The 57,671-nt window shown below is 37.3% G+C and carries 49 protein-coding genes (1 of these 49 running past the window's edge); 15 read left to right on the top strand and 34 right to left on the bottom strand.

The window, feature by feature from the left end:
- Positions 1-110 carry the 5' portion of a bifunctional glutamate N-acetyltransferase/amino-acid acetyltransferase ArgJ gene (gene argJ / locus ACFIMI_RS04430; RefSeq protein ID WP_375613298.1) on the bottom strand. The gene continues 1,123 nt to the left of window position 1, outside the view, so the window shows 110 of its 1,233 coding nt (coding positions 1-110); the start codon lies at positions 108-110; its stop codon lies beyond the left edge, outside the window.
- Positions 111-239: 129 nt separating this feature from the next.
- Positions 240-1,193, bottom strand: coding sequence for a peptidylprolyl isomerase (locus ACFIMI_RS04425; RefSeq protein ID WP_375611828.1), 954 nt, complete (start codon positions 1,191-1,193; stop codon positions 240-242).
- Positions 1,194-1,628: 435 nt separating this feature from the next.
- Between ACFIMI_RS04425 and secA the strand changes: the two genes are divergently transcribed.
- The 4 genes from secA (at position 1,629) to prmC (ending at position 6,938) form a co-directional block, all read left to right on the top strand.
- Positions 1,629-4,346, top strand: a complete 2,718-nt coding sequence (gene secA, locus ACFIMI_RS04420) for a preprotein translocase subunit SecA (RefSeq protein WP_375692276.1) — start codon at positions 1,629-1,631, stop codon at positions 4,344-4,346.
- Complete coding sequence (locus tag ACFIMI_RS04415; RefSeq protein WP_375611830.1) at positions 4,285-4,776, top strand: Fur family transcriptional regulator; 492 nt, start codon at positions 4,285-4,287, stop codon at positions 4,774-4,776. The genes secA and ACFIMI_RS04415 overlap by 62 nt, the downstream gene beginning before the upstream one ends.
- A gap of 222 nt (positions 4,777-4,998) precedes the next feature.
- Positions 4,999-6,075, top strand: a complete 1,077-nt coding sequence (prfA, locus tag ACFIMI_RS04410; RefSeq protein ID WP_375613296.1) for a peptide chain release factor 1 — start codon at positions 4,999-5,001, stop codon at positions 6,073-6,075.
- On the top strand, positions 6,072-6,938 hold the full coding sequence (prmC, locus tag ACFIMI_RS04405; protein WP_375613295.1) for a peptide chain release factor N(5)-glutamine methyltransferase: 867 nt from the start codon (positions 6,072-6,074) through the stop codon (positions 6,936-6,938). The genes prfA and prmC overlap by 4 nt, the downstream gene beginning before the upstream one ends.
- Here the strand turns inward: prmC and nrdF are convergent.
- Genes nrdF through nrdH form a run of 4 tightly spaced genes read right to left on the bottom strand, consistent with a single transcriptional unit; the run spans position 6,935 to position 10,675 of the window.
- Complete coding sequence (gene nrdF / locus ACFIMI_RS04400; RefSeq protein WP_375611833.1) at positions 6,935-7,909, bottom strand: class 1b ribonucleoside-diphosphate reductase subunit beta; 975 nt, start codon at positions 7,907-7,909, stop codon at positions 6,935-6,937. The genes prmC and nrdF overlap by 4 nt on opposite strands.
- Before the next feature lie 11 nt (positions 7,910-7,920).
- Complete coding sequence (gene nrdE, locus ACFIMI_RS04395; RefSeq protein WP_375611834.1) at positions 7,921-10,071, bottom strand: class 1b ribonucleoside-diphosphate reductase subunit alpha; 2,151 nt, start codon at positions 10,069-10,071, stop codon at positions 7,921-7,923.
- Positions 10,053-10,451: a class Ib ribonucleoside-diphosphate reductase assembly flavoprotein NrdI gene (nrdI, locus tag ACFIMI_RS04390; protein ID WP_375613294.1), complete on the bottom strand. Its 399-nt coding sequence runs from the start codon at positions 10,449-10,451 to the stop codon at positions 10,053-10,055. The genes nrdE and nrdI overlap by 19 nt, the downstream gene beginning before the upstream one ends.
- Entirely contained in the window at positions 10,451-10,675 is a 225-nt protein-coding gene (gene nrdH / locus ACFIMI_RS04385; RefSeq protein ID WP_005774163.1) for a glutaredoxin-like protein NrdH, read from the bottom strand. Before nrdH ends, nrdI begins: the two co-directional genes overlap by 1 nt.
- Positions 10,676-11,355: 680 nt before the next feature.
- Here nrdH and ACFIMI_RS04380 point away from each other — a divergent pair.
- The 4 genes from ACFIMI_RS04380 to ACFIMI_RS04365 all read left to right on the top strand — a co-directional run bounded on the left by ACFIMI_RS04380 (position 11,356) and on the right by ACFIMI_RS04365 (position 14,460).
- Positions 11,356-12,108 carry an ABC transporter ATP-binding protein gene (locus ACFIMI_RS04380; RefSeq protein ID WP_375671917.1) on the top strand — a complete coding sequence of 251 codons (753 nt, stop codon included), beginning with the start codon at positions 11,356-11,358 and terminating at the stop codon, positions 12,106-12,108.
- Positions 12,109-12,111: 3 nt separating this feature from the next.
- Positions 12,112-12,981, top strand: coding sequence for a metal ABC transporter permease (locus ACFIMI_RS04375; RefSeq protein ID WP_375613292.1), 870 nt, complete (start codon positions 12,112-12,114; stop codon positions 12,979-12,981).
- A gap of 10 nt (positions 12,982-12,991) precedes the next feature.
- A complete protein-coding gene (locus tag ACFIMI_RS04370) occupies positions 12,992-13,909 on the top strand; it encodes a metal ABC transporter solute-binding protein, Zn/Mn family (RefSeq protein WP_375613291.1) in 918 nt (305 codons plus the stop codon).
- A gap of 371 nt (positions 13,910-14,280) precedes the next feature.
- The gene (locus ACFIMI_RS04365) at positions 14,281-14,460 is read left to right on the top strand and encodes a DUF4102 domain-containing protein (RefSeq protein ID WP_375632276.1); all 180 of its coding nucleotides are present in this window, start codon (positions 14,281-14,283) and stop codon (positions 14,458-14,460) included.
- Positions 14,461-15,769: 1,309 nt separating this feature from the next.
- On the opposite strand, the gene ACFIMI_RS04360 is transcribed toward ACFIMI_RS04365, so the two are convergent.
- The 7 genes from ACFIMI_RS04360 to ACFIMI_RS04330 form a co-directional block, all read right to left on the bottom strand.
- Positions 15,770-16,816, bottom strand: coding sequence for a sn-glycerol-3-phosphate import ATP-binding protein UgpC (locus tag ACFIMI_RS04360; protein WP_375613290.1), 1,047 nt, complete (start codon positions 16,814-16,816; stop codon positions 15,770-15,772).
- A 2-nt stretch (positions 16,817-16,818) separates the two neighbouring features.
- On the bottom strand, positions 16,819-17,670 hold the full coding sequence (gene ugpE, locus ACFIMI_RS04355; protein ID WP_375613289.1) for a sn-glycerol-3-phosphate ABC transporter permease UgpE: 852 nt from the start codon (positions 17,668-17,670) through the stop codon (positions 16,819-16,821).
- A gap of 10 nt (positions 17,671-17,680) precedes the next feature.
- Positions 17,681-18,565 (bottom strand): sn-glycerol-3-phosphate ABC transporter permease UgpA, encoded by an 885-nt coding sequence (gene ugpA / locus ACFIMI_RS04350; RefSeq protein WP_375627662.1) that lies wholly within the window; start codon positions 18,563-18,565, stop codon positions 17,681-17,683.
- A gap of 95 nt (positions 18,566-18,660) precedes the next feature.
- Positions 18,661-19,995, bottom strand: coding sequence for a sn-glycerol-3-phosphate ABC transporter substrate-binding protein UgpB (ugpB, locus tag ACFIMI_RS04345; RefSeq protein ID WP_375618067.1), 1,335 nt, complete (start codon positions 19,993-19,995; stop codon positions 18,661-18,663).
- 950 nt (positions 19,996-20,945) lie between these two features.
- Positions 20,946-21,668: a glycerophosphodiester phosphodiesterase gene (locus ACFIMI_RS04340; RefSeq protein ID WP_375611843.1), complete on the bottom strand. Its 723-nt coding sequence runs from the start codon at positions 21,666-21,668 to the stop codon at positions 20,946-20,948.
- Positions 21,669-21,837: 169 nt separating this feature from the next.
- Positions 21,838-23,394, bottom strand: coding sequence for a glutamine-hydrolyzing GMP synthase (gene guaA, locus ACFIMI_RS04335; protein WP_375611844.1), 1,557 nt, complete (start codon positions 23,392-23,394; stop codon positions 21,838-21,840).
- Between the two features lie 132 nt (positions 23,395-23,526).
- Positions 23,527-24,813 carry an RsmB/NOP family class I SAM-dependent RNA methyltransferase gene (locus ACFIMI_RS04330; RefSeq protein WP_375627664.1) on the bottom strand — a complete coding sequence of 429 codons (1,287 nt, stop codon included), beginning with the start codon at positions 24,811-24,813 and terminating at the stop codon, positions 23,527-23,529.
- A 466-nt stretch (positions 24,814-25,279) separates the two neighbouring features.
- On the opposite strand from ACFIMI_RS04330, the gene ACFIMI_RS04325 reads away from it, so the two are divergent.
- Positions 25,280-25,426, top strand: coding sequence for a hypothetical protein (locus ACFIMI_RS04325; RefSeq protein ID WP_273722522.1), 147 nt, complete (start codon positions 25,280-25,282; stop codon positions 25,424-25,426).
- Positions 25,427-25,604: 178 nt separating this feature from the next.
- Here the strand turns inward: ACFIMI_RS04325 and guaB are convergent, their stop codons facing one another.
- The 3 genes from guaB to ACFIMI_RS04310 all read right to left on the bottom strand — a co-directional run bounded on the left by guaB (position 25,605) and on the right by ACFIMI_RS04310 (position 30,614).
- Entirely contained in the window at positions 25,605-27,104 is a 1,500-nt protein-coding gene (guaB, locus tag ACFIMI_RS04320; RefSeq protein ID WP_375613284.1) for an IMP dehydrogenase, read from the bottom strand.
- Between the two features lie 150 nt (positions 27,105-27,254).
- A complete protein-coding gene (locus ACFIMI_RS04315) occupies positions 27,255-28,826 on the bottom strand; it encodes a phospholipase D family protein (protein ID WP_375613283.1) in 1,572 nt (523 codons plus the stop codon).
- Between the two features lie 402 nt (positions 28,827-29,228).
- The gene (locus ACFIMI_RS04310; protein WP_375611848.1) at positions 29,229-30,614 is read right to left on the bottom strand and encodes a sigma-54-dependent transcriptional regulator; all 1,386 of its coding nucleotides are present in this window, start codon (positions 30,612-30,614) and stop codon (positions 29,229-29,231) included.
- A gap of 253 nt (positions 30,615-30,867) precedes the next feature.
- Here ACFIMI_RS04310 and ACFIMI_RS04305 point away from each other — a divergent pair, with 253 nt between their 5' ends.
- Positions 30,868-31,227: a hypothetical protein gene (locus tag ACFIMI_RS04305; protein WP_375611849.1), complete on the top strand. Its 360-nt coding sequence runs from the start codon at positions 30,868-30,870 to the stop codon at positions 31,225-31,227.
- Positions 31,228-31,504: 277 nt separating this feature from the next.
- On the opposite strand, the gene ACFIMI_RS04300 is transcribed toward ACFIMI_RS04305, so the two are convergent.
- Both ACFIMI_RS04300 and ACFIMI_RS04295 read right to left on the bottom strand, forming a co-directional pair.
- Positions 31,505-32,497: an SIS domain-containing protein gene (locus ACFIMI_RS04300; RefSeq protein ID WP_375613282.1), complete on the bottom strand. Its 993-nt coding sequence runs from the start codon at positions 32,495-32,497 to the stop codon at positions 31,505-31,507.
- A gap of 39 nt (positions 32,498-32,536) precedes the next feature.
- Positions 32,537-33,427 carry a UTP--glucose-1-phosphate uridylyltransferase gene (locus ACFIMI_RS04295; protein WP_375638353.1) on the bottom strand — a complete coding sequence of 297 codons (891 nt, stop codon included), beginning with the start codon at positions 33,425-33,427 and terminating at the stop codon, positions 32,537-32,539.
- Between the two features lie 265 nt (positions 33,428-33,692).
- Between ACFIMI_RS04295 and ACFIMI_RS04290 the strand changes: the two genes are divergently transcribed.
- Entirely contained in the window at positions 33,693-34,949 is a 1,257-nt protein-coding gene (locus tag ACFIMI_RS04290; RefSeq protein WP_375668324.1) for a lytic murein transglycosylase, read from the top strand.
- 14 nt (positions 34,950-34,963) lie between these two features.
- Entirely contained in the window at positions 34,964-36,040 is a 1,077-nt protein-coding gene (locus tag ACFIMI_RS04285; RefSeq protein WP_375668325.1) for an SGNH family hydrolase, read from the top strand.
- Positions 36,041-36,202: 162 nt separating this feature from the next.
- Here ACFIMI_RS04285 and ACFIMI_RS04280 read toward each other — a convergent pair whose 3' ends face one another.
- On the bottom strand, positions 36,203-38,227 hold the full coding sequence (locus ACFIMI_RS04280; RefSeq protein WP_375632269.1) for a M3 family metallopeptidase: 2,025 nt from the start codon (positions 38,225-38,227) through the stop codon (positions 36,203-36,205).
- 548 nt (positions 38,228-38,775) lie between these two features.
- Between ACFIMI_RS04280 and mgtE the strand changes: the two genes are divergently transcribed.
- The 3 genes from mgtE to ppa all read left to right on the top strand — a co-directional run bounded on the left by mgtE (position 38,776) and on the right by ppa (position 43,838).
- Positions 38,776-40,152: a magnesium transporter gene (mgtE, locus tag ACFIMI_RS04275; RefSeq protein ID WP_375606748.1), complete on the top strand. Its 1,377-nt coding sequence runs from the start codon at positions 38,776-38,778 to the stop codon at positions 40,150-40,152.
- A gap of 1,260 nt (positions 40,153-41,412) precedes the next feature.
- Entirely contained in the window at positions 41,413-43,239 is a 1,827-nt protein-coding gene (gene typA, locus ACFIMI_RS04270) for a translational GTPase TypA (protein WP_375613277.1), read from the top strand.
- A gap of 68 nt (positions 43,240-43,307) precedes the next feature.
- The gene (gene ppa, locus ACFIMI_RS04265) at positions 43,308-43,838 is read left to right on the top strand and encodes an inorganic diphosphatase (protein WP_375613276.1); all 531 of its coding nucleotides are present in this window, start codon (positions 43,308-43,310) and stop codon (positions 43,836-43,838) included.
- Positions 43,839-43,889: 51 nt separating this feature from the next.
- Here the strand turns inward: ppa and ACFIMI_RS04260 are convergent, their stop codons facing one another.
- The 15 genes from ACFIMI_RS04260 to ACFIMI_RS04190 form a co-directional block, all read right to left on the bottom strand.
- Positions 43,890-44,204 carry a DUF167 domain-containing protein gene (locus ACFIMI_RS04260; protein ID WP_375692275.1) on the bottom strand — a complete coding sequence of 105 codons (315 nt, stop codon included), beginning with the start codon at positions 44,202-44,204 and terminating at the stop codon, positions 43,890-43,892.
- A gap of 22 nt (positions 44,205-44,226) precedes the next feature.
- On the bottom strand, positions 44,227-44,520 hold the full coding sequence (locus tag ACFIMI_RS04255; RefSeq protein ID WP_375692274.1) for a YggT family protein: 294 nt from the start codon (positions 44,518-44,520) through the stop codon (positions 44,227-44,229).
- Positions 44,521-44,846: 326 nt separating this feature from the next.
- On the bottom strand, positions 44,847-45,407 hold the full coding sequence (locus ACFIMI_RS04250; RefSeq protein ID WP_273790632.1) for an invasion associated locus B family protein: 561 nt from the start codon (positions 45,405-45,407) through the stop codon (positions 44,847-44,849).
- A gap of 99 nt (positions 45,408-45,506) precedes the next feature.
- Entirely contained in the window at positions 45,507-46,034 is a 528-nt protein-coding gene (locus ACFIMI_RS04245; protein ID WP_375611860.1) for an RNA pyrophosphohydrolase, read from the bottom strand.
- Between the two features lie 39 nt (positions 46,035-46,073).
- Positions 46,074-47,384, bottom strand: coding sequence for a S41 family peptidase (locus ACFIMI_RS04240; RefSeq protein WP_273790634.1), 1,311 nt, complete (start codon positions 47,382-47,384; stop codon positions 46,074-46,076).
- The gene (locus tag ACFIMI_RS04235; protein WP_375611872.1) at positions 47,374-48,618 is read right to left on the bottom strand and encodes a murein hydrolase activator EnvC family protein; all 1,245 of its coding nucleotides are present in this window, start codon (positions 48,616-48,618) and stop codon (positions 47,374-47,376) included. The genes ACFIMI_RS04240 and ACFIMI_RS04235 overlap by 11 nt, the downstream gene beginning before the upstream one ends.
- A gap of 133 nt (positions 48,619-48,751) precedes the next feature.
- Positions 48,752-49,234: a 23S rRNA (pseudouridine(1915)-N(3))-methyltransferase RlmH gene (gene rlmH, locus ACFIMI_RS04230; RefSeq protein ID WP_375611861.1), complete on the bottom strand. Its 483-nt coding sequence runs from the start codon at positions 49,232-49,234 to the stop codon at positions 48,752-48,754.
- A 1-nt stretch (position 49,235) separates the two neighbouring features.
- Positions 49,236-49,622, bottom strand: coding sequence for a ribosome silencing factor (gene rsfS / locus ACFIMI_RS04225; protein ID WP_375610572.1), 387 nt, complete (start codon positions 49,620-49,622; stop codon positions 49,236-49,238).
- A 111-nt stretch (positions 49,623-49,733) separates the two neighbouring features.
- Positions 49,734-50,327: a nicotinate-nucleotide adenylyltransferase gene (locus tag ACFIMI_RS04220; protein WP_375692273.1), complete on the bottom strand. Its 594-nt coding sequence runs from the start codon at positions 50,325-50,327 to the stop codon at positions 49,734-49,736.
- A gap of 29 nt (positions 50,328-50,356) precedes the next feature.
- Positions 50,357-51,613 carry a glutamate-5-semialdehyde dehydrogenase gene (locus ACFIMI_RS04215; protein ID WP_375611863.1) on the bottom strand — a complete coding sequence of 419 codons (1,257 nt, stop codon included), beginning with the start codon at positions 51,611-51,613 and terminating at the stop codon, positions 50,357-50,359.
- A gap of 45 nt (positions 51,614-51,658) precedes the next feature.
- Positions 51,659-52,798, bottom strand: a complete 1,140-nt coding sequence (gene proB, locus ACFIMI_RS04210) for a glutamate 5-kinase (RefSeq protein WP_375631102.1) — start codon at positions 52,796-52,798, stop codon at positions 51,659-51,661.
- A 1-nt stretch (position 52,799) separates the two neighbouring features.
- On the bottom strand, positions 52,800-53,825 hold the full coding sequence (gene obgE, locus ACFIMI_RS04205; RefSeq protein ID WP_375627676.1) for a GTPase ObgE: 1,026 nt from the start codon (positions 53,823-53,825) through the stop codon (positions 52,800-52,802).
- Positions 53,826-53,998: 173 nt separating this feature from the next.
- The gene (locus ACFIMI_RS04200) at positions 53,999-54,727 is read right to left on the bottom strand and encodes an RlmE family RNA methyltransferase (RefSeq protein ID WP_375611866.1); all 729 of its coding nucleotides are present in this window, start codon (positions 54,725-54,727) and stop codon (positions 53,999-54,001) included.
- Between the two features lie 29 nt (positions 54,728-54,756).
- Entirely contained in the window at positions 54,757-56,067 is a 1,311-nt protein-coding gene (locus ACFIMI_RS04195; RefSeq protein WP_375681320.1) for a Ppx/GppA phosphatase family protein, read from the bottom strand.
- 904 nt (positions 56,068-56,971) lie between these two features.
- The gene (locus ACFIMI_RS04190; protein WP_375611868.1) at positions 56,972-57,577 is read right to left on the bottom strand and encodes an invasion associated locus B family protein; all 606 of its coding nucleotides are present in this window, start codon (positions 57,575-57,577) and stop codon (positions 56,972-56,974) included.
- Positions 57,578-57,671: the final 94 nt, after the last annotated feature.

The following is a 57,671-nucleotide window of genomic DNA, read 5'->3' as shown; positions in this document are numbered from 1 at the left end:
GTACGATCTTTATATTTAATCCCAGCTTCAGCTGTTGCTATCCGTACACCAGATAATGGAGAAAGCTCTTGGATCTTTTGAGGCGACAAAGGAGAGATTTTCAAAACCACAATATGCTTTCTATAAAAAAATGAAATGATTGCAGATCAATAACCTCTCATAGAAAACTGCTAGGCTTTTTGAACAAAACTAACCTAGCAAATTATCTATTAAAGAGGCTATCTACTTATTTTTACTAGCTATTCCGTATCTTCTTCATCAGATGTCTCATCGGGAAGTAGCGTCCCATTTTGATGAAGCGATTCCATGATTTTTGTAACATTAGGATCAGGGTATTTCACATCTATCTTGCTACGCAAATCAACAATCAGTTCTTGATAGCGCTTTTTTATCAGCTGTGTCCGCAACATCTCTTTAACATCATCAAATGCAGGCGGTTGTTTTACACGACGATCTTCTAATTTAATAATATGCCAACCAAAAGGACTTTCAACGGGTTGTTTTGTGTATTCGCCAACTTTCAAACCAAATGCGGCATCTTCAAAAGGCTTGACCATTTGACCATGGCTAAAATAACCAAGATCACCCCCAACGGCAGCAGAACCATCTGTTGAACTTTTCTTTGCAATCTCTTCAAAATTTTCGCCTTTATTTAAATGCTTAATGATAGCTTCTGCTTCTTTTCTCGTTTTGACCAAAATATGACGCGCTTTAACCTCATCCTCTTTAGGTAAAGCAGCAACTTCTTGCTTATAAAGAGCTTCCAAATCAGTATCCGATATTTTATCAACAATCGCCTGTTTAAAATAAAGCTGTTGAAGAACATTGTCACGCATGACTGCCATACGTTTATCGTAAGCTTCTGTCTTATCAAGACCTTTGCTTCTTGCTGCTTTTGCGAGGGCCTGCATATCTAAATAAGCTTTTAGAACCATCATACGGCGTTGTTCATCAGGAAAACGTGCTAAATTAGGATTTATTTCAAGCGCTAAATCATCCAATTGGCCTGCTGTAATATTTTTCCCATCAATAACCGCCATAACATGAGAAGGAGAAACGGCTTTTTCAGAAGCTTTCTCTAAAGTCTTTAAATCACTCGACGATGAATTCAAACCTTCTTGAGCACTCACCCCTAAACTTGTACTTGCCAATAAAGTTGATGCTAAAAAAAGCGTGATAAAGTTAAATTTCATAAATATACTCCTTAAAAATGAAGGCAGGTTCAAGATTCCAATTTTCTTTACCATAACACTTTAATCTTTAAACATAGAGAAATAAATTAGTAATTTTATTTAAAAAAAGTATAAAATTATCCTTTTATCTCAGTTTCTCCAATCCTATCTAATGCAGATGAAAAACATGATAATAGAGAAAAATGACATATTGTATCTTAAATTACTTTGTATTGTATCAGTTAAATAGCATACTTAAAGTTGACATAAAGCGCTTAGCCTCTTATCTCTACTTTACAATTAGAGTGAAAAATTGCACACCAGCAAGTATAATGGTACCATCTGCATTTCATGATGTCACTAATGATATCAGATAATTTGAAGAAAATGTAGAGTATGGGGAGAGCGTATGAATTACCCAACAAGAGTGACAACAATTAAAAGAAAGGGCCAGAGATGGTCAGTTTAGGTGTTTTTGCCCGTAAGTTTTTTGGTTCAGCTCATGAGCGACATCTCAAAGCACTCCGCCAAAAAGTTGCACAAATTAATGCTTTGGAAGAACAATTCGTAAAATTAAGTGATGAGCAGCTTTGCCAAAAAACAGATGCCTTTCGTAAACGTCTTAGTGAAGGTGAGAGTGTTGATTTGCTCTTACCAGAAGCTTTCGCGACTGTTCGTGAAGCCGCAAAACGTGTTTATGACATGCGTCCTTTTGACGTGCAACTTATTGGTGGAATGGTCCTTCACGACTGCGGCATAGCTGAAATGCGTACTGGTGAAGGTAAAACATTAATGGCAACTCTACCAATTTATCTCAATGCATTGGAAGGTAAAGGCGTTCATGTTGTGACAGTAAACGATTATCTCGCCAGTCGTGATGCTGAAACAATGGGGAAAATTTTTAGTTTTCTAGGGCTTACAACAGGCGTGATTCTTCATGATCTTGATAGTGATGCCCGCCGAGAGGCCTATGCATGCGACATCACCTATGCCACAAATAATGAACTAGGTTTTGATTATTTGCGTGATAATATGGCCTTCGATCATAGTCAAATGGTCCAACGTGGACATCATTACGCAATTGTTGATGAAGTTGATTCGATTCTTATTGATGAAGCCCGTACCCCCCTTATTATTTCTGGTCCTCTAGAAGATCGTACTGACTTCTATAACCTTATTGATACATTTATTCCTGCCTTAACTCCAGAAGACTATGAAATAGACGAAAAACAAAAAACAACGACCTTTACCGAAGTTGGTACTGAAAAAATTGAAAAAATGCTCGAACAAGCTGGGCATCTTAAAGGTGAGAGTCTTTATGACATAGAAAATGTCGCTATCGTTCATCATGTCAATAATGCTCTAAAAGCTCATAAACTGTTTGCTCGCGATAAAGATTATATTGTTCGCAATGATGAAATCGTTATTATTGACGAATTTACAGGGCGAATGATGCCTGGGCGGCGTTATTCTGAAGGACTTCATCAAGCGTTAGAAGCTAAAGAGCATGTTGCTATTCAACCAGAAAACCAGACACTTGCTTCCATCACTTTCCAAAATTACTTCCGTATGTATAGAAAATTATCTGGCATGACTGGAACTGCAACAACAGAAGCCGAAGAATTCAGAAATATTTATGGTCTTGACGTTGTCGAAGTCCCTACAAATTTGCCAATACAACGTATTGATGAAGATGATGAGATTTATCGAACAGCAGAAGAGAAATATCGGGCAATTGTGCGTGATATCCGTCAAGCTCATGAAAAAGAACAGCCTATTCTTGTTGGAACAACCTCTATTGAAAAGTCAGAACAATTGGCAGAGCGTTTGCGAAAAGAAGGCATTACCGATTTTAGAGTCTTAAATGCTCGCTATCACGAACAAGAAGCATATATCATTGCGCAAGCAGGAGTTCCTAGAGCTCTCACCATTGCAACCAACATGGCAGGACGCGGTACGGATATACAGCTTGGTGGTAATGTTGAAATGCGCATCCGACAAGAGTTACAGGATATCCCAGAAGGTCCAGAGCGGACAGCTAAAATTGAAGAAATAAAAAAAGATGTTCAGAAGCTTAAAGAAAAAGCTTTAGCGGCTGGAGGGCTTTACGTTATCGCTACTGAACGTCATGAAAGCCGTCGTATTGATAACCAACTTCGTGGACGTTCTGGTCGCCAAGGCGATCCTGGTCGCTCAAAATTCTTTCTCTCTCTTCAAGATGATCTTATGCGTATCTTTGGCTCTAACCGTATGGATGGTATGCTGCAAAAACTTGGATTGAAAGAAAATGAAGCTATTATCCATCCATGGATTAATAAAGCCCTTGAAAAAGCACAAAAAAAGGTTGAAGCACGAAACTTTGAAATTCGTAAAAATCTGCTAAAATATGATGATGTCATGAATGATCAACGCAAGGTTATTTTTGAACAGCGTATGGAGGTCATGAACGCAGATGATTTATCAGAAATGATCCTTGAAATGCGCAATGAAGTCGTAGAGGATCTCGTAGAGGCTTATATTCCTTCAGGGACATATTCTGAAAAATGGGATGCAAAAACTCTTGAAGAAGAGCTTCAACAACTCTTTAATCTTGAGCTTCCAGTGGAAGAATGGGCAAAAGAAGATGGAATTGCCGAGGAGCAAATTCTAGAGCGTGTATCAGATGCTGTTACAAAACTTGAAAATGAGCGTACTGAACGATATTCTCCAGAAGTTATGGCTTATTTTCACAAAGCAGTATTGCTCGAAACTATTGACACGTTATGGCGTGAACATCTGGTGAGTTTAGACCATTTGCGTTCTGTTGTTGGTTTTCGTGGTTATGCGCAGCGGGATCCGCTCAATGAATATAAGACAGAATCATTTGAACTCTTTCAAAGTATGTTGAAAAATTTGCGCCGAATTGTCACTTCTAAGCTTATGCGCTTTGAAATCATTCAACACCCCACAGAACCGGCCATGCCTGAGCAAACTGATGCTGCTTCTTCTGTCTTTAATGATCAAAGTCAAGAAAATGCTCCCACCTTATGGGCACGATCACAAGAAAATAGATTTGTTAATCCACAAGATCGTGACCCTAACGATATAACCACATGGGGAAAAGTTGGACGTAATGAGCGTTGTCCTTGCGGTTCAGAGAAAAAATACAAACACTGTCATGGAGCCTTTGTTTGAAAAGCAAACTATGCAAATGAATAAAAAGCGAAATTATGAGCAAGAATTGCGCACAGCTGGTTTAAGAGTAACACGTCAACGACGAGTTATTCTTGATATTTTGACTGATACAAATGATCATCCTAATGCATTTGAAATTTTTCAGCGTGCAAACAAAATAGATTCGAATATTTCACTCTCAACTGTTTATCGAACCATGAAAATATTAGAAGGAAATGGAACAATTCATCGCCATAGCTTTAGTGGTGGTCCATCTCGTTTTGAGCAAGCAGATGGGCAACATCATGATCATCTCATTGATATAGAAACAGGACAAGTTATCGAGTTTCATTCTGATGTTATTGAAAAGCTGCAAGAGGAAATTGCAAAATCCCTTGGCTATGATATTATTCATCACCGCCTTGAACTTTACGGAAAAAAAAACTCTTAAAAAAGTAATCATATATCATTAGATAAAATACCTCAGGCAAATCAAATTTTATAAAAATTTACCTTTAAAATATAATAGTTTTCATTGGCAAAAAAAAAGAATTGCTTTATTACCCCTCTTTGTATGATGCTATACGGTAATTCATTGCCAATATTATAACAAACAATCATTGCAACAAAATATTATAAAAATTGTATTATGAAAAATTAGGCCAATATTATCATGGTTTCCTTGCCACAAGATCGTATGAGACAGCTTGAAAAGCGCTTTGAAATAATTGAAAGCCAAATGACGACGAATCCAAATGCTGAAACATATGTCAAATTAGCTTCTGAATATGCAGAACTACAACCCGTTATTACCTCTATACGCGCATTAAATGCTCTTTACGAAGAGATTACAGAATTAGAAACGATTATCAACGATAAACAAACAGATATAGAGATGCGTAATCTTGCCCAGGAAGAGCTACCATCGTTATATAAAAAAGTAGAGCAATTTGAAAAAGAACTCCAGATTCTGCTTTTGCCTAAAGATGTTGCTGATGAAAAAAACGCTATTGTTGAAATTCGAGCAGGAACGGGTGGCTCAGAAGCAGCACTTTTTTCCGGTGATCTTTTCCGCATGTATGAACGTTATGCCCATGCTCACAATTGGAAAGTAGAAGTTATTTCACTTAGTGAGGGGGAAGTTGGCGGATATAAAGAGATTATTGCTACCATTTCAGGAAAAGGTGTCTTTTCTAAATTGAAATATGAATCAGGGGTTCATCGTGTGCAACGTATCCCAGAAACAGAGACAGGTGGGCGTATCCATACATCTGCTGCTACCGTTGCTGTGCTTCCAGAAGCTGAAGATATTGATATTGATATTCGTCCTGAAGATATTCGTATCGACACAATGCGTGCATCTGGAGCAGGAGGACAGCATGTTAATACAACGGATTCAGCTGTTCGTATCACGCATATTCCAACAGGAATTATGGTCGTACAAGCAGAAAAATCACAACATCAAAACCGAGCACGAGCCCTTCAAATTTTACGGGCACGCTTATTCGATATCGAACGACAAAAAGCGGAAAGTGAACGTTCAGCTTCTCGTAAAAGCCAAGTTGGTTCTGGTGATCGCTCAGAACGTATTCGTACCTATAATTTTCCACAAGGACGTGTCACGGATCACCGTATTAATCTAACCTTGTATAAGCTTGATCGCATTCTAGAGGGAGATCTTGATGAGCTTATTCATGCACTCATCTCAGATCACCAAACAGCACTCCTGATGGAAATGGACAATAATTGAACAAATATTCTTTCAAAAATGTCATCCAACAAACTCAAGAAAAATTGCGCATGAAAGGAATTTCTGAAGCCAATCTCGATGCGAAAATACTCATTGAATGGATAACAGGAATAAATGCTGCTGAAAGAGTTTCTAAACCAGATATGCATCTATCTTCTGAGCATATTATACAAATAGAACAGGCTTTACAACGGCGTATTGCAGGCGAACCCGTTTACCGTATTATAGGAGCACGAGAATTTTATGGTATATCTTTTACATTATCTCAAGAGACGTTAGAACCACGCCCTGATACAGAAACGCTGATAGATCTTGTTCTCCCTTTTCTCCAAAAACAGATCGAAAATTCGAGAAGAACAACATTCCTTGATATGGGAACAGGAAGTGGCGCCATTGCCATTGCCATTCTTAAACAAATTCCCCAATCCTATGCAGTCGCTGTCGATATTTCTGAAGATGCCCTTAAAACAGCGACAAAAAATGCAAAAAATGCTGAAGTAGCACACCGCTTCACACCCCTTCTTAGCGACTGGTTTGATTCTGTCACAGATCGCTTTGATTTTATTGTTTCCAATCCACCTTATATCCCCGCAAAAGATATCAAAAAACTTGCAAAAGAAGTGCGCTTACATGATCCATTGCGCGCTCTTGTCGGTGGAAAAGATGGTCTTGATTTTTATCGAAAGCTCGCCCATGAAGCAGCCAACTACTTAAAAGAAAACGGCACTATCGCTGTTGAAATTGGTTACTCTCAAGAAAAAGAAGTTTGCAATTTGTTTGAAACAAATGGCTTCCAATGTTTAGAAATGCGCAAAGACCTCAGTGGAATACCCCGCGCACTTCTATTTGCATGCAAACATTAAAATTCCCAATCATCATCCGTGGTAGCAACCGCCTTGCCAATGACATAAGAAGAACCTGCCCCTGAAAAAAAGTCATGATTTTCGTCAGAGTTTGGTGATAAAGCTGCCAAAATAGCGGGATTAACACGACAAACCTCAGGGGGGAAAAGAGCTTCAAAACCTAAATTCATTAAAGCCTTGTTAGCGTTATAATGAAGAAAAATTTTAACATCTTCTGTCAATCCAAGCGCATCATAAAGATCTTCAGTATATTTGCACTCGATGTTATAAAGATCAAAGAGCAGGTTAAAAGCAAAATTTTTAATTTCTTGTCTTTTGGCTTCATCAAGCTTTGCAAAGCCCAATTGGAATTTATAACCTATATAATAACCATGGACCGCTTCATCACGAATGATCAGTCGAATGAGATCTGCTGTATTGGTTAACTTAGCGCGACTGGCCCAATACATGGGCAAATAAAAACCAGAATAAAATAAAAAGCTTTCCAGCAAAGTCGAAGCAATTTTTTTCTTAAGTGGATCATTTGCTTCATAACGCTCAAGTACTAATCTAGCCTTTTTCTGCAAATGAATATTTTCTTCTGACCATCTAAACGCATCATCAACTTCTACCGTCGAACAAAGGGTTGAAAAAATAGAGGAATAAGAACGTGCATGAACCGCTTCCATGAAGGCAATATTCGTCAAAACTGCCTCCTCATGCTCTGTTATCGCATCAGCCAGAAGCGAAATGGCTCCTACAGTGTTTTGAATTGTATCAAGAAGCGTTAGTCCTGTAAAAACACGAATCGTTAGCTTGCGTTCTTCATCCGTTAAGCTTGACCATGAGGGAATGTCATTGGAAAGTGGAACCTTCTCAGGTAACCAAAAATTCCCAGTTAAGCGGTTCCATACTTCAAGATCTTTCTCATCATGTAATCTATTCCAATTAACAGCGCACACAACAGGATTTTTGGTTGTAATCTTTGTCATATGATGATCTCCTATAAACTGCACGAAACACAGCCATCAACTTCTGTTCCACTTAATGCTACTTGCCGTAATCGTACATAGTAAATACTCTTGATACCCTTTTTCCAAGCATAAATTTGTGCGCGGTTAATATCACGTGTGGTCGCTGTATCAGGAAAAAATAATGTTAATGAAAGACCTTGATCAACATGCTGTGTTGCCGCAGCATAGGTATCTATAATTTTTTCAGGGCCAATCTCATAAGCATCTTGGTAAAAATTCAAATTCGTATTATCCATATAAGGAGCAGGATAATAAACGCGCCCAATTTTTCCCTCTTTGCGAATTTCGATTTTTGAAGCAATTGGATGAATGGAGGAAGTGGCATGATTAATATAGGAAATAGATCCCGTGGGAGGAACTGCCTGTAGATTGCGATTATAAAGCCCGTACTCAATAACTAATTTTTTGAGTTCCTGCCAATCCTTTTGATCTGGAATAACAATATTATTCCGTGCAAAAAGCTCTTGCACAAGCGCAAATTGCGGTTTCCATTCTTTTTCAATATATTTCTCGAAAAAACGTCCATCTGCATAAGCTGATTTTTCAAACCCTGCAAACATTTCTTGACGTTCGTGCGCAATTAAATTGGAAGCACGTATGGCGTGATATGTCACAATATAAAAATAGATATTGGTAAAATCAATCGCTTCTGGAGACCCATAATAGATCTGCTCACGCGCTAGAAACCCATGCAAATTCATTTGTCCCAAACCAATCGCATGACTTTCAGCATTGCCTTTCGCAATGGAAGGCACACAATCAATATTGCTCATATCCGAAACAGCAGTCAGAGCGCGAACAGCAGATTCCACGGTCTGTCCAAAATCAGGACTTTCCATTGCTTTGGCAATATTCATGGATCCAAGATTACAGGATATATCACTTCCAATCGTGCGATAAGTTAAATCTGTCTCCAGTTCACTCGCCTCACTCACCTGCAAAATTTCTGAACATAAATTGCTCATACTTATGCGCCCAGCTATCGGATTCGATCGATTAGCAGTATCCTCAAATAAAATATAGGGATAACCCGACTCAAATTGAATTTCCGCTAATGTCTGGAAAAAAACGCGTGCACTTATTTTCTTTTTACGAATCTTTGCATTATCAACAAAAGAACGATAATGCTCCGTTAAAGAAATATCGCTAAAGGGCTTACCTGTCACACGCTCGATGTCATACGATGAGAAGAGATACATATCCTCATTATTCCGTGCAAGCTCAAAAGTAATATCAGGAATAACGACACCAAGCGAAAGCGTTTTAATTCTAACTTTTTCATCAGCATTTTCACGCTTTGTATCCAAAAACTTCATAATATCTAAATGATGAGCATGCAAATAAACAGCTCCCGCCCCCTGTCGTGCCCCAAGCTGATTGGCGTAAGAAAAAGAATCTTCCAAGAGTTTCATCACCGGTAAAACACCTGAGGACTGATTTTCTATTTGCTTAATTGGTGCCCCTGCTTCCCGCAAATTCGTTAAACAAAGCGCCACACCTCCACCACGTTTTGAAAGCTGCAAAGCCGAATTAACCGAACGACCTATCGATTCCATATTATCTTCAACACGTAGCAAAAAACACGAAACCAATTCACCTCGTTGTTTTTTCCCAGCATTTAAAAATGTTGGTGTTGCCGGTTGAAAACGTCCTGTAATAATTTCATCCACAAAACTTTCAGCAAGAGCTTTATTCCCTTGTGCCAAATATAAAGCTACAAGACAAACGCGATCTTCATAACGTTCAAGATAACGTTTCCCATCAAAAGTCTTCAGTGTATAGCTGGTATAATACTTAAATGCGCCTAAAAAGGTAGGAAAACGAAATTTAAATGCATAAGCACGTTTAAAAAGCTTTTTAATAAAAGAAAAATCATAAAGCTCAAATAAAGCTTTTTCATAATAACCTTCCTCTATTAAGTAATCTATTTTTTCCTTCAGGTTATGAAAAAAAACTGTATTTTGATTAACATGCTGAAGAAAATATTGCCGCGCAGCAAGCCGATCCATATCAAATTGAATATGACCATTTTCATCATAAAGATTAAGCATTGCATTCAACGCATGATAATCAGTAATCTGATCCGATTTCTGCGATTGTCCTATACCAATTGTTTCCAAAATCTTTCCAATCCCTTTTTTACATAAATAACGTCTTCATCAGTTCCACGCAGCTCAAAACGATAAAGGCAAGGTACACAACATTTTTCAGCAATAATTTTACTTGCTAGATTATAATAGCGACCAAAATTACGATTCCCACCGCCAATAACACCACAAATTAATTTTCGGTTCTCAGCTTCATTAAGAAACTGGACAACGGCTTTCGGCACGGCCCCTCTTCCTTCACCATCTGCATATGTAGGAACAACCAATACATAAGGTTCACCAACCAATGCAGAAGGCTTTCTTTTATCAATTTTGAAGAGTCTTTGCCCAAGCTGCGAGACAAAATGTTCTGTATTACCCGTTGCACTCGAATAATAAACAATAAGCCCCATTAAGCACAAAGACCACTAATCATATCTGGTCTAAAACCAGACCAATGATTTTCACCACAAACAACGACAGGAACCTGACGATACCCCAGAGATTGAACAAAACTGTATGCTTGTTCATCACAGGAAATATCAACAACACGATAATGAATGCCTTTTGCATCAAAAGCGCGGCGTGTAGCATCACATTGGACACAAGATGGTTTGCTATAAATAGTGATCGACATTTTCTTCAACTTTCACAATTCCAAACAATCAACCCTGAAAGGTCAATCTAATAATTTTATAGGTACTCAAGAATAACAAAAAATAGAAATTGTACGCAAAACATGTGGTTATTTTCAAATAATACACAGCTTCCTGAACATAACAGAATTCCTCATCAAATAACTTCAAAAACTATGATGAGAATAAGCGATTATTCTACAACTTAAATGGCAAAGCCCCCTAGTTATAAAACAATCTTTTGCTTGCATTACAATTCCCTCCTGCTGTCTAAAAAACTAATGTTCTAAACTACTGTTTTTCAAGAGCTCTGTTTGCTCTTTTACGGCAAAAATCAATTACAAAAACGAAAGGAAATCCTTCCAAAAGAGACCCTTCAGTAAAAATACTGCTATACCTTTGGCCAATAAACTCTTTACAATAATGGAAATAACTTAGATACCAAACGAAACACACTAACACCCTCTCTTGTGCTTATTTAGAATCACCAATCATTTTGATACTATATATAGTATATACTCTCTCTCTTTCGTCAAGGTGAATTCAATTATTATTTTTAATTTTCCACGATCTTCCCACTAAAATTTTCAGTACTCAAAACTATGTAATAATATAACATTTTGTTGACAAACGTTATATTATTACATAGTTTCCAAAATAATAAGCAACGATGGTAAAAAATATGGATCTGCACTTCAATAAAACAACATTAGGCTATAGGAATAGAATAGCAATAAAGAACTTTTCAGCAAAGTTAAAAGCTGGTTCATTGGTTGCAATAACAGGTGATAATGGCGCTGGAAAATCGACACTGCTAAAAGCCATCGCCGGATTGATTAAACCTCTTAAAGGAAAAATTACAAAACCAAAAAAAAGCCGCATTGCTTATCTTGCTCAGCAATGTAATATAGATCAAACATTTCCAATTGATGTGAAAACGCTTGTAAAAACAGGACTGTGGTCTTTTTGTGGATTATGGAAGAATCAGCGCCCTTATGATTCTAAGATTCAAAATGCTCTTAAAATGGTTGGGCTTACAGAACTCGCACCCCGTTCGCTTGAAACATTATCAGGCGGGCAATTACAACGCGCTCTTTTTGCACGTATCATTGTACAAGATGCCAATATTATTTTACTTGATGAACCTTTCAATGGTGTAGATCATAATACCCAAAAAGACCTTCTTGCTCTGATCACATACTGGCAACAGCAAGGACGCACAATTCTCACCGCACTCCATAACCCTCTCATCGTGCAAGAATTTTTCCCCCAAATGATTCAAATTGATCAACAAAACGCCTTTTATGGAGAAACAACACAGTTTTTAAACAACACCCTTCATCACGTTATGCCACCTCTCACATCCAATTCTTTACCTATTAGCGCACAAAAACAAAATCTTCTCATCAATGATCCTCTCTTTCTTAGGTTATAAGACGTGTATGCATTTTTTCTTGCCCCCTTTGTTGATTTCCAATTTATGCAAAACGCCCTTATCGGTTCTATTTTTCTGTCTATTAGCGCTTGTCCTGTTGGTGTGTTTTTGATGCTCCGTGGAATGAGCTTGACAGGAGATGCTATCTCTCATGCCATTCTTCCTGGTGTTGCAATTGCTTTTCTGATTTGTGGTTTTTCCCTCATATCTATGACACTTGGTGGTATCTTCGCTGGTCTTATTGTTGCTTTAGCAACCATTTTGATTTCACGAAACAGCTTTCAGAAAGAAGATGCATCCATGACCGTCTTTTATCTTATTGCACTCGCGGCAGGTGTTATTATTATCTCACTGAAAGACTCAACAATTGAGCTGCTTCATCTCTTATTCGGATCGGTTCTTGCACTTGATGCACAAGCCCTTTGGTTAATCACTACTATAATGCTGATTACACTCTGCAGCCTTTGTATTTTTTGGCGTGCACTCGTTTTAGAAAGCTTTGACCCCCTCTTTTTTAAATCACTCTCTCCATTGAGTAAATATATTCATATTTCATTGCTTGGACTTGTGGTGCTGAATCTGGTTGGAGGCTTTCAATCACTAGGAACATTACTTTCCGTTGGTATTATGATGATTCCAGCCATTACAGCCCGTTTTTGGTTTTCACGGCTAGGCCCTATTTGCGCGCTTTCCACTCTTTTTGGAATCATTTCTAGCGTATGTGGTCTCCTGCTTTCTTTTCATCTTTCACTTCCCTCCGGCCCTGCTATCATCATTGCCGCAGGATTTATTTATCTTGTTTCCTGTTTGATAAGTCCACGTGGCTTTATTGTAACATGGTTTCCCCACCTCTTTTATACCTCCTCACTTTAAGGAAAAAAATGTGCCTAAGTTTGCTCAAAAATTTGTTCTTCTTGGAGCTTTATTGCTTGCCCTTTCTCCATTTTCTGCTTCTGCACACAATAAAATCAAAGTTGTTGCGAGCTTTTCTATTCTTGCAGATCTCGTAAAAAATGTAGGAGACAACCATATCTCTATGACCACTTTTGTAGGTCCCAATGCGAATACTCACACTTATGAACCTACCCCCCATGATGCTCAGGCTCTTAGAAATGCTCAAATTATTTTCATCAACGGGCTTCATTTAGAAGGATTTATTGATCGCCTCATTACAGCAAGTGGTACAAAAGCACTTCTTGTCGAAGTTAGCGCTAACATTCCCTCCCTCAAAATGAAAAATCAAGAACATAATGCCCATCACCACCACAGCGTTATTGATCCACACGCTTGGCAAACAATTCCCAATGTCAAAATCTATGTGAAGAATATCGCTGCTGCTTTTTGTAAAATCGATCCACAATCCTGTACCAGCTACAAAAAAAATGCCGAAACCTACATCCAAAAACTTAAAATAGCACAAGATACCCTGAAAACAAAAATTGCTACCATTCCTAAAGATAAACGTATCATTATCACATCTCATGATGCCTTTGGCTATTTTGCCAAGGAATATGGTTTTACTATCCTTGCCCCTCAAAGTGCTTCAACAGAAACTGAAGCAACCGCAGCCGATGTTGCTAAACTTATAAAACAAATTAAAGCGAATAAAGCAACTGCCCTATTCGTTGAAAATATCTCTAATCCCCGTCTCATAAAACAGATTGCAAAAGAAACAGGTTTAACAATTGGTGGAACACTTTATTCTGATGCATTGTCAAACAAAAATGGCCCTGCAGCAACTTATCTCGATATGATGGAACATAATGTAAATACCATCATTGACGCTATCACAAAACATTAAGATCTTCTATAAAAGAGATAAAAAAGAGTTCATAAAATCGTAAGTCTATGATTATGTTACTAATGATACCCCAACAGCTATAATTGATAACATTGATATGAAATAAAGTTACTTTTACAGAGAAATTTATACTCTATAGATTCTAAGATAGATAAAGTAAGTGGATTTATTGCCTCATGGTGCCCAAACTGTCAGCAGTAAGCATTCTATTTTTCAATGCTTCTTTTACAATAACTCTCGACACTTGAAACGATTCATAAGAAGAATTTGGTGTCTCTTTCTTAAAGTATTTTTATCTATCCAACTTCATTTATAACATGCAAGTAGAATTAGTGTATGAATAAAAACCACTTGAAGAAAAAATGCCTCTTATGAAGAGTCTCAACACAATAATTGTTGCAATGTTGGAGACTGAAAGAGAGTATGATGATGGCCCCAGCTTGCATTTTTATAAGCATAAAGATGGCGATACACAATGGATTTTATGTTATACTACTTATAAACGACTGCGTGAAAAAATAGTTGGAACAACCTTGCAAGATATTTTTTAAAAAAAGTGCGTAAATTGGCAACCCAATAGCCTTCTGTTTAGGTATTCTGTTTTGTATGAGAGATGCAATTCTATTACGTAAAAAAATGTGTTCGGCAATACTTAATCGCCATTATGTAAGAGACACTGGCTCAGATGTTTTTGAAAATTGCAATACTAAATTAAAAGATGATGCTAAAGACAGAATCTATTTTTTATTTGATGCTTTCATATTCTCCCTAAATTAAGCTGTCTCCTCATTTTAGAAATTACACAAGCAGATAAGCTTATTCTACTTTGGCATACAAAACTGAATACAGCACTGAACCGTCTTCATATTTGTCTCAAACATACTGCTGTATAAAGTTTAGGTTGATTTATAAGCAACAAAAAGCACGCGCTTTATAAGAAAGTAATATCATAAAACCATTAATAAACTGGCAATATATTGAAAAAATATACCAGATTTTATACAATGCTTTGTAAAACAATAACATAACTGTCTTTGTCTCTGCTGATTCTTATAGGTATTCGCATCGATCCTTTATGTTATATTCATAAAGATCTGTTTGAGGATGATCTATAGGCAATTTTTAACTCAAGAATATAGAAAAGATCGATGAGATGTTACAGATGTGTTTCATCTGCTTTTATCGCTAAAAGTAATGAAAATTCTAAAACAAGCACGCCTTCTATCTCTCAGTGATTTTTTGCAACTTATCAGATACCCTTGTTGAGAATTGCATAGTGATTTACATGAGAAAAAATAAACTTGCAGCATGCGCGCATAGGTTTCTCTCTAATTTATGTGATTGGTAAAAAAAACAAATGCTTCTTATAGGAGCTCTGAAACTATTTTAGATCATATGGCCAGCGGTAAAATAGAATGCGCCTATTCTCGTAGAGATTATTTAGAACAGCATCGTATTTTGTGCATCAAATAGACTTCTTATGTTAGGGATCAAAGCTCAGATATGGGGCGCATCCTCCCTTATCTGTGACTCATTTTTTCTCTCTATTTCTCTCATTTACTTTTATAATACACATAAATTATTACATCAAGAAACATATGATAATATGTTGTTTTTTTATAATGAAAATGATGTTTGAAAATTATATTCTTCTTACAGACCGTGAAAATGCAAAATTTCTTCATATAAATGTTTTGACATTCTCAGCGCCACGGAACAATAGATCATTACCAAAACTGTTAAAATTTTGTTTTTAATCCCATCGGTTACAACCTGAGTTTGTAAATGTAATTGAGCAAGTCAAAACACACCATTATCATGACGCAGCATAAAAGAGAGTCGTATCACATCAATTAATGCTTACTTATTATTTGTGCGCTTTCCTGTGTTTTTATTAAAAGTATGAAAATTCTGATGAGCAACAGTGAAACTTAGTTTTTGACCATAGTCGTGTGTCAAGCGTTCTTTTATTTCAATCGTAAAGATGATACCATTCCAACGCGTTAAAACATGGCAACCTGTTCCAATAAGCTTGATAAGCTCAATTTTTGTGTGAAAGACAGGCCCTTTATCTGGATGTTCGCCCAATAAGATTATTTCAGGTCTGAATGCTAAAAGATCAGTTTCTTCACCATAAGAAAATGAATGCCCTAAATGTTGTTCTAAGACATAGCGATCAAGAAAATTCATAGGAGGAGAACCAATAAAATCAGCAACAAATGTTGTTGCTGGAGTATCGTAAATTTCCATTGGTGTTCCAATTTGCTCGATAGCTCCTTTATTCAAAACGACTATTCTATCAGCTAATGTCATAGCTTCTAGTTGATCATGGGTAACATAGAGGCTCGTTGTTCCTAATGAACGCTGTAGTGTTTTTATTTCAATACACATTTGCGCCCGTAATTTTGCATCAAGATTTGAAAGAGGTTCATCAAAGAGAAAAACACGGGGTTGACGTACAATCACACGCCCCATTGCAACACGCTGACGTTGTCCTCCTGATAATTGTCGTGGTTTACGATCAAGAAATGGTTCTATCTCCAAAAGCTTTGCAGCATGTGCGATACGTTTTTTAATTTCTTCTTTAGGAGTTTTACGATTTTTAAGACCATATTCTAAATTTCCACGAACTGTCATATGGGGATAAAGGGCATAATTTTGAAAAACCATAGCGATATCACGATCAGCTGGTTCACGATCATTGATACATTCGTTATCAATGCATAATTCACCTGAGGTAACTTGTTCAAGTCCTGCTATAATACGTAATAAGGTCGATTTTCCGCACCCTGAAGGACCGACAAGAACAAGAAGTTCTTTATCGGCAACAGTTAAGTTTAAATCATCAATGACCAGAATGCCGTTGTCATACTGTTTTTTTATATTTGATAACTGGATTATGGCCACAATTACTTCTCCGTTTCAATAAGGCCTTTGATAAAAAGCCGCTGCATGAAGATAACAACAAGAACAGGGGGAACCATGGCAACAACCGATACTGCCATGAGTATATTCCATTGAGGATCATGTTGAAGTGATTCGACAATAAGCTGTTTTAAAATAATAAGGATCGTTTGATGATTTTGATCCGTTGTGATGATAAGAGGCCAGAGATATTGTATCCATCCATAAATGAACATAATGATAAATAAAGCAGCAATATTGCTTTTACTAAGAGGAAGAAGAATATCCTTAAAAAATTTAACTGGACCTGCACCATCAACACGTGCCGCCTCTAAGAGTTCATCTGGAACAGTCAAAAAAAACTGGCGAAATAAAAATGTAGCGGTCGCAGATGCAATAAGTGGAATAATCATTCCACTATAGGTGTTGACCATCCCCAATTTTGCAACAATCTCATAGGTTGGAAGAATACGAACTTCGACAGGGAGCATCAATGTAACAAAAATAAGAACAAAAGCAGTTTTTCGGAAGGGAAAGCGCATGTAAATAATTGCATAAGCAGACAAAAGTGAAATAATAATTTTTCCAACGCTAATCCCAAGAGCCATAATGAATGAATTCATTAAGAGTGGCCAGAGGTTGGGCAAACCCAGCTGTGCAAGGCCATCACCAAAGATTGTTTTATAATTTTCCAGAGCATATTTCCCAGGCAAAAGAGGAAGTGTTCCTGAGTTAAATGCTGCTGAACTATGAGTTGATGCAATGATAGCAACATAAACTGGAAAGCAAATAATGATAATACCAACAATGAGAATAATATGGGTTAGAAATTTCAAAACAGGGCGATTTTCAACCATAATTTGTTTCCTAATATTGTACACGGCGCTCAATCCAGCGAAACTGGATAAACGTTAAGACAATAACCATCAACATCAATATTGTTGATTGTGCTGCTGATGCACCGATTATTTGATTTCTAAAGCCATCGTCATATACTTTATAGACGAGGATGCTCGTTGCACGCGCAGGACCTCCAGAAGTTGTATTATCAATAATACCAAAAGTATCAAACATAACATAATTGACATTGACAATAAGAAGGAAAAACGTCGTTGGTGAAATTTGCGGGAAAACCACTGTCCAAAATCGTTTAAAGGGACCAGCACCATCAATGGCGGCTGCTTCTATTTGAGAACGCGGAACAGATTGAAGACCTGTAAGAAAAAAGAGAAAATTGTAAGAAATTTGTTTCCAACTAGCCGCAATGACAATAAGAATCATTGCTTGAGTGCCATTAATACGATAATTCCATAGCACCCCTATTTTCTCGAGAAAAAAAGGGATAATTCCGATGGTGGGATGAAAGATAAACAGCCACAATATACCTGCCAATACTGGAGCAACAGCATAGGGCCAGAGCAAAAGCATTGTATAAGCCTTTTTTGCACGGATGACACGATCAACACAGACAGCTAAGAGAAGTGATATTGTCATTGAAGCGACAGTAACTGAGATGGAAAATACTGCGGTTGTAAAAAGCGATTGCCGATAAGTAGGATCAGAAAGAACGGTTAGATAATTCTCAAAACCAATAAAGGTTGTTGTAAAGCCAAAAGGGTCTTCACGTTCAAAAGATGATTTTATTGCTTGAGCAGCAGGCCAAAAGAAAAACAAAAAAGTCACAAGAAGCTGAGGAAAAAGCAGTCCGTAAGAAAGTAGACTATTTTTAAAATATGCATGTTTTTCTTGCATTCATAGGGCTCTTTAAATGTAGAGACTTTAAAAAAGTAAACAAAAAGGACTCAACCGTTTTTGTTGAGTCTTTAATGTTTAACAATAAAACGAAATTAATGATTAGATCTTTCAAATTCACGCAAGAGTTTATTTCCACGTTCAACGGTCTCATCTAAACCATCTTTCGGCGTTTTTGAACCACTAAGAACAGCTTCCAACTCTTGATCAAGAATGGCACGAATTTGTGGTAAATTACCAAATCTTATCCCTTTTGAGTTAACTGTTGGTGGATTAAGATTAATCTGTTTGATAGCTATATCCGCACCTGGCGTTTTTTCATAGAAATGTTGTTTTTTGCTCAATTCATAAGTCGCTTTTGTGGTTGGGAGATAACCTGTTTCCTGATGCCATTTTGCTTGATTTTCTGTTTTTGAAAGAAATTTAAGAAAAGCGGCTGCCCCTGCATATTCCTTTGGAGTATGGCCCTTAAACGCCCAAATAGAAGCTCCCCCAATAACTGAATTTTGTGGTGCTCCTTCTGTATCCTTATAGTACGGTAGCATACCAACCCCCACATTAAACTGAGCTTCAGAAACAATTCCAGCATGTGATCCTGAAGATTGCATAAAAATTGCACAATTTTGTGCCATAAACATTGGTGTTGAATCTAATGCACCTGCTGGACCACCATAACGGAAAATACCTTGATCAGACCACTTTTTCAGGTCAGTCCACATACGCACTTGTAAAGGTCCATTAAATGTAAGTTCTGAATCAAGTCCTTTAAAGCCATTTTCCTTCGTTCCAAAAGGAACATTATGCAACGCTGAAAAATTTTCTATACCAATCCATTGAGCGGCATAAGCCATTGTAAAACCACAAGTTGCCGCTTTAGTCTCAAGAATTTTCTTGGAAAAGTTTTCTATATCTTGCCACGTTCTAGGAGGCTGTTCTGGATCAAGCCCTGCTTTTTTAAAGATATCTTTGTTATAATAAAGGATGGGTGTTGAAATATTAAATGGCATAGAGACGATACGCCCCTGTTCATCGGAGTAATAACCACTAATAGCAGGGAAATAATCTGTAGGATCAAATTCTTGTTTTGTATCAGCCATAAGTTGATAAAATGGGTAGATTGCACCTTTTGCAGCCATCATAGTTCCAGTACCAACGTCATAAATTTGAGCAAGTACTGGCTGTTTCTTTCCACGAAATGCTGCAATGAGTGAAATCAATCCCTCTTCATATTCACCGCGAAATGAAGAAACAACTTTATACTCAGATTGACTTGCATTAAAATCGTTAATGAGACTTTCAGTTTGCTTTCCTAATTCACCACTCATAGAATGCCAAAAGCTGATTTTTGTCTGTGCAAAACTTTCTGTCATCCCCGCTGTGGACATTATGATAGCAACCGTGGCCGCTATGGAAAGATAAAAACGACTCATGCTTCACCCTTTCTGAAGTGATGGAATACAAACTACCCCTAAATTTATAGTATTACACATGAACATGCTATGACAGTTTTATTTCAGAAACATATTCTCTCATTTAAACAGGATCCACCTAAAGGTCAAATGAATTTGTTTAAACTTATTTATTTTCTTTTATAAGCTTTCTTATGTATTCACGAAATACGCGTTTGTAACTATCTGAAAAAAGTGAGATGGCTTAAATAAGCAAAGTCACTTGGTAAAAAGATATGGATCGTAAATATCATTCAATGACTATTTTAATATCTGGATTTACTTTTTTAAAAAGAATTGTTTATTCTTTTATTATTTGTCTTATAACTTTAACACGATGTTGCTACTGAATTTAAAGAAGAGACAAATAGAATTTTTTTAAAATTAAGAAAATCATTTTGAAGCGCTTAATAGTCTCTTTCCCTGTAACAAGATCACACCCCTCACGCAAAACAAAATGACACTGTATAACCAATTTCCATGCTGTTAAAAAATCTTTCAATACATCTACATTTCATGATAGCACCTATAAAATAAGCCCTAAAGCCTCTCCATTAAAGTATATAAGACTTTTTGTATGCCATCATTTTTACACTTCATAAAAGTGCAAAACGACATCATCATGTGCGATCCTAATGCTTCAACAAATCTTGCATTTAAAATACGTTAAATGAATATTTTTATTCTTTTCTCAATCATTTTTTATCCACACACCAACCCTGCTTGTAATGTGCAAACGAATGATTTTGATTGATTCATTGTAAAAATATTTGAAATAAGAGAATCTTACGTATTAAGGTCTCTTACTCACATGAATAAAATATTAATTATGATTATAAATCAATGTATTATTGTCGTATATTAGATAATTTTTCTTCTTTCATTACGCTAACTTTATGAAGATATATAGTTCCTTTTGTGTTGATGTATTTTTACCTTTGTGCACACAATTGCAATGCGAGATCAGGTTGATCTGTCGTAATATAATGTACAGGCATATCAAGCCAATATGATAACCGAGCTTTTCCATTAATTGTCCATACCCCTACAGTAAAACCAGCCTCAAGAGCTGATTCAATAAAGTTCTGTGAAACAATAGAGCCATCTAAACTTAGATCAGAATAACCTAATTGCTTCCATTCAGAAAAATGACGGTACATATCACCTTCGAAATTATCAACACATGGACCAGATGGTATTCCTGCTTCAATAAAAGGACGAAGGATAAAAGGATCAAAACTAATAGCAGAAACCCGTTCTGATAAATTTCGGCTTTTTATTAGCGCAAGCGCTTTTTGGGATAATATTGTTTCGCGCTCCACTTCACCGCATGTCTTGATTTCAAGATGCAATGCAACATTCGTTGGTGCTAAAAGATCAAGCACTTCTTCTAATAAGGGAGGTGCTTCTTGGCTTCCTTTTACGCAGAGTTGTTTGCGTGTTTCATTATCAATGTCGTGAATATACCCCTTTTTTCCAACCAATTGGTCTAGACGGAAGTCGTGAAAGACAACCACTTCACCGCTTTTTAGCAAATGAACGTCGCATTCAACTTCATCAACACCTAACGCTATAGCATTATTAAATGCCGAAAGGGTATTTTCAGGATAAAGATGAGCTCCTCCACGGTGTGCAACAATTTTTTTCTCAGACATGCAAAATCCCACACTTCTCAATTTTAAACGATATTGACGTACAGATTGCCAGATAAAAGCTTATATCATATGAAAATACACAATCATTTTTAAATGATTTTTTCTACACTTTTCGAATATCAAACCCTCAGTCATATTTTATTCTTAAAAGACTTATCCTTCATTTTAATTATTCCCATTCAATAGTACTAGGAGGCTTTGAGGTTACATCATATACAACACGATTAATCCCTCTAACTTCGTTAATAATACGTGCTGCTGTCTTACTTAAAAACGCCATATCATAAGGATAAAAATCAGCAGTCATTCCATCTACAGATGTGACGGCGCGAAGAGCACAAACAAATTCATAAGTGCGACCATCCCCCATAACACCAACAGTTTGAACTGGAAGAAGAACAGCAAAAGCTTGCCAAATTTCATCATAAAGACCGGCCTTACGGATTTCCTCAAGATAAATAGCATCTGCTTCGCGTAAAATTTCTAATTTTTCACGTGTTACAGCACCTGGACACCGAATTGCAAGGCCGGGACCTGGAAAAGGATGGCGACCAATAAACTGCTCCGGTAGCCCTAACTCTCGTCCTAGCGAGCGAACCTCATCCTTAAAGAGCTCACGTAACGGTTCTACAAGTTTCATCTTCATCTGTTCTGGTAGCCCACCCACATTATGATGGCTTTTAATGGTTACCGTTTCACCAATAGCAGACACACTCTCAATAACATCTGGATAAAGTGTTCCTTGTGCTAAAAACTCTGCACCTCCTATTTTTTTCGTTTCTTCTTCAAAAACTTCAATAAAAAGGCGACCAATTGTTTTGCGTTTTTTTTCTGGATCTGTCTCACCTTTTAAAGCATTAAGAAACACATCAGCAGCATTAACGTGAATAAGCTCTATATTATAATGATCACGAAAGAGCGTGAGAACTTCTTCAGCTTCATTCTTGCGCATCAGCCCATGGTCTACCAAAATACATGTCAGTTGATCTCCTATAGCTTCATGAAGGAGTACCGCTACAACAGATGAATCCACTCCCCCTGAAAGACCACAAATCACACGACTTTTCCCAACTTTTTGTCGTATCGTAGCAATTGCCTGCTCACGATAAGAAGCCATTGACCAATTGCCTTTAATAGCAGAGATCTTATGAACAAAATTTTGCAAAAGTTTTGTACCATCCGGTGTATGGATAACTTCAGGATGAAACTGTACCGCATAAAAATGTCTTTTTTCATCCGCAATAGCCGCATAGGGAGCTCCTTTTGAGGTTCCTATGACACGAAAACCTTCTGGTAAAGCTGCCACACGGTCACCATGGCTCATCCATACTTGATAACGAGAACCTTTTTCCCACACTCCATCAAAAAGGGCACTCTCTTCTTGAACTTCCAAAAAAGCACGCCCAAATTCACGCTCATGTCCAGCTTCAACCTTTCCTCCAAGCTGAACACACATGACTTGTTCACCATAGCAAATACCCAAAATCGGAACACCCGCCTCAAAAATTTCCATTGGTGCACGCGGAGAGCCCTCATCAATAACGGAATAAGGACTCCCTGATAAAATAATAGCTTTAGGATTTATGCGGCGCACAGCTTCTAAAGCCAATTGAAAAGGAGCAATTTCACAATATACCCCCATTGCTCGTACCCGTCGTGCAATAAGTTGTGTAACTTGTGAACCAAAGTCAATAATAAGAACAGTGTCTGGATGTGATATGCTCATAGAAAACCAATCAACAATTGTAAAAGAAAACTCATGAGAGTTATGATTTAATCTTTCTCTTTTCACAAGCCTATTTTCTTACGAAAAAGATTATTCTCGTAAAGTTTATGATAAAAAGTGCAAAAATATGGATCAATGTTTTTTTTGCAACACAGATAAAAAGAACCCATCTGTTTGTGTTGTGGCTGGCGACAAAGTAAGTCCATAATTTGAAAAAACTGGTTGCACAGGAGAAAAACTAAAATGTTTCTGCCAAAGCGCTGGCATATCTATTGGAGAAAAATGAGAATGTTGTTGAAGGAAATGGGAAATTTGTTCCTCATTTTCATCTGTAAAAAGAGAACAGGTAATATAGATTAAGCGCCCATTTGGCTTAAGATAAGCTATCGCTTCATTCAAAATATCCCTCTGTTCTGTTTGGCGTTGTTTCACTTGTTCTAATGTTAAACGCCATTTCGCATCTGGACGACGACGCCATGTTCCTGTCCCACTACATGGTGCATCTAGTAGAACTCTATCCATCTGGCCTATTAATGGCTTCAATTCTTCTTTTTGTGCTCGTGTTTGTACATTACGAACACCAGCGCGTCGAAGACGATCAAAAATAGGAGCTAAGCGCGCTTTATCGGAATCATAAGCATAAATTTGCCCACGATTGTTCATATCGGAAGCTAAAGCTAATGTTTTGCCACCAGCACCTGCACAATAATCTAATACCTGCATGCTCTCTTGCGCTTCCACAAGGTGAGCAACAATTTGAGATCCTAAATCCTGTATTTCAAAGTGTCCTTTTTGAAAAGCTGGTTCCACTTGAACATTGGGATGACGATTAAACTTTTCAATCGGTGCAATTCTTAAAGCTTGCCCAAACCATGGAAAAGATTTAAGTTTGGTTTTTGCTAATTCTTTCAGCACCTTTTCTGGTGTTGCCTTTAGGTTATTTACCCGTAGGTCTAAAGAAGGACGCGTTGCTAACGCAGCCGCTTCAGTGATCCAATTATCACCAAATAAAGGACGCAGATGCGCTTGACACCATTGCGGAATATCACCACGAATATAGTCTGGAGCATCCACTAATTGCTGACCTTGCCACGATTTACGCTGTTTAGCCCCTAATAACTGCGGTGCAAACCGATCTTCTGTCAACTCACCGTCAATTTGCTCCAGCGTCATTTTTCCAGAATCTAATAAGGCACCAAAAACGATATCTCGGATATCATCACTCTCCATACGCCATTGTAAAGAATAACGTCGTCTTAAAACATCATAAACGATTGTACCAATAGCTGCACGATCACCTGCTCCAGCAAAGCGATGAGAAAGACCCCAATCCTTTAAAGCTTCTCCTACTGGGCGATGCTTCATTTCTATCTCTGTGAGAACATCTATTGCTGCTTGCAAACGCCCACCTAATCGCATTCATTTCTCCCATTAAAATAATAAAATTTTAAATCATCTAAAAAATAATATTATCGCCTTCTTGCCAATGAAACCTTCTCAACGCCATAAAAAATTTACATTCAATCTTAAAACGATCTGATCATACTTTTTTATAAGATCCAATTTAGAGTATCTAAATTTTTCCTTTCATCTTCTGCCCATTCGTTTTTTATCCTTCTACCTCTTATACTAAAAGATACGTAGCCATCCATAAAAAACTTATTTCCGCCATGCATTACGAAAAAAACAAACTCTTTAATTTATTGGCGTAAAATAAAGTTTACGAGGATTGTCTGAACAATAGAAAAAATCTTCTCATAAAATTAAACAAGCTCATCTTACGTTCAACAAAAAATTAACTTTTTAGAAAATGCTTGGAACCACTATTTGGCATGACCGTTTTTACTCTAATGGCAACTGCCAGACAATTTTAAAGGAGAAAATAATGACTTATAATAATGGAAAAACAACTTCGTCTAAAAGCCGTCATAATACAATGCCCTCAAACAACGGAAAGAAATCCGTTCAAAGTGATCAGACAAACACTCGCCAACGTGCGTCAAAGACTGGACGGAAGACAACAAAAAGTTAATTCTAATTTTATATAACTTATTTCATATAGTCTTAACAGAAAGAATTAGAGTTTTAACCTCTAATTCTTTCCTTTTTGGGATTATTACACCAAATTACAAACAGAAAAAGCGCAGTCTCTCTTTCTTGTTCTCGGCAAATTTTATATTTATGCAATATGATATTAGGCTCTTGTATCTTTAAACTGGCCCACGATAATTTGGACTCTCTCGTGTGATAGAAACATCATGCGTATGACTTTCATGGAGTCCCGCATTCGTAATACGTACAAACGTTGCTTTTTCACGAAACTCTACGAGATCTTTTGCTCCAACATACCCCATCGAAGCACGAAGTCCACCAGCAAGCTGATGTAGAACTGATGCTATAGGACCTTTATAAGCCACCTGCCCCTCCACACCCTCAGGAACCAACTTAAGTTCATCACGAACATCATCTTGAAAATAGCGATCTGCCGATCCTCGTGCCATAGCACCAACAGATCCCATGCCGCGATAAGCTTTAAAGGATCGTCCTTGATAAAGATAAACTTCGCCAGGACTTTCTTCTGTACCCGCTAAAAGAGAGCCAATCATAGCAGCACAAGCCCCACCTGCTAAGGCTTTAGCAAAATCACCCGAAGCTTTTATCCCCCCATCAGCAATAACGGGAATGCCCGCTTTTTCAGCAACTTCTGCAGCATTCATAATGGCTGCAAGCTGAGGAACACCAACACCTGCAACAATTCGCGTTGTGCAAATAGAACCAGGACCAATCCCAACTTTTATAGCATCCGCACCACTGTCAATCAAAGCCTGTGTTGCTTGAGCAGTCGCCACATTACCAGCAATAATAGCTGGAGAAAACGTCATTTTTTTAATACGCTCAACAGTGTCTAATACACGCTGAGAATGTCCATGTGCAGTATCAATTACTAGAATATCAACGCCTGCATCAATTAATCGTTCAGCCCGCTCAAACCCATCGTTCCCTACACTACTTGCAGCTGCAACACGCAAGCGACCTTGTGAATCTTTGGCAGCGTTTGGATTTAATTTTGCTTTTTCAATATCCTTAACTGTTATCAGTCCGACACAACGATTCTGTTCATCCACAACTAATAATTTTTCAATACGATGATGATGTAAAAGATACTTCGCTTCATTGAGTTGAACATTTTCACGCACTGTGATTAAATTTTCATGCGTCATTAATTCATAAATTTTTTGTTTAGGATCCGATGCAAAACGCACATCCCTATTTGTCAAAATGCCAACAAGCCGTCCAGCAGTTTCACCTTTAGCACCATTTTCAACAACCGGAATACCGGAAATACCATGAGAGCGCATCAAAGATTTTGCTTCTTCAAGTGTTGCATCTGGTCCAATGGTGACTGGATTAACAACCATACCAGATTCAAACTTTTTTACTTGGCGAACTTCTTCTGCCTGCTCTGCAGGAGACATATTACGATGAATAACCCCAAGACCACCAGCTTGAGCCATAGCAATTGCCAAACGCGATTCTGTTACCGTATCCATTGCCGCAGAAAGCAATGGCAAATTGAGCTTAATATCCGCTGCAATGCGCGTACTGAGATCCACTTGACTAGGCATAACAAGAGAATGACCGGGTTGTAAAAGTACATCATCAAAAGTCAGTGCCAATGCACCTGTCCCCGTTTCAACAATCTTTGCCATATCAAAATTCCTTTTATAATAAAACACCGCAAGAAGCTTTAAAATACAACTGCGGTTCTCATACATGGTAGATTGGCAAAAAATTATGCCATGCTACAAACAAAATGAAAAGAAAAATAAATATTTTTTTTAAGTGTGGTTTATAAAAATTTACAATTGTGATTCAATAGGTAACCAACTTATTATTTTTGCAAATGCGCGACGCCAAAAATTGCTTTCTGGCTCATAGTCAATGCTATATTTTTTTTCATTTTCAATAAAATCCCAATAAATACGATTATTATCACCAAGACGCAGATGATAGCTCATTTCCCCTGTGGTTTCTTCAGAAAACAACAAATCTAATCTTGCTGTAATGGGAGCACATTCAAAAAGAATGCCCATTTCTGTATTTAATGATGCTGATCTTGGATCAAAATTTAAAGATCCAATAAAAGCTGTTTTACGATCAATTAAAAAAGCTTTGGCATGTAGACTTGCCTTACTCGATCGAAACAATCGTAACCCATGAGTATTGCCTTCCGCTTTTAATTCATAAAGATTAACACCACTTTTCAACAATGCCTTACGATAAGGTACATAACCACCATGCACTAATGCTACATCAGTAGCTGCTAAAGAATTTGTCAGAATTTTGACATCAACACCTTTTGAAACCAAATTACTAAAATTCTGCGTGCCAACCTTACCAGGAACAAAATAAGGTGACGTAATCTGAACCGTTTTTTGGGCATTTCCAATAACCTTTGAAAGTGCCTTCATAAGCCAATTACTTGCTTTTTTACGCAATGCTTTTTCTGGAGGGTCAGAAAGAACAACAACTTTGTCTGCTAAAAATAACCGCTTTCCTGTTTGGATAAAACAATTAAAGTTAATGTGCTCTTTGACATAATCTAAATAAACTTTTGCAACTTTGGAATCACGAAACTTTCGTAATTTATCTTTCCAATAGCTAAGATCACTTGCGCTTTTAGGAACAACCAAAGTATGAATTGGCAAAACAACAGCACTATTCCAAAAATCATCAAAGATACTTTCTACCTTTTTAACAGAAGGACCGATTAACATCAAATCTAAATCTCGAAAATGGGATTCTTTACCAGCATCAAAATAAGAATCTGCAAGATTACGTCCTCCTACAAAAGCGACCCTGCCATCAACAATAAAAGCTTTATTATGCATTCTACGTGTTACAGTAATTGCCCGTAATATAATTTCTAAACCACGGCGTAAACCACCTTTACGCGATCGCCCTGGATTAAACATTCTCACCTCAATGTGAGGATGTTTATCTAGCGCAATATAAGCTGGATCACGTGCCTGAGCATTAATATCATCCAAAAGAAGCCGTACCCGAACCCCTCGATCAGCTGCCTCAACTATTTCACTTAATAATAGGCGCCCCGTTAAATCATCATCCCAAATATAATACATCAGATCAAGGCTACGCCCAGCCTCTGCAGCTCCTATTGCCCGAACACAAAACGCATCCAAATTGCTGATAATGAGGGAAAGGGCATCTTTATCAATCCCCAATCCATTTTCTTTCTCAGCTAATTGACTGACGATACGATCAAGCTTAGTTTCATCTTTCTGAAGAGGTAACGCATAAGAACATTTTCCCCTAGCATTTTTCACAAAACGCCCATAGGTGTAGATTGCCAACATAGATGCAATAAAAAAAAAGAGGACAAAACCAATAACAATCTGTAAAAGAGTCAAAGAGGGCAAACTTTCTATTTTAAACTATCACATCATCAGTAATGCAAACGATAACACTAATCACTTTATCTTAATCGTATAGCAGATAAAATGCCACTTCTTGCTTAAGAGAGTATAAATTTAATATTGATGATACAAAAATTTTAGCGGTAGTATTTAAAAGTTTTTAAAAATGCTTCTCTGTTTTAATAAATGTAAACTTAACTAAAATTGTATAAATTGAAACAAACGATTAAAATAGTCACATAAAATTTATATTTGATTTAAATCAACAAAATCATCCACTATAGATAAATTTTACAATAAATGATTGTTTTCTTCAGCTTTCCCCCACGGACTTTATCAAAATTCACTCTATTTTTTGAAACGCTTGCTTGTCATGAAGAGAAATTTGTTATGAATTTACTTTCGTTCTTGATTTCTTATTGCTCTCAATTCTTCCATTTTTCTATAAAGTGTAGAGCGACCAATATGAAGGCGACGCGCAATCTCACTCATATGTCCTTTATAATGTTTAATCGCTTTCTCTATAATATCATGCTCCATTTCTGCAAAAGTACGTACATGCCCATCAGTATTCAAAAATTTTATCGATTCTTGCTCATTATCTTCTTGCATATTACCCTCAATGATATTGGGAACATTCATTAATGAATTTCCCATTAATTGCGGAAAATCTCGAACAGTTAATAACGGTCCTTCACTGAGTAAAATCGCACGAAATAAAAAGGTTTCAAGCTCATTTCTATTGCCAGGCCAATCATACTGCATAAGCAAGGAAAGAGCAGAGCCTGCTAAACCATGGACATGTGATCGCCCTGTTTCTGTGATAATGCGATCAATCAAACGTTGTGTGATCTCTGGAAAATCATCCCTTAATTCTCGTAAAGCAGGAACGCTAATAGACAAGTGAGAAAATTGTTCAAACAAACTATGCAAAAAAAAGTTCTCATTAACCAAGTCCTTTAAACGCGATGTTGAAATAGCGATGATCCGAAAAGGAAAAAAATCTCCTTTTGTATCCCTTTCCCTTTCTTTAAGGTAATGAGCAAACCGTTTTTGCTGTATGGGCTCAAGTCGATCAATATCACAAAGGCAAAGTGTCCCTTTTTCAAGAGAAGAAACCAATGGTAGGAATTCTTTAAACCACTGCTGATTTTCTTCTTCTGGATCAACGATGGCTGAACATTGAAAGCGAACAAAAACACCCTCCGAAAATAATCCCTCATGATGAATAATCCGAGCTAATGTCTCACGTCCTGTTCCAGCTTCTCCCTCTATCAAAAGATTCTGTAAAGAAGTTGCTGCTTGTCTCGATTGTTCTAATACTATCTGCATAGCTCTACTTTTTACGCAAAGATCAGAAAACCGTAAATGATTCTCTTTTTTTCGCCGAATATCTCGAACCTCATGCTCCAAGGCAGAAATAAGAGCAAGGATATCCAAAGTAACTCTTACACGTAATAATGTTACTGGATGGATCCAATAATCAATAGCTCCAGCTGTTAAAGCTTTCTGGAGTAAATGCTGATTCTCTTGTTGTGCTATAACGACAATAGGAACAGAAACACCAGCAACTCTAATCATTTTAATCAAATCGCTCACACTCAAATCACTCATAACGACATCAAGGAGTGCAAGCACAATGTTTTTACGCCTGTGTAAAAGATCAATCGTACGGAGACCATTTTCTGCTTCAATGACACGATAACCAAAACCTCGCAGCATAGAAGAAAGTTCTATACGTCTTCCATAATCTTCACTCGCAACAAGAATGGGACCAACCATAATGTCAATAATCTCCTTTGAGACTACTTAGCAGCTTAATATAAAAATTGTTGTAAACCATAAGAAATATTTTACCTCTTGTGTTTCACTTACGAAATTCATCAAGCTGTCAATTAAATACAACATTAAGGCATTTTTTTCCATTTTTTTGCTTTTTCATTGATTTTTATCAAATTTTTCATATTGACTCATGGGGTAATTTAATAATGTTATAGAAACTAGAGAGCAAAATAATCTAAATAGAGTGCAATAAATGAAACATACCTATCATATTTTATGTCTTACAATTACCGCCTTGCTGTTAAGTGCCTGTAACTTTTCGCGATATTATAACTCAAATATGCCAACTGGAATTGATGGAAAATGGGTTGATGAGAATGGTATTATTTCTTCTTTCCACAATGGTGTTTTTGAAACGCATGCAGCAGATACAGAAGAAAAACTATCAGAAGGAGCATATAATTATCTCAATGCCCAAAATATAGAAATTGAAATACGCTCTATTCTCCGTGGAACAATTTCTAGAGTCAATTGTACAATGTCATATGACGCCACACAACTTCTCTGCACCTCACATACAGGAGCACAGTTTTTCCTTAAGCGGAAATCTTAACAAAGTACAAGGGAAACCTCTCTTAAGAACAGAGGGAGCACACACATTAAGCAGGAGGCGATATCCTTTCTCCTCCTGATAGAAAATCCTCTCTAAAATACGCAAAGAGGCTGGTATAATCTTTACCCTGAAAATTTTCTAAACATTATGAAATGCGTAAAATAATCATTTTCTTCCACAAAATATCAGTAAAGCCACCTCACAATAAAATTGTAACTTTGTATCATTCAATCTATTTCAACCTAAAATAACATTTTATTTGATAGGGAACTTTAATCTAAGCAGCGCCAATGCGCAAAAGATCATGAAAATGAACAATTCCTATCGGTTTTTTATCTTCAACCACAAAAAATGCACCAATCTGATGATCATTAATAAAAGCTGTTGCTGCACCAACAAGTGTATTTGGCTTTACAACTTTAGGAGCTTTGGTCATCACCTCGTCAACATTAAATTTTGATAAATTAAAATGAATGTTACGTGCAAGATCGCCATCAGTTACAATTCCGATTAGTTCACCTTCTTGATTCACAACACCAACACAACCAAAATGTTTTTCCACCAAAACATTCATCGCTTCAGTCATAGCTGTTCCCTGCATAACCAAAGGAATATTATCACCCTCATGCATAATATCACACACGTATTTAAGGCTTGCACCAAGAGAACCACCAGGATGATATATTTTGAAATCCGTTGCGGTAAAACCACGCATTTCTAAAAGAGAAACCGCTAATGCATCTCCCATTGCCAATTGCATAATTGTTGAAGTTGTAGGGGCTAAACCATGGGGGCACGCCTCTTCTATCTTTGGTAATAATAGTACAATATCAGCTTGTCGTCCTAACACAGAGTGCTTACTTGATGTCATCGCAATAAGGGGGATACGAAAACGCGCCGCATAACTTATAATACCACTTAACTCTTGAGTTTCACCAGACCATGATAAAGCAAGAATAACGTCATCAGAGCCAATCATACCAAGATCACCATGATTGGCTTCTGCAGCGTGAACAAAAAAGGCAGGTGTTCCAGTTGAGGCTAAGGTTGCTGCAATTTTTGTCCCTATATGACCACTTTTTCCAAGACCAGTAATAACCACATGTCCACGAGCATTTCTAATAGTTTGAACAGCCGCTTCAAAAGAAGAAGAAAGACTTTCCAGAAGAGCTTTTTCAAGAGCTTCAAGCCCCTGCTTTTCACTAGCAAGTGTTTTAAGCGCTGATGCTACTGCACCTTGCAAAGCCATATGAGGAGACGATATTGTCATAATCAAATTCGACCAATAAAATTAAGTGAGAGATCTATATCACTTTTCGACATTAATGGTTTCTAGTAAATTTTTCAATGAAGCAGAAACGTGGCTGTGCATATCAGCGCGTGCCAAAGAAAATGCAACGTTGGCTTCAATAAAACCAGCTTTAGAACCGCAATCAAAAGTGCGCCCTTTTACTTGCAAACCCCAAAAATCTTGCTCATTTGAAAGCCGTATCATAGCATCTGTTAATTGAATTTCATTTCCTGTTCCCCGTTCTTGAGTGGAAAGAATATTAAAAATTTCTGGCTGCAAAATATAACGTCCATTGATGTACAAATTTGATGGTGCCGTACCTTGTGCTGGTTTCTCTACCATTTTTGTGATTTCAAAACCATTTGCAATCTGTTTGCCTTTCCCAACAATACCATATTTATGTGTTTCTCTAGGATCGCATTCCTGAACTGCTATAATATTTCCCCCACCCACCTTTTCATAAAGGCTCATCATTTCAGAAAGACAGCCCTTTTTCGCTTGTATCAACATATCCGGTAATAACAAAGCAAAAGGTTCCCCTGCAACTAATTCACGTGCACACCAAAGAGCATGCCCTAATCCCAAAGGTTGCTGTTGCCGAGTGAAAGAAGTTGACCCTGGTAATGGCTGTAAACGGTATAAGTGTGCAAGATCTTCTTTCTTTCCACATTCAGCAAGTATCGTGTATAATTCAACTTGCGCATCAAAATAATCCTCAATGACTGCTTTGTTACGTCCAGTCACAAAAATAAAATGCTCAATACCAGCTTCCCTCGCCTCATCCACAACATATTGAATAACAGGTTTATCAACAACTGTTAGCATTTCTTTAGGAATCGTTTTTGTCGCAGGAAGAAAACGCGTACCAAGACCTGCTACTGGGAATACTGCTTTCCGGATTTTACGCACACTCACCCTCCTCAATGAATTCATATAACTTTTTTGTTTTATTTATCATATGTTTTTACGAAATGGTAAAAAAGATATCTTATTGTTTTGATTATCATTATAATGAGCAATAAAAATGTAAAAAGAGTCTGAGAATTTATTGAAGGGATTAAAACGTATTATTTATTTCAGTTTTTTCCTCTTCTTGATCATATTATCGATTAAACTAAATACAAAATAAAGTTATTGCACATCTAATGAATTGAATATTAATGGGGATTTCAAAATGCAAAAAACAGAATTGAAGACTTTCTCTTTTTTAGAGAAGTCAATAGCTTGGAGAACTCTTCTCACTGGCTCTGCCGTTATTTTTTCTGCTTTTTTAATGTTTTTTGCACCCCTTTCATATGCTGATAGCGGATTTAAACACTGGATTAAAGAATTTAAAAAAATAGCTATTGCTCACAATATTACCCCCTCTACGTTTCATATGGCGTTTAAAGGTGTTAATGCCATTGATCCAGAAGTTCTAAAAAGCGCCGCATACCAACCGGAATTTGTTGCTCCTTCATGGAACTATTTCGATAATCGTGTCCATGATATTGCAATTGAGGAAGGACGACGCCAAACTCAAAAATGGAACAAATGGCTTCTTCAAATTGAAAAACGTTTTGGTGTTGATCGCAATATTCTGCTTGCTATTTGGTCAATGGAAAGCAACTATGGGAAGGTTTTAGCTAATAAAAGTGTAATGCGTGATACCATTCGCTCTCTTGCAACTTTAGCCTATGCTGATAAAAAACGTGCAAAATATGCATATACACAGCTGATTGCTGCTATGAAAATTCTACAAAGTGGCGAAATTAAACGCTCTCAACTCACTGGATCTTGGGCCGGTGCATTGGGGCATACACAATTTATTCCAAGCAGTTATCTCGCCTATGCAGTTGATATGGACCAAGATGGACGGCGTGATATCTGGAACTCTGTTCCAGATGCTCTGGCTACTGCTGCTAACCTTCTCCACAAAAATGGCTGGCAACCTAATCTTATTTGGGGAGTAGAGGTAAAAGTGCCGCAGGGGAAAACCCTTCCTGAAGGCTGGTATTCCTTTGAACAATGGAAAAAATTAGGTGTAAAACACGCAAATGGGCACCCTCTTCCTACATCAGCTGAACAAGCAATATTAAAATATCCAGATGGAGCAAAAGGACCTATATTTTTAGTCACAAAAAATTTCTTTGTTCTGAAACATTATAATAATGCAGATCGTTATGCGTTTGCTGTTGGCCTTCTTGCTGATCGCATTGCTGGACATCTTAGATTGGTAAATGATTGGCAAAGACCTTTTCAACCTCTTACTTTCCAGGAATGTAAAGAACTACAATCTCGCTTAAGTGCACTGGGCTATTATAAAGGGAATGTTGATGGAAAAATCGGAACAGCTTCTCGCAAAGCAATTAAAGCTTTTCAACTGCGTCACGGTCTAAAAGCAAATGGATATCCATCATCTCAAGTGCTTTTTCTCCTTCGCAAACAATAAGGGAGACTAAATTTTTGTCTTCTTTTCGCCTGATATACTTGACATTATTGCTGTTTTCACTTTCTATTGTGGGGATCTTACAGCCATCCCCAAGTAAAGCAACGAACTTCTTCAAATGGTTGTCACAACAAAACAAACAGACACAGCAGCCACCGCAAATTATAGAACAAAAAATAGACAAGCCGCAAAAAAAGATCGTAACACAAAAAAACATACAAAAGCTAAAAAATGAGAATGCAAAGCGCATTCTTGTCATAGGGGATTTTGCAGCTTCTGCTGTTGCTGATGCACTTAAGAAATTTTTTATAAATAATAGCGATATCGTTATCATGAACAACACAATGCCAGCTTCCGGCTTAGTTCGAACGGATTATTATTCTTGGCAAAGCAATATTTCTAAACTCATTGATCAAAATAGCCCCGATGTTATTATCATGATGATCGGTGCAAATGATAATCAACCCATCACAGACTCTCATAACATGATTAACACAGATCAGTCAGAATGGATACGCATCTACAAACAAAGAATTATCGAAATTACTGAAAGTCTTCACGCCTCTGGAAAATCATGGATATGGATAGGTCAGCCTTCTTTTGGAAATGATCTTTTGACACAAAAAATGAAAATTTTTAATGCGCTCTATAAACAAGAAACAGAAACAGCAGGAGGGTATTTTCTCGATATCTGGAGCGGCTTTAGTGATGAGACAGGAAATTTTTCTTTTTCAGGCTATGATATTAATGGAAAAATAACCAAATTACGCACCAATAATGGCATGCATTTCACCCCTGAAGGAAAGAAAAAACTTGCCTCTTATTTAGAAAAACCATTGAAAAATATTTCAAATTTTTATGCCTTTTCTCATGAAAATTCTTACTCAACCGATCAAGTTATTCAAAAACTTATACAAGAATCAGAGAATCAAGAGCGGAGTAAAATTATGCGTCAGCCTCCAATGAGCCTCGATGATATGGCACAAAAAAACACTCACCTTTTAGGCAAAAGAAAGTCAAGTTTTATAAAAAAATCATGGTTTCCACCAAATGGGCATCAAAAAGATCGAGCTGATAATTTTTCTTTCCCATAATGTCTATTTAAAATACAAAATCTATTTTCCTCTATAAACAAAAAGCGAATAAGATAAAAAACTCTGTTTACAGAGCTATAATGAAGAGAAAATTTGCATAAATCGCAACTGTACCTTTCGAATAATATGAAAACGGCATGGTGTTAACCATACCGTTATATCTTATAGTCCACGTTTGTTAATCATTGCCTCTGGTAAAGGCATTCGTCCCCGAAAAGCTTTATAAAGCTCCTCTGGATCACGACTTCCTCCAGCGGAGTAAATAAAACGTTTCAACTTATCAGCAAGCTCTGAATTAAAAACATCTCCCGTTTCTTCAAAAGCTTGAAAAGCATCAGCATCAAGGACTTCCGACCACATATAAGAATAGTAACCAGATGCATAACCATCCCCCGCAAACACGTGCATAAAATGTGGGGGACGATGACGCATAATAATTGTATCAGGCATTTGCAGCTTTTCTAATTCTTGGCGTTCAAACACTGTTGGATCAGTGACTGTTTCGCCTTGATGAAAAGCCATATCCACTAAAGCTGATGAGATAAATTCAACGGCAGAAAATCCTGCATTAAATGTCTGTGCTACTAAGACTTTATCTATCAACTCTTGTGGCATAGGATGGCCTGTTTTTGTATGTATAGCATAAGATTTTAATATCTCTGGTACTGTTAACCAATGTTCGTAAAGTTGAGAAGGTAGCTCAACAAAATCACGTGAAACAGATGTTCCCGACACAGATGGCCATGTGACATCAGAAAGCAAACCATGCAATGCATGTCCAAATTCGTGGAAAAGCGTACGTGCATCATCAAGTGATAAAAGAGCAACTTCCCCTTTAGGTGGTTTAGCAAAATTACAAACATTGTAGATAATAGGCTTTTGTCCGCCATCCAATTTATGTTGTGATTGCAAACTACTCATCCACGCACCGGAGCGTTTTGAAGAACGTGCAAAATAATCACCAATAAAATGCCCAAGTAGACTTCCATCAGACTTTTTTACTTCCCACAAACGTGCATCAGGATGCCAAAGTGTAACAGCGTTTTTTTCTTCAAATGTAATGCTAAAGAGTTTTTCGGCTACCCCAAAAGCCGCTTTAATCATAAGATCAAGCTGAAAATAATATTTAATCTCAGCGCTATCGAAAGAAAGTTTTTCAGTGCGAAGCTTTTCAGCATAATAACGCCAATCCCAAGCAGCTAAAGATTCATTGCTGCCCTGATTGTTGGCAAAATTTTGTAAGTCAATTTGCTCAGTAGAAGCTTTCGCTCTTGCGCGCTTCCATACAGGCATAAGCAAATCCATAACGGAATCAACACTTTTAGCCATAGTATTATCGAGCTTCAAATCTGCGAAAGATTTATATCCCAATAATTTAGCCTGCTCATCTCGAAGCGCAACAATCTCTACAATAATTGTTTTATTATCATTCTTGTTATTATTTTCACCACGTTTAGCCCAAGCTTGGAATGCAACCTCACGCAAATCACGACGATCAGAGAATTTTAAAAAAGGTTCAACAATCGAACGTGCTAGTGTTAATGCATACGCTTCTTCATTGCCTCTTTCACACGCAATTTCCTTCATTGAAGCAATGAGATCTTGCGGTAAACCAGATAAGTCTGTTTGTTTTAAAAACAGAATCCATTCAGCTTCATCATTTAAGACATTTTGTCCAAAAGTAGCATTTAAAAAAGCAAGTCTTTCATTAATTTCCAAAAGCCGTTTCTTAGCTTTTTCATCGAGTTTTGCCCCATGACAAACAAACTTTTTCCACCATAATTCAAGAACACGTGTTGTTTCACTCTCAAATGTGCCCAACTGCGACTGTTTATAAAGCATATCTATTTTCGCAAATATCCGCGCATCCATCATCATTTTTGAAGAATAACGAGAAAGTTTTACAACGAACTCTTGCTCTAGCTGTTGAATTAATACATTCGTATGAGCACTGGTGCGTAAGAAAAATATTGAACAGACACGATCAAGCGCTTTGCCGCAAAGCTCAAAAGGCTGCAAAAAATTCTCAAGCGTTGGTGGTTCTTGCACCATCGCAATTGCCTCTAGTTCTTCTTCTGCTTCTTGAAGTGCCTGTTCAAAAGCGGGTTTAAAATCTTCGTCACTTATAGAAGAAAAATCAGGAAGACCTAAAAATCCCTTCCAGTCCAGCACTGCTGCTTTTGTCATAATACTTTATGTCTCCATTATAAATTTAAACTGTAACAATTATCTTTACGACACAAATTGATAACATACTAAAACTATTTCGTGAGTTTCAAAACTACCTTTCAAAACCCTATTGAATAAAAAACCTGAAAATCGTAAAGTTCTTTCATTCAAACCATATTATATTGAAGCAATAAAGATTATTCGCTCGCACATCACAATAGAATTGCATATTAACAAAAACACTTGGAGAAAAGCATAATCTCCACTCTTTATAAAATATTGCTTTAGATTCTTTTGAAAATCGCAAACTACATTAAAGAAATGATGGTAAAATCAGAACTGATTTTTACATTTACGTTTTTATATTATCCTCAAATTAAGCTGTATTCTCGTTTTAGTGATTCAGAAACTTGTTTATAACTTATAATTTACCCTTGACTTTACTTCAAATATTAACAATTGGGAATATAGCTGGGGAGTTTTTTTAAATCTTCCATAAACTTTTGTTTTTATCTCATCTATTATCTAGATTTACAACTCTCCAACTCTTCAGGAGGTACTTTATCATGACTGAAATCAAAACGGCCTTCGACTTCAAAAATTTTTCTCCTGAAGCTCTCGCTGAAAAGTTAAAGAACCAGCATTTTGCAGACTCTATTGATATCATCAATGACCTCGATATCATGGAACGTGTAACTATTCTTAGTCTTCTGCCTCTTGATTATGTTATCGAACTTTTTGATAAACCAGAGCTTGAGCAACCTGCTGCCATCCTAGAACTTCTCCCTATAAATCGTGCTGTTGAAATTCTTGATGGCATGTCTGCCGATGCTGCTGCAGACGTCTTTCAAGAAATGGATAAGGAAACCCGCACACGACTTTATGCCTTGCTTAACCCCTTAACGCGCGCTGAACTTAAAAAACTCACCAGTTATCCTGATCATACAGCAGGAGCACTGATGACAACAGAGTTTATAGCCGTTCCTTCAAACTGGACCATACAAAAAACTTTGGATCACATTCGTGAGGTCGAGCGAACACGTGAAACAGTTTATACCAGCTATGTAATTGACCCCAAAACAGGTACTCTTCTCAAAGCTGTTTCCCTGCGTAACCTTATTCTTGCCTCACCTGATGAACAAATTCTTAATGTCCCTACCCATGACTCGCCCATTACAATATCACCTTTCACACATCATGAAGATATCGCACGCCTTTTCCAGCGCCATGATCTTCTCTCTGTGCCTGTAGTTGATGAAAGTAACCATGTCATTGGCATTGTAACCGTTGATGACGTGCTTGATACTATGGTCGATGAAATGAATGAAGATGCCTATAAATTTGGGGGTATGGAAGCACTTAATAAGCCCTATATGCAAATTAAGTTTCCTGAAATGATGAAAAAACGCGGAGGCTGGCTCGCTTTACTCTTTATCGGTGAAATGCTGACAGCAAGCGCTATGCAACATTTCGAAACAGAACTCGAAAAAGCGATTATTCTTACACTGTTCATACCTCTCATTATGAGCTCAGGAGGAAATTCCGGCTCACAGGCTACATCCCTTATTATCCGTGCATTGGCTTTACGTGAACTCACGTTGAAAGACTGGTGGAAAGTGATCATTCGTGAAATTCCAACAGGATTATCCCTTGGTCTCTTATTAGGAATTATTGGTGTTACGCGCATTGCTCTTTGGCAAAAACTGGGTATCTACGACTATGGCCAACATTGGATTGCTATTTCGACAACAGTGGGTACAGCTTTAGTTGGAATCGTTACCTTTGGTTCTCTTTCTGGATCTATGTTGCCTTTTATTCTTAAAGGTTTAAAATTTGATCCAGCAAGTGCTTCTGCTCCTTTTGTGGCAACTTTAGTAGATGTCATGGGCATTATAATCTATTTTTCTGTAGCTTCTCTCATTTTGTCAGGAACTCTTCTTTAAACATGTAAAGTAAAAACTCTTACTTATGGAAAAATCTTGTCATGTAACCTAAGATTCTTTCCATAAGAGAATAAGCTTTATTATTTATTTTCTAGCGCACCGCTCTATAGATAATTTATTATTTTTTTGAATAACAGCTCCGAATAACGTAATTTTACCTCATCATAAAGCTTCTCATATTAAATCGATTAAAGTCATCTTCTTGCCAGTCACAAACGAGATCGGTGTATGTCTAAAAACTATTCAAGAAAAAATAAAATACTTCTTATATCCTCTCTCTCTCGTATCAAAAACTGGCGCAATATTGACAGCTGAGAAAGAATAATCATGATGATACTCAACAGGCTTTATATTTCTTCACAAAGGCGTTAATAGTATACTATTCGCGTATATTATATCATTTATGAGCTCTATCATGGAATGGATGTAGTGTACGTTAAGCAATCTCTCTTAAGTACATGAATATGCAACAAAAAGTATATGCTGTTTAAAGTGTTCTGTTTGGCATGAAAAGCATACTCCTATTAGAGAGTGCAATTAACAAAAGTAAGGCAATGCACTATCTCCATGGTTTAAAAGATATTACTTTAGATGCTTTTGAAATTATAAATTGGATTAACAGCAAAGATGGGAATTTTCTTTGGATGCCTTCATATTCTTTCTAAATAAGACTGTATTCCGAGTTCATAAATAAATCAAACAGATATAACTCTTGCCCTAATCTGGCATACAAAAGCTAGAACTTCTTATAAAATTCTTAATCGTCTCAATATTTACCTCAAATACACGGTTGCATTAGATCTGGATTTTGATTGACAAGTTATGGAATAAGAAAAAGCTTTATTTAGAATAAAAATATTGTAAAGTTGTCAATAAATTGGCTATGGATTAAGAGATATTCCGGATTTTTAGCAATCTCTTTGCAAAACAACAACAATAATATGGCTAGCTTTATACTTACTCTTACAAGAGCTCATATAAATTCCTTGTGTCATATTGATAAAAATCAAGTTGACGGTGATTTTTTGGATAATTCTTAGCTCGAGAATAGAACATACGTACTATAAAAACTTTTACGAAGCTTCAGAAATTGAAGCTCAATAGAGCCTTAAAGACTTGGATAAATAGTTTTGCCATAAAAATATTGCCTCCATCTTCCAAAATTATAAAAAAACATGTAAAAGGTTTTTTAATAGTCAGGCAAAGAATGTAAAGACTTTGCCTCAAATGAAATTTCATTAAACGAAAAGAAGAAAATTTATGCAATTGCGTAACATTGCCATCATTGCCCACGTTGACCATGGGAAAACAACGCTTGTAGACGGGCTTCTCAAGCAATCAGGAAACTTCCGTGATAATCAGCGTACAAGCGAACGTATGATGGATTCAAACGATATTGAGAAAGAACGCGGAATTACAATCCTAGCGAAAGTGACATCTGTTGTTTGGAAAGATACTCGAATTAATATTGTTGATACACCAGGACACGCTGACTTTGGTGGAGAAGTTGAACGCATCCTCAATATGGTTGATGGAGCTATTGTACTTGTTGATGCTGCTGAAGGACCAATGCCACAAACAAAATTTGTCGTTGGCAAAGCATTGAAAGTAGGATTGCGCCCTATTGTTGCTATTAATAAAATTGACCGACCGGATGCACGCGTTGATGAAGTCATTAATGAGGTTTTTGACCTTTTCGCTGCTCTTGACGCAACCGATGAACAGCTTGATTTTCCTATTCTTTATGGATCTGGACGCGATGGATGGATGGCGGAAGCCCCTGAAGGACCAAAAGATCAGGGATTAGGTCCTTTATTTGATCTTGTGACGCAGCATGTCCCTTCTCCTAGTGTAGCAGAAGGACCGTTTCGCATGATTGGAACTATTCTTGAAGCGGATCCGTTTTTGGGACGAATTATTACAGGACGGATTCATTCTGGCTCTTTGAAACCCAATCAAAATGTCAAGGTTCTTGGACAAGATGGAAAACTTTTAGAAACTGGGCGTATTTCAAAAATTTTAGCGTTTCGTGGCTTAGAACGGCAACCTATTGAAGAAGGAAGTGCTGGTGATATTGTTGCGATTGCAGGTCTGCAAAAAGGTACCGTAGCTGATACTTTCTGTGATCCTACTGTCAATGAACCCCTTACTGCCCAACCAATTGATCCTCCTACTGTTACTATGAGTTTTCTCGTCAACGATAGTCCCCTTGCTGGAACTGAAGGCGATAAAGTAACAAGCCGTGTCATTCGTGACCGATTGTTAAAAGAAGCAGAAGGCAATGTCGCTCTTAAAATTGAAGAATCAGCCGATAAAGATTCTTTCTACGTTTCAGGACGAGGAGAATTACAGCTTGCAGTTCTCATTGAAAATATGCGCCGTGAAGGATTTGAACTTAGTGTTTCACGCCCACGTGTTGTTATGCAAAAAGATGAAAATGGAATAACTCTTGAGCCAATCGAAGAAGTTGTTATCGATGTTGATGAAGAATATTCCGGTATTGTTGTACAAAAAATGTCTGAACGTAAAGGCGAAATGGTGGAGTTACGTCCTTCTGGAGGTAATCGTGTCCGCCTTGTCTTTTATGCCCCAACCCGAGGACTCATTGGTTATCAATCTGAACTTTTAACGGACACACGTGGTACAGCAATTATGAATCGCCTTTTCCATGCTTATGAACCTTATAAAGGAGACATTGCTGGTCGTGTTAATGGTGTTATGATTTCAAATGACAACGGTGAATCTGTCGCTTATGCTCTTTTTAATCTTGAAGATCGTGGACCTATGATCATCGATGCGGGTGTGAAAGTCTATCAAGGTATGATTATTGGCATCCACTCACGAGATAATGACTTAGAAGTTAATGTGTTAAAAGGAAAAAAACTCACCAATATGCGCGCTTCTGGAAAAGATGAGGCCGTAAAGTTAACGCCTCCCATTAAAATGACGTTAGAACGCGCCTTATCGTGGATACAAGATGATGAGCTTGTAGAGGTAACCCCTAAAAATATTCGTCTCCGCAAGCTCTATCTTGATCCTAATGAACGTAAACGTTTTGAAAAAACACGTGCATCAATTTCAAATTAATTTCATAATCTCTTTGGTAAAATATTTAATTGTATTGAGCCTCACTATATTCCAGAAAGGATGTCTCTATGAATATTAAGGAAATACCCGTAGGCAAAAATCCACCAGAAGATATTAACGTTATTGTGGAAGTCTCCCTTGGTGGTCAACCAATAAAATATGAGATGGATAAAAAGTCGGGTGCATTATTTGTTGACCGTTTTCTTCATACATCAATGGTTTATCCTGGAAATTACGGTTTTGTCCCTCATACGCTTTCAGATGATGGTGATCCTATTGATGTCCTTATCTGTAATACCCGTCCACTTATGCCTGGTTGTGTTATCAATGTTCGCCCCATCGGGGCTCTAATGATGGAAGATGATGGTGGTAAAGATGAAAAAATTATTGCCATTCCCACTACAAAATTAACAAAACGCTATATCAATATTCATGACTATACAGACCTGCCCGAGATTACACTCAAACAAATTGAACATTTCTTCAAGCATTACAAAGATCTGGAACCTGGAAAATGGGCTAAAATTGAAGGATGGCGTGATAAAAACTTTGCTCATGAATTAATTAAGCAAGCTGTTGAGCGCAATAACAAAATATAACGATTTAATAAAATAAAGCCTATAAAAAATAGGCTTTGTTATTTATTTTTTCTACGAGATGTAATCTCTAAAGGATTGCCATATCTGCTTTAGCTCTTCTAAATGTGTTGAAAAGTAAAGTTGTTTGTAGCGAGATATTGCGCCGCTTTTCAGAGAAATAGAAGAAGATGGGATTCTCCACTGCTTCGCAAGAAATTTAATGAGAGCTTTATTCGCTTTTCCATCTTCAGGAACAGCACGAAGGCGTATAACCAGATATTGTTTTTCACCATCCCTACATTCAACCCCTATTATTTTGTCAACAGATGATTTTGGAATGAGATATACAAACAAAATCAAGTTATTTTTATCAACTTGATAAAACATGTATTCGCCTCAAGTAATATTTCTATACATACATGTTTGCGTAAACGCGCCACATAAAAGTACGAATAAAATAAATAATAATGAACACTACAATAGGTGAAATATCAATCGTTCCAAAATTTGGTAAAATTCGCCGGATACGGCTTAGAACGGGATTTGTAAGACGATATAGAAAGCTTCCTATCAAAACAACAAAGCGATTGCGCGAATTTATGATATTAAAGACATAAAGCCAAGAAAAAATGACACTCGCGATTAAAATATCAATATAAATCTCAAAAATCAAATCAATCGTTCGAAGCAATGCATAAATCATGCGTCATCCCTTTCAATCAAGGAAACAGAAGAGCGTATAGAAAACCTTCATTAAAGCAGGTCTGTGTATCAAAAAATGGTTTTATATTTCAATACTCTTTTTTCTTGAATAAAAACCAGACATCTAAATTCTTCATCTCTCTATTTAATGACGATGCAGTTAGAAAACAAATATCAAAATTAAAAATAGCACATAAAATAGAAGAAACGGCAAAAAATCTGAATATCCCTTATAGGATTAATCTTAAATCTCATCGTTTTAATTATTAATTATAAAAAACAAACAAACTAAAAACGGCCTTTTAAAGGCCGCTTTTAGTTTTAAAATTATTTCTGCAAAGCAGTCAAACGATTAAGAGCACTGCTAAAACCATCTAGCTGAACAAATAAATCATTCAAAGCTGGTTCACCTGCAGCAGCAATTGTCATCGCCAACTTTAACTGTTTTCCAGAACGTAAAGCTGCTACGTGATTTTTGTCAAAAACGACAGGAACCACACAACCTGCTGGTACACAAGTCCGGATACCGGTTTCGATAACAGCTTTTCCCTCATCAACTTGTAAACGAACAGGTTTAGAAACCAAAATGCCAAAAGGAACTGTTAAATTACCAGATACAACACCCTCAGCATCGAGAGTAAGGCCCATAGCCACAACAACACGCCCCTGCTCATTTACTTCTTGACGGTGCATAAAACAAATTCTTTTCCCTTCTTGTATACCACAGTTAATAGTCCACAAACCGTAGGTTTCAGTCAAAGAAGAAGCTCCATTTGGCAATGTCGCTGCCGCATCTTTTGATGCAGGAGGCTTTGAACTTGTTGCAAATGCAACAGATGAAATACTCAAGAGAGTAAAAACTATAAGTAAATTAAATAACTTTTTCATTTTATATTCCTGTTCTTTACATAAAAGATAAACATGTTTATTATTTATTATAATATAAAGCATCTTAATAAAAAAAGCTTTCTCATAATCATATAGCTTTTATAATGGTCTAAGGCTACCTCGAAATTCGCTGACAACTTTCGTATAAACGTGCTTTTTAAAAGAAACAGCAATCAACGGAAGGGTTTCTAGATCAATCCATTTCCATTGATCGAATTCCGCTTTATTGCCATCTGGTGGCGGATTAATCGCAATTTCAGAAAGCTTTCCTGTAAACTGGAAAGCAAACCATTTTTGTATTTGCCCACGATATTTATTTGTTAATGTGCACCCAATAAGTTCTTGTGGAAAATCATAATGGAACCAATTTTGTGCTTCTTTAATCAACTTTACAGATCGAATACCCGTTTCTTCATAAAGTTCACGATATGCCGCATCTAATGGTTTTTCATCTTCATCAATCCCTCCTTGAGGAAGCTGCCAACGATGAGATATGTCAATATCTGCATCTGCATGAATGGGCATCATTAAACGACGCCCAACCCACACTTTCCCCTCATGATTAAAGACAACAATCCCAACACATTTGCGATATGGAAGAATCTTCAAATTAATATCTGCATCCATTTAATATTCCTCAAAATCGCAAGCTATAGATATCAATTCTCACTTTAACACATCCTTATTGGGATCTGGTGGAAATGCTGCATTTGCCATTTCACCTCGTAACAGTTTATAAGCCTCATTCAATTGAATATCATCTTTAGGGTCTTTGGGAACAAAAGCAGCTGAACCAGATCCTTTATTACTCTCTCGTTTTCCTTTGATATGTCCTTTTAATGCAGACTCACCAACTTTTACATCATAACCTTTATATTTTTCAGGGAGTGGTTGCTCTACAATAATATCTGGTGTGATCCCTGTTCCTTGAATAGAAGTGCCTGATGGCGTGTAATAAAGTGCTGTTGTTAAGCGTAAAGCCCCATTTTCACCCAAAGGAATAATTGTTTGAACAGATCCTTTACCAAAAGACTGCGTCCCTAAAATTGTTGCACGACGATGATCTTGCAGTGCACCCGCAACAATTTCAGAAGCACTTGCTGAACCACCATTAATAAGAACAATGAGCGGTTTTCCATTAATGACATCACCTGGCTTCGCATCAAATCTTGTCACATCACTCTTTTTGCGCCCACGAGTCGACACAATTTCACCTTTATTGAGAAAAGCACTCGAAACATTAACAGCTTGATCTAAAAGCCCACCGGGATTAAGCCGCAAATCAAGGACGTAACCTTTTAGCTTATCTTCAGGAATTTTAGATTGGATATCTTTAATTGCCGCTAGAAGATTATTTAATGTCTGTTCAGAAAACTGGATAACTCTTAAATATCCAATATCACCTTCAACCCGATATTTCACCGCTTTTACTTTGATAATATCACGAACAATCTTCACTTCAAATGGCTTATCAACGCCAGAACGAATAATTGTTAAGGTAATTGGTGTTCCAGGAGCACCTCGCATCTTATTAACAGCTTCATTCAATGTTTGACCATTCGTTTGTACATCATCAATTTTTGAAATAAGGTCTCCTGCTAGAATACCTGCTTTTGAAGCGGGAGTATCATCCATTGGTGAAACAACTTTAATTAAGTTTTTTTCCATAGTGACCTCAATACCAAGACCTCCGAACTCTCCTTTCGTAGAATCCCGCATATCCTTGGCTTCTTCAGCATTCAAATAAGATGAATGAGGGTCCAGTGATGTGAGCATGCCATTGATAGCATTTTCAATAAGCTTTTTATCATCTGGAACTGTAACGTATTGCATACGCACACGCTCAAAAACATCGCCAAATATAGCTAGCTTTTTATATGCATTATCTTCATTATTCGCAGCAACAGACTGCACCATAATCATTGAACAGGCGCCGAGCAATACCCCAGCGACCAAAAGAATAACTTTACGAATCATTTTGGCTCCTTCTTATTTTTTCAGTCTGCCACCAAGGAGTTGGATTTACAGGTTTTCCCTGCTTTCTAAACTCAATGTAAAGCATTGGAGAAGTTTTTCCTATATCCAATGCAACACTATTTGAAATAAATTGCATTTCCATTATACCCAGAGGCTCACCTGAAAGAACAAACTGCCCCTGTTTTACATTAATTCTCGACATTCCAGTAAGAATGATATGATAACCATTTCCAACATTGAGAATGATTAAATGTCCGTAAGAACGAAATGGCCCAGCAAAAGCAACAAAAGCATCCACAGGTGATATAACAACAGCTCCTGACTCTGTTTCTATCGTTTCACCAAAGCGCGTAATCTGCGAACTTTTGTTAGAGTGATGTATTCTTTTTCCTGAAACAGGAAAAAGTAAAGAACCTTTTCGGCTTTCAAAATTGGACTGTTCTAACAATTGCAAACTTTTCCGTACCTGTACTGATGCATCAGAGCTAAGTTTTGACTGACGGTCGAGCTCTAAAATCAATTCTTCTAAAGACTGCGCTTTTTTAGCAAGAGCAATATTTTTTTGTTGCTGTTCTGTAAGTTCTTTTTCTGATTTTTTTTGTAGTTTGTTTTTTTGGTCTAATAAAAGCTCTAGACGTTTTCGCTGCTCTGCTTGATTTTGCAGCTTTGTCTTTAATGCCTTATATTCCGTAGTAATGGAATTACTCAAATTGGTCAACTCCTTGAGTTTTTCTGTTAAATCTCGTGTTTTCTCTTGCATCTGAGGAATAACGGTACCTAATAAAACAGAACTACGTATAGAAGCCAACGCGTCCTCTGGCTGTATCATAAGAGCAGGAGGCGGATTCAATCCCATACGCTCCAAAATTGCAAGAACTTCCGCAAATTCAGCACGACGATTTTTTAAACGTTGATAGACTTGTACCCGCTTTTCTATCATTTTTTTAAGCTTTTCTTCCCTTTTAGCAATATCATCTGCTACTATACGTTCTTCTTTAGCCGCCTTTATGAGTGCATCACTCAAAACACGTTGATCTTTTTTTAAATGCTCAACTTGATGCATAAGAAAAGCAACACGCTCACGCGAAAGTGAAATATTTTGGCGAATTTCTCCTAATTCTTTATGGACTTCCGTACTCCTCATTGTATCTTCCGCATGCGATACAGAAAAGCAAAAAAATATACTCAAGAGCAGAATGACAAATATGACGCACTCCTCATATAAATATAGCATCTTTCTATGAAGAAGCTTTTTCATTTGCAAAAACCATGACACCTCATCGTATACATTAGAGATGCTTTAAATGGTGTCAGCTAAAACAATATTAATAAACATATAAATAAGTGCTAAAAATTGAACAAAAATATTAAAAACGATGATACGGATGATTATTTTCAATTGTTACAGCGCGGTAAAGTTGTTCTGTAAGAAGAATACGTGCAATTTGATGTGGCCACGTCATCAAACCAAAAGATAAAAGAAAATCAGCACGCTTCCTTATTTGTTCATTATGCCCATCAGGTCCTCCCAAAGCAATGACGACATCTCGAATGCCCTCATCACGATAACGCCTCAATTTTTCAGAAAAAGAAATTGACGAAATCGATTCTCCACGCTCATCTAACACAATTAATCGACATTTTTCAGGTAAAAATTCAATAAGTTTTCTCCCCTCTTCCTCCATACGTTGATAAACTGTTTGAGCACGACTTTCTGGTATCTCTTGTAACTTTTTTAAATGAAAGCCTACATCTCCAGAAATTTTAGAAAAACGATCCAAATAATGCTGAACTAATTTTTGCTCCGCCCCACTTTTCATACGACCAACCGCAAAAATAGAAATTTGCATTTTAATGATCTCCGAAGAGAAGCAAAGCCGTATCGTTTAAATCCGGCGTCATCCATATTTTTTCTAAATTATAAAAAAGACGAATTTCTGGACGAAAAAGATGAATGATAATATCACCTGTATCAATCAATACCCAGTCACCTCCAGCAAGCCCTTCTACACGCGCAAGCCCCTGCCCACTATCTTTCCAAGTATGTAATAAATGATCAGCAACAGACGATACATGACGCTGCGAATTTGCTGAAGCTATGACCATATAATCAGCCAAAGATGACTTCCCTCGAATATCAATAGCAACAATATCTTCTGCTTTTGTATCTTCTAAACTCTTGAGAATAACTTCAAGACTCTCACTAACAGAAAAAACTTTTTTTTCTTTTGAAGGCATAGTATCGTAAGAGTGTTTGTGTGCAATGTTTTTCAGATCAATATCCTTTCTTATCGTTGTGGAATCTAAAAAAGAGACTTCTCTAAAGAGAAACAGAATCTTATGAAATGTTCAAGAAAAATCATTCTTCTTCAAACGAAGGTTTGTTGAAGATTGAAAAGATAAAGGTCCATGCAAATAAGTCCAAACTGGTGGCTTGATAAAAGGTAATCGCTTACTTTTTCTCTCATCCAAACGAAAACGGCGATAAATATGTGCCATAGGAGAGGAAAGTGCTGACCGATTGCCTAAAGGACGATCAATAATCGCAATAGGAAGCATAGAGACGATATCATGCCATCGATACCAATGATGTATCGTCGCAAAACTATCTGCCCCCATAATCCATACAAAATTTACGCCACTGTAATGAGTAAGAATATGAAAAATCGTATCTACCGATACTTTGCTCCCTATAGCTTTTTCAAAACCTGTCAAGCGAATTTTCGGATGGTCAATAAGTTTAAAACTTAATCGCATTCTCTCCTCTAAAGGGAGCAACTGTGTACAATCCTTTAAAGGATTTCCTGGAGTGATCATCCACCATAACTGATCAAGATGCAAACGCCGAATGGCAATTTTTGCAACAAGAAGATGCCCCGCATGCGGTGGATTAAAGGAACCACCAAAAAGACCCACAACATTAGATCTTTCAACATGTGGCATACAATTTTTCCATGGAAAAAATGGTGTTCTCAAGCTCTAACCTGACCATTTCCTTTAACGTGATATTGAAATGATGTTAGCTGTCCAACACCTATGGGACCACGTGCATGCATTTTTCCTGTTGCGATACCAATTTCCATTCCAAAACCAAATTCACCTCCATCAGCAAATTGTGTAGATGCATTGTGTAATAAAATAGCTGAATCTAAATGATTAAAAAAATTCTTCACCACTTCCAAATCCTCAGCAATAATCGATTCCGTATGTCCTGATGAATAACGCTTGATATGAGCAATGGCTCCCTCAACACCCTCAACCGTTTTAACAGAAAGAATAGCATCAAGATATTCATGCGACCAATCTTCTTCAGAAGCTAATTTGACATCTGGCATAAGAAAAACAATATCTTCTGTGGCACGAATTTCACACCCCTTTTCCTGTAAAGCAGTTAAAACAGGAAGAAATTTTTTTAATGCTTGGCTGTCAATGAGAACTGTCTCAACAGCACCGCATATCCCTGTTCGCCGCAGCTTTGCATTTAAAACAATATTGCGTGCCATATCTAAATCTGCCGATTTATCAATATAAATATGACAAAGTCCCTCCAAATGAGCAAAAATTGGAACACGTGCATCAGACTGAACGCGGGCAACAAGGCTCTTTCCACCACGTGGTACGATCACATCAATCGCTCCATCCAATCCTTTGAGCATTTCCCCAACGGCAGCACGATCTGTCGTTCCAACCATTTGGATAGCATCTTTGGGTAAACCAGAGCGCTCTAAACCTTGTACCAAAGCTAAATGAAGAGCATGAGAAGAATGAAAGCTATCCGAACCACCGCGCAAAATCGCAGCATTACCTGCTTTTAAGCACAAAGAACTCGCATCAACTGTAACATTGGGACGACTTTCATAAATAATGCCAATCACACCAAGAGGTGTTCGTACACGACTTATATGAAGCCCATTTGGACGCGTCCATTCATCCATCACTTGTCCAACAGGATCAGATAAACGAGCAACTTGGCGAACACTGTCTATCATTGCACGTAAACGCAAATCATCTAATTTTAGCCGATCAATCATTGCAGCTTTCAAATTATTCTGAGCAGCATTCTCTAAATCTTGACAATTCGCCCGTAAAATTTCATCTGACTGAGCCTCTAGACTTAAAGCGATCATTTCTAATGCATTGTTCTTTTGCTCAGAAGAAGCAATAGCCAATGCTGCAGCGGCATAGCGTGCTTTTTGTCCCATATCTTTCATTTTTTCTTCTAAAGTCATCGTAACATCCACTCTGCCAAAACAATAAAAACAAAAGTAACTTTTTTAAACAGTATTGGTCAAGCAACGTACAATCATATCATTACGATGCACCATAGCAGAGCGCGCCTCATACCCAAGAATAGCTTCGATTTCTTCACTTTTATGTCCTATAATGCGTACAGCCTCATCTTTGTCATAGCTTACAAGTCCACGCGCAATCTCAACTCCATCTGTACCAACAATTGCAACCGTATCCCCACGCTGGAAATTTCCCTCAACGCCAATAACCCCTGCAGCTAATAATGATTTTCCTGATTCAAGAGCCCTAATGGCTCCTTGATCAATCGTCAAAACACCAGATGGATCTAAATGACCAGAAATCCATGTTTTCCAAGCATTGACAGATTTCTTACTTGCCGCAAAAAAACTCTTGCGTTCACCTTTGTCAATTGCAGCAAGAGGATTCATACGCTTGCCTGAGGTGATAATCATCGCCGTTCCAGCAGCATTAGCTATTTTTCCGGCTTCAAGCTTAGTCTTCATTCCTCCCCGTGAAAACTCTGAAGCAGCAACATCTGCCATTTTTTCGATATCATGCGTAATGGATGCAACAAAAGGTATAAATTCAGCCGTAGGATCACTATGGGGAGACTTTGTATAAAGACCATCAATATCGGATAAAAGTATTAAAAGATCTGCCCTCACCATTGTTGCCACACGTGCAGCTAAACGATCATTATCACCATAACGAATTTCAGTTGTTGCAACAGTATCATTCTCATTAATAACAGGCACAGCTCCCAAATATAAAAGCGTCTCAATCGTTGCACGTGCATTGAGATAACGCCTTCGCTCCTCCGTATCAAATAAAGTGAGCAAAATTTGGCCTGTTTTGAGCCCATGTTGAGCAAGCGCATCACCATAGGTTTTTGCTAACTCAATTTGCCCCAAAGCAGCACATGCCTGGCTTTCTTCCAATTTCAAAGCCCCCTTAGGAAGCTGTAGCAATGTCCTTCCTAAAGCAATAGCACCTGAAGACACCAATAATATCTCTACGCCTCCTTTGTGTAATTCAACAACATCATTGATCAAGCTTTTAAGCCATTCAACCCGTAAACCTGCCTGAGGATCAACCAAAAGGGCAGATCCAATCTTGACCACAATACGTTTATAGTGTGTAAGTTTTTGCGATCCAACAGCCATCTCAATCAACCTTGCTATCCCCACTGATCTCCTCTTTGCGTGACATTTCAATAATATGTGCACCAGCACGCAGCACATTTTCTAAACCTTCGCGGCTAACCGCAGAAAACATCATAACTGGTTGATCCGCTGCTCTTTGCAAAGCTTCCCGTTTAGCTTCACGCTCTTCAATTGTCAGAGTATCTATCTGGCTTAAAGCTACAATTTCAGTTTTATCACTTAGATTATTTCCATATGCCTCAAGTTCATGACGCACAATTTGATATGCTTTTGCAACATCTTCTTCTTGAGCAGAAATCAAATGAAGGAGGACACGACAACGTTCCACATGTCCTAAAAAACGATCTCCAATTCCCACACCTTCATGCGCTCCTTCAATTAATCCTGGAATATCAGCCAAAACAAATTCACGACCATCAATACGTACAACACCAAGATGAGGATGTAGAGTGGTAAAAGGATAATCTGCAACTTTTGGTTTTGCAGCCGTTACAGAAGCTAAAAAAGTTGATTTTCCAGCATTTGGTAAACCAACAAGCCCCGCATCAGCAATTAACTTCAAACGAAGCCATATTGCACGCTCTTCTCCAGACAAACCTGGATTTGCACGACGCGGTGCCCGATTTGTCGATGTTGTAAAGTGAAGATTGCCAAAACCGCCATTCCCTCCTTTTGCAAGGCGATAGCGCTGTCCCACTTCCGTTAAATCACATATTAACGTTGTATTATCTTCTTCAAAAATTTGCGTCCCAACCGGAACTTTAAGGATGACATCATCACCCTTCTCACCCGTCATATTACGCCCCTTGCCATGTCCCCCTGTTTTTGCTTTAAAATGCTGCTGGTACCGATAATCAATCAGCGTGTTAAGTCCATCAACAACAAGAGCCCAGACATCACCACCCCGTCCTCCATTCCCTCCATCAGGCCCCCCAAATTCTATGAATTTTTCACGGCGAAATGATACTGCTCCAGAACCTCCATTACCAGAACGAATATAAACTTTAGCTTGATCAAGAAATTTCATTGGAAACACTCACTGAGGAATCAATCTCTCTACCTCTATAGGCAATACATTAATTTTACCAGTTTTTCATCATTGATAACAGAAAAACTGTCACTATCGCTGATAACTCTTTGAGAAAAAAATCATCGCATTTAAATAGGTTAAGTAAAATTAAGTCTTCTTAAAAGAAGGTGCTATTCTTGTACTTTTGTTTTTCCCTTAAATTCAAGTGCTAGAAGATAAAGCTCTACTGATTCTGATCGGCTTGCGGGTGGTTTAACATGGTAGACTTTTTTAAAATGCTGTTTTAATCTTGCAAGAAGAGTGTTTTCTGCTCCCCCTTGAAAAGCCTTTGCTAAAAAATATCCCCCAGGCTTGAGAACCGAAAGAGCAAAATCAGCCGCAACTTCACATAAATAAATCGTTCTTAAATGATCCGTCTGACGATGACCTGTTGTTGGCGCTGCCATATCAGAAAGAACCACATCCGGTTTTGTCCCTAAAGTTTCAATTAATTTCTGCGGTGCATCTGTATGCAAAAAATCCATTTCCAACATGGCAACTCTAGGCAATGGATCAACATGTAAATAATCAATACCAACAACGCTAGGATCCTCATCACTTGACCCTACTATACGCTCAACCACCTGACACCAGCCTCCAGGTGCTGCTCCTAGATCAATAACCTTTTGGCCTTTTTTCAAAAACCTATAGCGCTCATTAATTTCAATGAGTTTATAAGCCGCACGCGAACGATAACCATCTACTTTTGATTGATGGACATAAGGATCATTCAGATGCCTCTCTAACCATCGTCGTGATGAAGCTTTAATGGTTCCTGCTTTCTTTTTTACGCGCTGATATAATTCATGTGACCCTGAACCTCCATAGCCACCTCTTGGTGTTTTTGTTGTTTTTTTCATCGTTATTCATTGTCTCCATATTTAATTCTCTAACGCTTGAAATCTCTGCTCTTTCTATGACGACACCATACTCCATCGCGTAACATCAGCTCTATCAAAATTCCTTCCCTTAATCCACGATCAGCAACTCTTAAACGCTGACTTGGCCAAACTTCCCGAATAACATCTAAAATTGCACAACCAGCTAAAACTAAATCTGCTCTCTCGCGTCCAATAAAAGGACTTATGACACGTTTTTCTATATCCCATGATAATAGGCGTTGTGTCATAAGTGTAATGTCTGCATCATTCATCCAAATGCCATCCACTTTTTTCCTATCATAACGCTCTAAATTAAGATACATTCCTGCTAAAGTCGTAACCGTACCGGAGGTTCCCAAAAGATGAAACTTCGAACCTTGTGCTAACTCTCCTAATTTATGACGATCTGAAAAATTATTTAATAACCCTCGCACATAGCTTTTCATTTTTTCAAAATCGTCTAAGCTAATATCATTCCCTCCAAAACGTTCAGCAAGCGTAACAACACCAACAGGAAGAGAAGTCCAAGCGATAATTTGTCGAGCTAAACGAAAAGAACGCTTTTGAGAAACATCCAGTAGCACAATTTCTGATGATCCTCCTCCAATATCAAAAAGCACAATTGCGTCAGTATTTGGTTCAACAAGTGTACTACACCCTGTAACAGCAAAACGCGCTTCTGTTTGCCGATCAACAATTTCCAATTCAAGACCTGTCTCCTCCAAAACACGCTGAATAAAATGTCTACCATTTTCTGCAGAACGACAAGCTTCCGTTGCAATCAAGCGATAACGCTTAATATGCCTTTGTTTTAGCTTTAAATGACAAATCTTTAATGCTTCAATCGCACGATCCATAGCTTGTGTATTAAGAAAACCGTTATTTATTAAACCTTCTCCCAATCGTACAATACGAGAAAAAGCATCAACAACACGAAAATATCCAGGTTTACTGGGAGATGCGATAAGAAGACGACAATTATTTGTTCCGAGATCAAGTGCCGCATAAAGAGGTGGAGATTTTACTGGATGGAACCGTCGAAGAAAAGGTGCTTTGAGTTTTTTTGTTTTTTGAGCACCTATCATTATCTGATTATGAAACTCAAAAGCTGCCTCAGATTGAACAAAAACCTGTTTCTGTTCATAATGTTTTTTTCTCTGTTGTCTCTTTATATCAACAAGGACAGAGTATGCCTCTGTTCGTGACAATGCAGAAAGATTATTTGTATTACTACCGCACTGATCATACAACTGATCTGCTTTGGTATCGTATATTTCTCCTTGCTTTAACTCTTTTGAACCATAATTTAACGGGGTCATGTCCCTTATCCCTTGAGCGTCCCCCAATAAATAAACGCGAAAACTCTTCTGCTCATTCCTAAATAAAGCAATAATGCAGCATCAAATGATATATACAAGAAATCATTCTTTCTTTTTCTATCATTAAAATTTTCTACACTAACATCATTCAGTTTTTTGTATAATCTTTCGGTTGTTTCCGTGAAATCATGCATCTCTTTATGAACTTAAAACTATAAATTAATCGTTTACGTTCACATCAATTTTTATAAATTATGCTCTTTTCTTGATACCATTCACACGGAGCACACCTCTATTGTAACAAACCTACACTATCATACTATTTGCTGACTCTTAAGGTTACAACAACCTATACATTAGTACGGTTTATAAGAAAAAAATTTTTTTTGTTATCCACACACAAACCTCGTTTGTTATATGCAATGAAATGGCTTTGATTATGCTGGAATAAAAGTTCCGTAGTACTACAAAATGCAATTACAATAGCTGTTATTTCGTGAATACCAATAAAAACTATCGTTCAAAAAAAACTCTAGAATTATAAATTTATCTGAAAAATATTAATGCTTAATCAGACCGCTTTAAAAATCCATTTTAAGCTTAAAAAAAGAATTTAGTCTACTCATTATTGTAAGGAATAAATCGAGTATTTCTAATCTTTTTTACTTTTAATAACTAACGAAATCATTCTTTAAGCATTACGGGAAACACTAACTTTATTTTCTATTACATATAAATAACTTACTGTGACTTTATATTCATAAAACTCTCACTCTTTCCAATAAATCACCTCGATATCATATTATATAAAACTTCTTACTTATTTGACCTTATAATTTACACTCAGAAATATAATACAACAATTTATGGAAAAATGACTCTTGTTAAAAATACTCGATGAATTCTAAGGACGGAAAGAATTAAGTGCTGCATTTAACCCTTTAAATGGTACAGTAAAAGAAAATACCTTACCTTCTTTAGTTTTATAGGAAATACGTACCTTATTGTTCTGCTCTATTTGTTTAGTCAAAACCGGCCCTACAGGTGATTGTGCCAAACAAACCGTTTCATTACATTGCGTATAATTAATAAGAACAGGTTTTTTAACACCTTTTACAAACATTTGAATCGGAACATTTATATCAGAATTTGGCAATGTTCGAAAAAGCATCACTGCTTGACCACTTGTCGTAGAAACAAGAGACCAACTAAAAATGGTATTTCCTTCTTGATCATGAACCGTCTGTGTCACATTACATATACCTTGCTTATGTTTAAGCTTTTGTTTTTCGTCACAAATCAAAGTCCAATCATAAAACTGCATAATAATTCGACGTGTTTCGCCAGGTTCTCCCTTAGGTATCGATAAGTGCGGTGGATGCACTGTATAAATATTATTGTTCTCGTTGGCAAAGCTTTCGCTCTTGCCTATTAAGGCAAGAGCAAACAGCAGAACCTTTACTAACATACTTCTCGTTTTTACAATAACAGCCATTTTTTCTATTATCATCTCAACCTCAGAGTAATTCCAGCACCTACACCCCAATGTCCCCCAGCACTCGTTGCAGATACGTTAGAGCGAAATCTTCCATTTTCAGACATAT

It is taken from the genome of Bartonella sp. AP4SXKL, from assembly GCF_042195845.1.
In the GTDB taxonomy this organism is placed as follows: domain Bacteria; phylum Pseudomonadota; class Alphaproteobacteria; order Rhizobiales; family Rhizobiaceae; genus Bartonella.
This window is presented reverse-complemented; position numbering and strand designations above follow the sequence as displayed.

Bases quoted from the DNA above. Each gene is read 5' to 3' on its own strand.
- ACFIMI_RS04425 (WP_375611828.1), bottom strand. From the start codon at position 1,193: ATGAAATTTAACTTTATCACGCTTTTTTTAGCATCAACTTTATTGGCA.
- secA (WP_375692276.1), top strand. From the start codon at position 1,629: ATGGTCAGTTTAGGTGTTTTTGCCCGTAAGTTTTTTGGTTCAGCTCAT.
- ACFIMI_RS04415 (WP_375611830.1), top strand. From the start codon at position 4,285: ATGAGCGTTGTCCTTGCGGTTCAGAGAAAAAATACAAACACTGTCATG.
- prfA (WP_375613296.1), top strand. From the start codon at position 4,999: ATGGTTTCCTTGCCACAAGATCGTATGAGACAGCTTGAAAAGCGCTTT.
- nrdF (WP_375611833.1), bottom strand. From the start codon at position 7,909: ATGACAAAGATTACAACCAAAAATCCTGTTGTGTGCGCTGTTAATTGG.
- nrdI (WP_375613294.1), bottom strand. From the start codon at position 10,451: ATGGGGCTTATTGTTTATTATTCGAGTGCAACGGGTAATACAGAACAT.
- nrdH (WP_005774163.1), bottom strand. From the start codon at position 10,675: ATGTCGATCACTATTTATAGCAAACCATCTTGTGTCCAATGTGATGCT.
- ACFIMI_RS04380 (WP_375671917.1), top strand. From the start codon at position 11,356: ATGGATCTGCACTTCAATAAAACAACATTAGGCTATAGGAATAGAATA.
- ACFIMI_RS04365 (WP_375632276.1), top strand. From the start codon at position 14,281: ATGAAGAGTCTCAACACAATAATTGTTGCAATGTTGGAGACTGAAAGA.
- ugpE (WP_375613289.1), bottom strand. From the start codon at position 17,670: ATGGTTGAAAATCGCCCTGTTTTGAAATTTCTAACCCATATTATTCTC.
- ugpA (WP_375627662.1), bottom strand. From the start codon at position 18,565: ATGCAAGAAAAACATGCATATTTTAAAAATAGTCTACTTTCTTACGGA.
- ugpB (WP_375618067.1), bottom strand. From the start codon at position 19,995: ATGAGTCGTTTTTATCTTTCCATAGCGGCCACGGTTGCTATCATAATG.
- ACFIMI_RS04340 (WP_375611843.1), bottom strand. From the start codon at position 21,668: ATGTCTGAGAAAAAAATTGTTGCACACCGTGGAGGAGCTCATCTTTAT.
- guaA (WP_375611844.1), bottom strand. From the start codon at position 23,394: ATGAGCATATCACATCCAGACACTGTTCTTATTATTGACTTTGGTTCA.
- ACFIMI_RS04330 (WP_375627664.1), bottom strand. From the start codon at position 24,813: ATGCGATTAGGTGGGCGTTTGCAAGCAGCAATAGATGTTCTCACAGAG.
- ACFIMI_RS04325 (WP_273722522.1), top strand. From the start codon at position 25,280: ATGACTTATAATAATGGAAAAACAACTTCGTCTAAAAGCCGTCATAAT.
- guaB (WP_375613284.1), bottom strand. From the start codon at position 27,104: ATGGCAAAGATTGTTGAAACGGGGACAGGTGCATTGGCACTGACTTTT.
- ACFIMI_RS04310 (WP_375611848.1), bottom strand. From the start codon at position 30,614: ATGGTTGGTCCCATTCTTGTTGCGAGTGAAGATTATGGAAGACGTATA.
- ACFIMI_RS04305 (WP_375611849.1), top strand. From the start codon at position 30,868: ATGAAACATACCTATCATATTTTATGTCTTACAATTACCGCCTTGCTG.
- ACFIMI_RS04300 (WP_375613282.1), bottom strand. From the start codon at position 32,497: ATGACAATATCGTCTCCTCATATGGCTTTGCAAGGTGCAGTAGCATCA.
- ACFIMI_RS04290 (WP_375668324.1), top strand. From the start codon at position 33,693: ATGCAAAAAACAGAATTGAAGACTTTCTCTTTTTTAGAGAAGTCAATA.
- ACFIMI_RS04280 (WP_375632269.1), bottom strand. From the start codon at position 38,227: ATGACAAAAGCAGCAGTGCTGGACTGGAAGGGATTTTTAGGTCTTCCT.
- mgtE (WP_375606748.1), top strand. From the start codon at position 38,776: ATGACTGAAATCAAAACGGCCTTCGACTTCAAAAATTTTTCTCCTGAA.
- typA (WP_375613277.1), top strand. From the start codon at position 41,413: ATGCAATTGCGTAACATTGCCATCATTGCCCACGTTGACCATGGGAAA.
- ppa (WP_375613276.1), top strand. From the start codon at position 43,308: ATGAATATTAAGGAAATACCCGTAGGCAAAAATCCACCAGAAGATATT.
- ACFIMI_RS04260 (WP_375692275.1), bottom strand. From the start codon at position 44,204: ATGTTTTATCAAGTTGATAAAAATAACTTGATTTTGTTTGTATATCTC.
- ACFIMI_RS04255 (WP_375692274.1), bottom strand. From the start codon at position 44,520: ATGATTTATGCATTGCTTCGAACGATTGATTTGATTTTTGAGATTTAT.
- ACFIMI_RS04250 (WP_273790632.1), bottom strand. From the start codon at position 45,407: ATGAAAAAGTTATTTAATTTACTTATAGTTTTTACTCTCTTGAGTATT.
- ACFIMI_RS04245 (WP_375611860.1), bottom strand. From the start codon at position 46,034: ATGGATGCAGATATTAATTTGAAGATTCTTCCATATCGCAAATGTGTT.
- ACFIMI_RS04240 (WP_273790634.1), bottom strand. From the start codon at position 47,384: ATGATTCGTAAAGTTATTCTTTTGGTCGCTGGGGTATTGCTCGGCGCC.
- ACFIMI_RS04235 (WP_375611872.1), bottom strand. From the start codon at position 48,618: ATGCTATATTTATATGAGGAGTGCGTCATATTTGTCATTCTGCTCTTG.
- rlmH (WP_375611861.1), bottom strand. From the start codon at position 49,234: ATGCAAATTTCTATTTTTGCGGTTGGTCGTATGAAAAGTGGGGCGGAG.
- rsfS (WP_375610572.1), bottom strand. From the start codon at position 49,622: ATGCCTTCAAAAGAAAAAAAAGTTTTTTCTGTTAGTGAGAGTCTTGAA.
- ACFIMI_RS04220 (WP_375692273.1), bottom strand. From the start codon at position 50,327: ATGCCACATGTTGAAAGATCTAATGTTGTGGGTCTTTTTGGTGGTTCC.
- ACFIMI_RS04215 (WP_375611863.1), bottom strand. From the start codon at position 51,613: ATGACTTTAGAAGAAAAAATGAAAGATATGGGACAAAAAGCACGCTAT.
- proB (WP_375631102.1), bottom strand. From the start codon at position 52,798: ATGGCTGTTGGATCGCAAAAACTTACACACTATAAACGTATTGTGGTC.
- obgE (WP_375627676.1), bottom strand. From the start codon at position 53,825: ATGAAATTTCTTGATCAAGCTAAAGTTTATATTCGTTCTGGTAATGGA.
- ACFIMI_RS04200 (WP_375611866.1), bottom strand. From the start codon at position 54,727: ATGAAAAAAACAACAAAAACACCAAGAGGTGGCTATGGAGGTTCAGGG.
- ACFIMI_RS04195 (WP_375681320.1), bottom strand. From the start codon at position 56,067: ATGACCCCGTTAAATTATGGTTCAAAAGAGTTAAAGCAAGGAGAAATA.
- ACFIMI_RS04190 (WP_375611868.1), bottom strand. From the start codon at position 57,577: ATGATAATAGAAAAAATGGCTGTTATTGTAAAAACGAGAAGTATGTTA.